Consider the following 57,385-nt stretch of genomic DNA (forward strand, 5'->3'; position numbering starts at 1 on the left):
TGCTCCGGCCACAACTGCGGACGCGCTTCATGATTTTTCACGATGATGCCCGCGGCCAGCAACGCAAGAATGGTCGACAGCTTGAACAGATGCGCGACCGCGATGGCCAGCAGCACCAAGCCGAACAGCGCGACGAACGAGTGCTCGTCCTGCATGTTCAACCGTCGATAAAAGAATGTGCAGGTACGCGCGAGCAGATACGCGAGCACGAGCGAGCCGACCAGCAGATAAAGGGGCTGCAGGATGGTTGCGAATACGTTGCCGTACATCTCCTGATGCAGCCAGCTCGATACGAGCTTCTCGATCACCACGGCATACATGCTGTTCAGCGCGGTCAAGGTCAACAGACGCTGGGTGACCTGGCCTTCCGCGCGCAATTCCGTTTTCAGCTGGATCACCATGGCCGGCGACGTCGCCATGGCGATCGCGGCGAGCACGGTTGCGACCATCAGCGGCACGTTGAGGAACAGCAAAACCGGCAAGACGAGCGCGAAAGTCAGCGTGGCTTCGGCGACGCTCGACAGAATCAGCCACGGATTCCGACGGATCCAGCGCAAATCGAGCCGGCTGCCGAGTTCGAACAGCAACAAACCGAGCGCGACATCGAGCAGCGGCCGCGCGGCGCTCGCGGAATCCGCGTCGATCACGCCCGATCCGGCCGCACCGGCAATCAGACCAATCACCGCATAACCGGAAATGCGCGGTAAACGCCACGCGCGATAGCACAGCTCACCGCACAGGCCGGCGGCGAGCAATGCGAGACCAGCCCAAAAAATGGCGTCGGGTGAAAGCGGCCAGGCTGGAAAAAATGAAAACGCCGAATTCATCGTAATGGGTTCTCCTTAGCAGCAACGGCAGGCGACACGAACCGGCACGAACACCGGCGAGCGGGGTGGGCACATGAAGCGCTCACTGTCGCGATCGCTTCGCGTGGCCAGCGTTGCGAGTTTTTCAACGATCGGATGATCTGAATGCCCGGCAGCAGTAAGGAACCTGGCGCATTCGGGGTGCGGCCGTAGCAACCGGCACGGTGATAGAGCGCCGTCGACTTTGAATCAGATTCTGATTGAGCGGCACCGTTCCGTTTGCTGCGTGTGCCGCTGTAGAGACAGGGCACGACGCGGAAAAGAACGGCGATTGTGCCATAGCTTTTTCAGCCTTGACCGAAAAGGCGCGAACATGCTGGCAAAACGGTAAAAACGTACGTTATCTCGCTGGCGTGAGGAAAAACCGACCGTTTTCAGCGCGAATCCTGCCGGTCAAACGGCTAGTTTGATCGCGGCAAATGTGCTTTTCGGGACATCGCGGCGGAAGTTTTGCACGGTTCAGAAGCGGTCCGAGCTACGCCGATAAGCTCTGCCCCTGCCACGGTCTTTCTGTTTACAGGTTTACCGTATGTATACGTAGTAACAGTTAACAAGGTGCCTCGGTTTCTGTGGATAACTCCTGTTTACCGAAACGAATCATCGCTTTGCGGACGGCATAACCGGATGCACAGCATGTGCGGGAGCGGCGCGTATACAAGGGTAACTTTTGGCGCTTTTCGACGACGGCCAAGTTACCCCGTTTACGTCCACAACGGTTCCACACCTGTTGCGCCGGTAAACCAAGCGGTTATCCACAACTTTCAGTGGATAACCGATCTGGCGAACCGGCTGGGCGGGGCCTGCGGTTAACTCACCGTTCCCTGACGCAATGCGCGCAACAGGAAGCGCGCCGGGTCGATGTCTTCAGCCAGATCCCGTTCAAGCGGCCAAGGTTCGCCTTCGAGTTGCGAAGCGATCAGTTCCGCGCCGAGCGCCGCCCATACGAGGCCGCGTGAACCGTACGCAAAGGCGCCGTAGAGGCCATCCGTCCGCGGCAGATCAAGTGGCCACGCGCCGCGCAGATGCGGGGCGTCAAGCGCAGCCTGCGCTTCGTCGGCGAGCTGGCCGATCATCGGCATGCGATCGCTGGTGACGCAGCGGAACGCGACGCGTCCCGCGAAGTCCACCGATTGAGCCCGTTCGACGACATCCCTGAACGCCGGCAGCATCTGCGCGACGCGTTCAAGGTTTTCCAGCTGGCCGTCCGCGCGCAACGATGTGTCGGGGTCGTCGAGCTCATACGTGGCGCCGGTGAGCGTGACGCCGCCCGCCAGCGGCACCGCATAACCCTCGCCGATCACCGGCATCTGAAGTGTCGGCGACATCGCTCCGGCCGGCAGCAAAGTGAGTTGACCGCGAATGCTGCGAGTCGGCGCATGCTGCAAACCAGCGATGCGCGCTGCATCGTGTGCAGTCGCGACGATGACCACCGGCGCACGCACGATGGCCTCGCCCGATGTATCGAATACGGTCCATTCACCACCGGACCGCTCGATTCGCGCGACGTCCACACCGAAGCGGCGCTCCAGTAGTGAACCCGCCGCGGCACACTGCGCGGCGCATAGCGACGCCGGGTCGATCCAGCCACCGTGTGGAAAGAACCATCCACCGCGCGCGAGCGGCATGCCGGCGAGCCGCTGCGCTTCATATGAAGAGACGGGCGTGACGTAGTCGGACGGATAGCCGAATGCAGCGATCGCTTCTCGGATCGAGCGGGCCTCGTCGTCATCCGCGGCGATCTGCAATAGGCCCTGACCTCCGCGCAACGGCGCGTGACCGAGCCGCTCGAGCGCGGTCCAACGGCTGAGCGCGTACAGAAAGCCGGCACGCGTGACGCGCGAGGCGACGCTGTCGTCGCGCGAAATCATGGGATGGAACACGCCGGCCGGATTACCCGATGCCTCCTGCGCGACCGAAGCGTGCCGCTCCAGCGACGTCATGCGCCAGCCGCGCGCGGCGAGCCGCTCGATCACGGCGCAGCCGGCCAGCCCCGCGCCGATCACCACCGCATGCCTTTCGTCGACTGCGAGCGGCGCCGGTGGCTCGTGACGGCGCACGCGCCAGCGCGGCGCGAAATGGCCGACCAGCATCGCCCGTTTCCAGCCGAAGCCGTCCACCTTGCGGTACTCGAAGCCGCATTGCGTCAACGCGCGCTTGATGTCGCCGGCGCTACTGTAAGTGGCGAACGTGGCGCCCTCGCCTGCCAGCCGCGCGAGCGCCTTGAAGATCATCGGAGTCCAGAGCTCGGGATTCCTTGCGGGCGCGAAGCCGTCGAGATAAAACGCATCGGCGCGCAGCCTCAAGGCCGGCAGGCGCTCCTGCGCGTCGCCGAAAACGAGCGTGAGCACCACGCGCCCTTCATCGAATTCGAGCCGATGCGTGCCGGGAACGAGCATCGGCCAGGCGTTCGCGAGCGCTTGCGCGAGAGCGGCGATCTCCGGGTCGGAAATCGTCGCTGCAATCACCTTGCGCAAATCGCCGACGGTAAAGGGATGCTTTTCGGTCGACACGAAATGCAGCCGCTCGCACCGCGACGGGTCGGTGCGCCACGCGGCCCAGGTCATCAGAAAATTGATGCCCATGCCGAAGCCGGTCTCCAGCACAGTGAAAATGCGACGGCCCTGCCACCGATCGGGCAGCGAATTGCCGTGCAGAAATACGTATCGAGCCTGTTCGAGACCGCCTACGGCGCTGTGATAAATGTCGTCGTATAGCGGCGAAAAAGGTGTGCCGTTGTCGCGAAAAGCGAGGCCGGCAGGGATCAGCGGATCGGTCATGCGCGACGGAAAATGACGCTCGGAAAAATGCCCCCGCACCTGTCGCTTCGCGCCAGGCCCCGCGAGGGAGATGAGAAAACTTGGGGCGAGCCGGCGTCTTCGCACACGCGGTCGAAGCTTGCCTTCCGCGCGCGAAGCTCGCCGGACGGCGAAAAAGACCCGCCGAACGTTGGCAAAAACCAACGCCAAGCCCCGTCCATACTAGGTTTCAGGCCTCGGTTGAAGGTTGCCGAGCGCAAAAATTGCGATTTCCTTGCGATATCGACCCCGGAACCGCGTAAATCTTCGAAACCCTTGTCCTGATTGGGTTTGCGCTGCGCTATCATAGCAAGCGCCGCGACGGGAGCGGCAGCACGGCCGACGGGCAGTCATCTGTCCGGCGCTATTGGTCCGGAGGGGATCCGGAGCCGGCGCTGCTCGACGGCGCGGCCCGCGCACGTATAATCGGCGCGTTCGCGCTGTTCGTGTCAACCTAAACTCAGAAAGGAACCTTAATGAACAAACAGGAACTGATCGACGCTGTCGCAGGACAGACGGGCGCCAGCAAGGCTCAAACCGGTGAAACGCTGGACACGTTGCTTGAAGTGATCAAGAAGTCTGTGTCGAAGGGTGATGCGGTCCAGTTGATCGGCTTCGGCAGCTTCGGTTCGGGCAAGCGCGCAGCGCGTACGGGGCGTAACCCCAAGACCGGCGAAACTATCAAGATCCCGGCCGCCAAGACCGTCAAGTTCACGGCTGGTAAGGCGTTCAAGGATGCAGTCAACAAGCGCTAAGCAGACTACTGCCAGGCAGTTGACACCCGCCAACGGCGGGTTTTTTTTCGCCTGCGCATTGTGGATGGGAAAGCCGCGACGGGCGTCGCGGCGCGATTGCGCCGAGCGGCGAGGACCGTTCAGTTCAGTCGTGACGATGCACGATCTCACCGTGGCCATGACCGTCGTGATCGTGATCGTGACCGTGATCGTGGTCATGATGATCGTGGTCGTCTTCGTCGAAGTCCCAGGCCGGGAACGGATCGGCGAACTGCTCCCACGCTTGCGGTCCCTGCGCGTATTCATCGTCGGTCAGCAGGCACGCGTCGAACTTCGCTTTCCAGACCGCGGCGTCGATGCCGACACCGATCATCACCAGTTCCTGGCGACGGTCGCCGATGCTCAGATCGTCCGGATCGCCGTACCAGTCCGCGGCGATTTCGGCGGCCAACTCGTCGTCGCCATCGGGCCACTCGCTGCGATCCTGAGCGGCCCACCACATGCCCGCCGGACCGTGCCGGCAAGCACCGCCCGCCTGCGAGAGCGAACCGGCGATATCGTTACGCGTGGCGAGCCAGAAGAAGCCCTTGCTGCGCAATACACCTTTCCACTCCTGATGCAGCAACGTCCATAGGCGTTCCGGATGAAACGGTCGGCGCGTCCGGTAAATGAAATTGCCGATGCCGAATTCGTCCGCCTCGCCGTGATGAGCATGGCCGTGCTCATGGTCATGCTCATGATTGAGCGATGTTAGCCAGCCCGGCGCGCTTGCCGCCTCGTCGAAATCGAAGCGGCCGGTGTTTAGCACCTGCTCAAGCGGCACGTCGCCAAAACGTGCGACCACTTGCACTGCGCGCGGGTTGATCCGGCCGAGAATGCGCTGCAGGCGCGTGAGTTCGTCCGCGCTCACCAGATCGGCCTTGTTCACCACCAGCACGTCGCAGAATTCGATCTGCTCGATCAGCAACTCGACCAGCGTGCGGTCGTCTTCCTCGGTCGCGGCGATGCCGCGCTCAGCGAGCGCGTCGGCCGAACCGTAGTCGCGCAGAAAATTGAACGCATCGACCACGGTCACCATTGTGTCGAGCCGCGCGACGTCGGCGAGCGACGCGCCTTCATCGTCGACGTAGGCGAAGGTCTCGGCGATCGGCATCGGCTCGGCCACGCCGGTCGATTCGATCAGGATCGCGTCGAAACGCTGCTCGCCGGCCAGCCGCTTGATCTCGACCCGCAGATCGTCGCGCAGCGTGCAGCAGATGCAGCCATTCGACAGTTCGACGAGTTGCTCCTCGACGTGAGAAAGCGCGGCGGCGTCGCGCACGAGGGTCGCGTCGATATTGACGGCGGCCAGATCGTTGACGATCACGGCCACGCGTAAACCCGCGCGATTCGCGAGGATGTGATTCAGGAGCGTGGTCTTGCCGGCGCCCAGAAAACCGGAGAGCACGGTGACGGGCAGTAGCGGCTGGTTCATCGCAGTACGGAGAAGCTAGGGGATTGGAAGGCACGCCGGGCGCGGCGCCGCATGACTGCGGACCGCAACGAGGTCGAACCTCGGCGGCGGCACGAAGCCGCATTGTGCATCAAAACGGGCGGAGTTCGCGTGATGTGGCCGGATCAGCGTGCAGCCGGCATCAGATTCCACTTGCGCAGGATCGCGGCGATCTGCTGCGCGTACTTGTCGCGCAGCGCGGGCGTTTCGGAGTGGTAGGCGCCGATGGCCTGCCAGGTGTTGCCGTACTTGTTCATCTGACGGCGCAGATGCCACGCCGCTATATAGACGTTCTTGCACGGTTCCATCAGCGTGCCTTGCGAGATGCCATACTGGGCGAGCACGGGCAGATGGATCGAATTGATCTGCATCACGCCGTAGTCGGTCGAGCCGTTTGCATTTTTATGCGTTGCGTCGGGACGATTGTGCGACTCCTGCCACGCAATTGCGCGCAGAATCAAGGGGTTGACCTTCTGATACTTCGCTGCTTCGTCAAAGCAATCGGCGCGTGCGGACCCTGCTGCTATCAGCATGGCAAGTCCCACAGCGACGGTGACGAAGCTTCGTTTCATCAGTCAAGAGCACTAAGCAAAGCGCAAGAGTAAGGTTCGGTAAGGCATCGTATCGGCCATACTTCAGCCGCTGACGGTCGCCGGGCCACAGGCCTGAGGTTTGTCGGACATCGGGAAAACCCGCGTCGGCAACCTGCAACAGGGACTCGAACGGCTCGTATCATACCGGCAGGCGGACCCTCGTCAAGTTGGCTAACCGACATAAGGGAGCAGAAAACGAAGCGTTTTTGCGCCCAATCGTCTGACTTTCCATTGGCTTTCAATTGTTTGACAACAGGCGGCGATTTCTAGAGAAATCGCGCAAGACAGTTCGTTTTGTGACAAATCAGACATGAAAAACTGTTACTGTTCATTTTTTTCGGACATCGCACGGCGGCCGACGAGGGCGAAAATCGTCCGCGAGGCTGGCCGGCAGACCGTCAGAGCGGCGGCCTGCTCGCATGTCCGCACTGCATGACCGTCGACAGCTAGGGCTGTCGGCATCGAAACCTTATTCCATGAGAAGAAATCGTATGGCTTTGCGTCGCGTCGCAACGGCGCTGCTGGTGGCTGGCTTGATCACCGCGCAGACAGCACAGGCACAGGTGACACTGAACTTCGTCAACGCGGACATAGACCAGGTGGCCAAGGCGATTGGCGCGGCAACCGGCAAAACGATCATCGTCGACCCGCGCGTGAAAGGTCAGTTGAATCTCGTGTCGGAGAACGCGGTGCCTGAAGATCAGGCACTGAAAACCTTGCAGTCCGCCTTGCGCATGCAGGGCTTCGCGCTCGTGCAGGACCACGGCGTACTGAAAGTCGTGCCCGAGGCCGACGCAAAGCTGCAAGGCGTGCCGACCTATGTCGGCAATACGCCTACGGCTCGCGGCGACCAGGTTGTCACGCAGGTATTCGTTCTGAAGAACGAATCGGCCAACAATCTGCTGCCGGTGCTGCGTCCGCTCATCTCGCCGAACAATACCGTCGCGGCCTATCCAGCCAACAACACGATTGTAGTCACTGACTACGCCGACAACGTGCGGCGTATTGCCCAGATCATCCAGGGCGTGGATTCCGCGGCGGGCCAGTCGGTATCCGTGGTGCAACTGAAGAACGCGAATGCGATCGACATCGCCACGCAACTCAACAAGATGCTCGACCCGGGTTCGATCGGCAGTACCGACGCGACGCTGAAGGTATCGGTCACCGCCGACCCGCGCACCAACTCGCTGCTGATCCGCGCGTCGAACGGCGCGCGCCTCGCGGCGGCGAGGACTCTGGCGAAAGAACTCGATACGCCGACCACCATGCCCGGCAACATTCACGTCGTGCCGCTGCGCAACGCGGACGCGACGAAGCTCGCGAAGACCTTGCGCGGCATGTTCGGCAAAGGCGGCGAGACCGGCTCGTCGAGCAACTCGAACGACGCGAATTCGTTCAACCAGAACAACACCGGGGGCATAGGCGGCAACAATTCGACGGGCTCGTCGGGTACGCCGCCGCTGCCGTCGGGCGGACTCGGCAGCAGCTCTCTGGCTTCGCCGATGGGCGGCAGCGGCAGCGGCGGCGGATACGGCGCGGGCGGCTCCAATAACGGCGGGTTCGGCAACGAGAAGGACAAGAGCGACGACAACCAGCAAGGCGGCATGATCCAGGCGGATTCCGCGACCAACTCGCTGATCATCACGGCGGCCGAGCCGGTGTACCGCAATTTGCGCGCGGTGATCGACCAGCTCGACGCACGTCGCGCGCAGGTCTATCTCGAGGCGTTGATCGTCGAGTTGAACTCGAACACGAGCGGCAACCTCGGCATTCAGTGGCAGGTAGCGAACAATTCGATCTTCGCCGGCACGAACCTGCAGACCGGATCGAGCAACAGCATCATCAACCTGACGGCGGCCGCCGCAGCGGCCGGCACCACCGGCGGGCTTGCCACCGCGCTCGGCAACGGGGCTTTGCAGCAGGGCCTGAACGTCGGCTGGATTCACAACATCTTCGGTGTGCAAGGACTGGGCGCGCTGCTTCAGGCGCTGTCGCAGACCGCGGACGCGAACGTGCTGTCCACGCCTAATCTCATTACGCTCGACAACGAGGAAGCGAAGATCGTCGTCGGTACGAACGTGCCGATTCAGACGGGTTCGTATTCGAATCTGACGAGCGCGACGGCGACTTCCGCGTTCAATACCTACGACCGCGTCGACGTCGGTCTGACGCTGCACGTGAAGCCGCAAATCACGGACGGCGGCATTCTCAAGCTGCAGCTCTACACAGAAGACTCGGCAATCGTCACCGGCACGAACAACGCGGCGACCAACCCGGCCGGCCCGGAATTCACCAAGCGTTCGATCCAGTCGACGGTGCTTGCCGATAACGGCGAGATCATCGTGCTGGGCGGTTTGATGCAGGACAACTACCAGGTCAGCAACAGCAAGGTGCCGCTGCTCGGCGATATTCCGTGGATCGGCCAGCTGTTCCGCTCGGAACAGAAGACCCGCAACAAGACCAACCTGATGGTGTTCCTGCGCCCTGTGATCATCAGCGATCGCGGTACGGCTCAAGCCGTGACGTCGAATCGCTACGACTACATCCAGGGCGTGCAAGGCGCGTACAAGCAGGACAACAACCTGATGAAGGACAACGACGATCCGGTGGTTCCGCCGATGCCGATCGGTCCGAGCCAGGGTGGTTCGCCCGCGATGAATCTGTTCGATCTCGACAAGATGCGTCGTCAACAGTTGGCGCCGCCGCCGGCCAACGGCGGAGCGCCCACGAATGGCGGCGCCGCTACCAACGGTAACGCCGTGCAGAGCAGTCCGGCCACCGTCGGGCCTGCCATACAGAGCAGCCCCGGGACCGTGACGCCGTCCACCACGTCGCCTGGAGTGCGGCCGTGAGCACGCCGTCCACGCCGCCGTCAGCGTCTGCTACGCCAGCCGCAACGCGAGCCGGTGCCGCAACACTAGCGCCCGCCGGCGCGACGGAGCATGCCGGGCGCGAGGCGCCCTCCGCCATCGCCGCGCGCCTCGTGCCGTACGGCTTTGCCCGTGCCGGCCAGATTCTGGTCGCGCATCAGCATGCGGACAGCCTCGAGGTCTGGATCAGCGAACGCACGAGCGACGCCGCGCTGTCCGAAGTAGCACGTAACTTCGGCGCGGTGTCGATCGTACGGCTGCCTGCCGACGAGCTCACGCAGGCGATCAACCAGGCGTATGCGCGCCAGGACGGCAGCGCTGCGCAGGTGGTCGGCGAAGTGGAGGGCGAAGTCGATCTCTCGCGCCTGATGCAGGACATTCCCGAAGTGGAGGATCTGCTGGAGTCGGAAGACGACGCCCCGATCATCCGCATGATCAATGCGCTGCTCACGCAAGCGGCGCGCGAGCAGGCGTCGGATATTCATATCGAGCCGTTCGAGACTTCTTCCGTCGTGCGCTTTCGCGTCGACGGTACGTTGCGCGACGTCGTGCGGCCGAAGAAAGCGCTGCACGGCGCACTGATCTCGCGGATCAAGATCATGGCGCAGCTCGATATCGCCGAAAAGCGTTTGCCGCAGGACGGCCGTATCACGCTGCGCGTGGGCGGCCGTCCGGTCGACGTGCGCGTCTCCACGCTGCCGACCGGCCACGGCGAACGCGCGGTGCTGCGTCTGCTGGAAAAAGACGCGTCGCGCCTGAACCTCGAAGCGCTCGGCATGGCGTCGGATACGCTCGGCAAGTTCGACAAGCTGATCGGCAGGCCGCACGGCATCGTGCTGGTGACCGGGCCGACCGGTTCCGGTAAAACGACCACGCTGTATGCGGCCATGTCACGGCTCGAAACCGCGACCACGAACATCATGACGGTCGAGGATCCGATCGAATACGACCTGTCGGGCATCGGCCAGACGCAGGTCAACGAACGGATCGGCATGACCTTCGCGCGGGCCTTGCGCTCGATTTTGCGGCAGGACCCGGACGTCATCATGATCGGTGAAATCCGCGACCTCGAAACCGCGCAGATCGCGGTGCAGGCGTCGTTGACGGGCCACCTCGTGCTGGCCACGCTGCACACGAACGACGCGGCATCCGCCGTGACGCGTTTGACCGACATGGGTGTCGAACCGTATCTGCTGGCGTCGTCGCTGCTCGGCGTGCTGGCGCAGCGGCTGGTGCGGCGCCTGTGCCCGATATGCCGCGAAGAGCGTGTCGAGGAAGACGGCAGCGTGCGCTATCACCCGGTCGGTTGCGACCGGTGCGGCCATTCCGGTTACGCGGGACGCCGCGGCGTCTACGAATTGCTGCTGATCGACGACGACATCCGCACGCTGGTTCACCGCAACGCAGCCGACGCGGAGATTCTCGCGGCCGGCCGTGCGCAAGGCATGCGCACGCTGCGCGAAGATGCGGACCGCTGGCTCGCCTCCGGGCTGACATCGCTCGAAGAAGTGATCCGCGTCACGGGCGGAGCATAAGCGCATGCCGGCATTTCGTTTCGAAGCGATCGACGCGGCGGGCAAGGCGCAAAAAGGCGTGCTCGACGCGGACAGCGCGCGCGGCGCGCGGACCAATCTGCGCTCGCAAGGACTGACGCCGCTCGTCGTGGAACCGGCGGCCACACGCACGCGCGGCGAGCGCAACCAGCGGCTGTCGCTGGGGCGGCGTCTGTCGCAACGCGAGCAGGCGATCCTGACGCGCCAGCTCGCCAGCCTGCTGATCGCGGGCCTGCCGCTCGACGAAGCGCTCGCGGTGCTGACCGAGCAATCGGAGCGCGACTACATTCGCGAACTGATGGCGTCGATTCGCGCGGAAGTGCTCGGCGGCCATTCGCTGGCCAATGCATTGACGCAGCATCCTAAAGACTTCCCCGAGATTTATCGCGCGCTGGTCGCGGCGGGCGAACATACCGGCAAGCTCGGGCTCGTGCTGTCGCGGCTCGCCGACTACATCGAGCAACGCAACGCGCTGAAGCAGAAGATCGTGCTCGCGTTCACGTACCCGACCATCGTCACGATCATCGCTTTCGGCATCGTCACGTTTCTGTTGAGCTACGTCGTGCCGCAGGTGGTGAACGTGTTCGCCAGCACCAAGCAGCAACTGCCCTTCCTCACCATCATGATGATGGCGCTCTCCGGATTCGTGCGGAACTGGTGGTGGGCGATGCTGATCGGCGTGGCCGTGCTGGTGTATCTGGTGCGTTCGGTTCTGAGGCAGCCCGGTCCGCGCCTCGCGTTCGACCGTTGGCTGCTCACCGCACCGCTGCTCGGCAAACTCGTACGCGGCTATAACACGGTGCGCTTTGCCAGCACGCTCGGCATTCTCACCGCGGCGGGCGTGCCGATTCTGCGCGCGCTGCAAGCCGCCGCCGAAACGCTCAGCAACAACGCGATGCGCGAGAACATCGACGATGCGATCGTGCGGGTGCGCGAAGGCACGTCGCTGTCGCGCGCGCTCGGCAATACGAAGACTTTTCCGCCCGTGCTCGTTCACCTGATCCGTTCGGGCGAAGCGACCGGCGACGTGACCACGATGCTCGACCGCGCGGCCGACGGTGAAGCGCGCGAACTCGAACGCCGCACGATGTTCCTGACGAGTCTGCTGGAGCCGTTGCTGATTCTGGCGATGGGGGGCGTGGTGCTGGTGATCGTGCTGGCGGTGATGCTGCCGATCATCGAATTGAACAACCTGGTGCAGTAGGAATGGATTGCGCGGTCACTGCTAGAGGTCACCGCGCAATCGATTGAAGCGACGCTGCTGTTCAGCGCCCGGGCTTCAGCGCACGTAGATCGTCGGACCTGCGGGATTGGCTGGCAGGAATACTTCGGAATGCGCGCCATTGCGGTCGATGATGATCGAGCGGGCGCGGACTTCGGAGAGTTTGGTGCCTTTCATCAGCGCGCTGCCGAGCGACACCGCATGCGGCGGTTCGCCGCCCACGCTGACGATGGCCGCGGCGCCTTCCCGCAAAGCGAGGATGCCGAACAGCCGCACGTCCTGGTTGGCGTTGCGCGTGAGCTGGCCGCCGAATAGCGTGGCAGCCTGCTCGGTCGAGATCTGCGCGTGCGCGGCGGCTGCGGGCAAGGGCGCACCGGACAACGTGCTGAGCGTGATGACCCAGTAGGTGAGCGTCGCGCAGAACACGGCGAACAGCGCGAGCGACAGAAGGCGGATTTGGATGGCGTTCATGCGCATCATTGTACGGACTATTGTGAAAATTGCGTTGGGCTGAAAGCGCCTTCTCACGACCCTTCAACTGCATGACATTAAAATGACCGGCCGGGCGTGTTCAATGGCACCCAGATTGCCAAAACGCGAATCCCGCCGAGTCAAAAATTTCACCTGAAAAGAGGTAGCAAGCTATGCAACTGTCGACCACTCGCCGTCATGACATCGCGGGTCCGCGCAGCCGTCGTCAACGCGGGTTCACGCTGATCGAAATCATGGTCGTGATCGCGATTCTGGGCATTCTGGCCGCATTGATCGTGCCGAAGATCATGAGCCGTCCCGACGAAGCGCGCCGTGTCGCCGCCAAGCAGGACATCGGCACGATGATGCAGGCGCTGAAACTCTATCGTCTGGACAACGGCCGTTATCCGACGCAGGAGCAAGGCTTGCGCGCGCTGATCGAAAAACCGGCCACGGACCCGGTGCCGAGCAACTGGAAAGACGGCGGTTACCTGGAGCGTCTGCCGAACGATCCGTGGGGTAACGCTTACCAGTATCTGAATCCGGGCGTGCACGGCGAGATCGACGTGTTCAGCTACGGCGCTGACGGCAAAGCGGGCGGCGAGGGCAACGACGCCGACGTCGGCTCGTGGCAGTAGGCGCTCGAGGAGTTGGTGTTTTCATGCGTGCGGTGGGATTGACCCTCGCACGTTCCCGTCGATGCATCGTCGTTTGATTTTGAGTTGATTGTTCGTGGCCGGCACTATGCGATTGTCCCCTTGCAAGTCCCGTGTGGACACGCCCTGTACGGCTCCGTTGCCGCGCGCGGCGCGGGCCAGCGTGCGCTCGCAAGGCGTGCGTCACCCGCGTGAGGCGGGCCGGCCCGGCGGCGGCAAACGCGCGGCGGGTTTCACACTGCTCGAAATGCTGGTGGTGCTGGTGATTGCGGGCTTGCTGGTGTCTTTGACCGCGTTGACGATGACACGCAATCCGCGCACTGATCTGAACGAGGAAGCACAGCGTCTCGCGCTGCTGTTCGAATCGGCTGGCGACGAAGCGCAGGTGCGCGCGCGGCCGATCGCCTGGCAACCGCTCGATGGCGGCTTTCGCTTCGACTTGCGCACCGAAGACGGCTGGCGTCCGCTACGTGACGATCTGCTGGGGCCGCGTCGCTGGGAAGGTGGCGTGACCGGGGTGAGCATCAGCTATCCGGGTTCGGATTCGCAGCCCAGCCGTATCGTATTCGGCACCGAGGCGATCGACGTGCCTGTGCAGATCACGCTGTTTTCGGCAGCCGGGAGCGCGACGATAGTCAGCACCGGCAATGGCCGCTACGAGGTGCACTGAGATGCGTCGTTGCAGGAGCATGACGGCTCGCGAGAAGGTTCACGGCGCGCAGCGCGGTTTCACAATGATCGAAGTGCTGGTGGCGCTGGCGATCATCGCGGTGGCGTTGGCCGCGTCGTTGCGCGCGGTGGGCAGTCTGGCGAGCGGCGAGGCCGATCTGCACCGCCGTTTGCTGGCGGGCTGGAGCGCGGACAATACCTTGGCGCAACTGCATCTGACGCATGCCTGGCCGAACGTCGGCTCGACGAGTTTCGACTGTTCGCAGGGCAACTTGCAGCTGGTCTGTACGGAGCAGGTGACGGCCACGCCGAACCCGGTGTTTCGTCGGGTGGAAGTGATGGTGACGATGCCGGGCGGTTCCGGCAATCTGGCTCAGATGGTGACGGTGGTCGCGAATGAAAACAACCGTTCGCTCTGAGCGCCGCCGCCCGTTGAGGGCAAGGGGCGCGCGTGGTTTCACGCTGATCGAATTGCTGGTGGCGATTGCGATTCTGGCGGTGATTGCCGTGCTGTCGTGGCGAGGGCTCGACCAGATCATTCGCGGGCGGCAGACCATCACGAGCGCGATGGAGGACGAGCGCGTTTTTGCGCAGCTGTTCGACCAGATGCGGATCGATGCGCGGCAGGCCGCGTCGGATGATGAAGCTGGGCAGGCGGCGGTGTCGGTGTCCGGCAGCGTGTTGCAGATCGTGCGGGAATTTCGGTTGCCGGGCGCGGCGCCGCGGTTGCAGGTGGTGCGGTATCGGGTGTCCGATGGACGCGTGATTCGATATGCGTCGCCGCCGTTGGCGAATATGGGGGAATTGCGGCGGGCTTTGCGCGGCAGTGAAGGTGAAGGGTGGAGTGGTGTGCCGTTGATGGGCGGTGTTGGGTCTATTTCTGCTCAGGTTTATGTGCCTAAGGTGGGGTGGACTACGCAGATGGGTGAGGTGCAGAGTGCTATTACCGAGGCTGACAATAATCTTAAGGTGCCCCAGTTGGGGAGTGCGCCGCTGCCGCGGTCGGTGACGGGGTTGCAGGTGAGTGTCGGGGCTAAGTCGTTGGCGCGGCCTGTTACTCGCGTTTTTCTCGTCGGAGAGTGATATGAGGTTCTCGGTTTTGTCTTTCCGACGGGAGTGTCTGGCGGTTTTTGGTGTTGGCCTTTCCTTGAATTCTTTGTGGTCTATTAGCGTTGCCCCTGTGCGGGGCGGCACTTACTTTCTTTGCCGCCGCAAAGAAAGTAAGCAAAGAAAGCGGCTTCACACCGCTAACGTACAAGCGGGGCCCCCGCACAGTCACTTTTGTGGCGCGATCAACGCACCATCCCTCGCACAGCCAACCGCAGTGACCAAGCAGTCATCCGCTCCGGCGGCGCTTCGCGCGCCGGGCGGCAAGCAATTAAACCAGCAGTCCCTGGCAATGCCGGAGTACGCCTCATGGTATCTCCGGTCTGCTTCGGTGTCTGGGCATGCACCCGCACCTAATTCGGCGCCCCACCGAGGCGAAGCCGACGGCCCCCGCTCCGCCAAAACGCAGGCACCGCGCTCTACCCTTCCGGCGAGCACGGAGTGCGAGGCGGGAGGTATGACGGCCTTGTCACCGGGGTTGAATGTGCGAGGAGACAGATTCCAGATGGTCCACTACCGAGGCTGTGCGGGGGATCCGCTTAGCATTGGCGGTGTGAAGCGGCTTTCTTTGCCTACTTTCTTTGCCGCGGCAAAGAAAGTAGGTGCCGCCCCGCACAGGGGCAACGCTAATAGACCACAAAGAATTCAAGGAAAGGCCAACAAAACCCAAAAAACCAAAAAAACCCAAACCGGCGTAGCCATAATCAGCGCATTACTAGTAGTCGCACTATCAGCGATCCTAGTGTCAGGCATGCTCTGGCGCCAGCAAGTCCAGATCCGAAGGATAGAAAACCAGCGCCTCCTGTCCCAAGCCCAATGGGTAGCCCGCGGCGCGCTAGATTGGACACGCCTGATCCTCCGCTCAGAAGGCGACACATCAGCCGGCATCACATACCTTGGCGGTCTATGGGGCGTCCCAATAGCCAAAACCCGCCTATCCGATTTCCTGGGCCAAATAGGCGAAGTAAGAGCACAACAAGGCGCAGAAACCTACCTATCGGGATCAATCGAAGACGCCCAGGCAAAATTCAACCTGCGAAACCTGGTCGAAAGCCCAGCCCCGGGCGTGATGCAACTGGACATGGACCAGATCGGCGCCTACCAGCGCCTATTGGCATCGCTCGGCGCAAACAGCCAGCTGGCAAAAACCACGGCAATCCAGGTCCGCGCGAGCCTCGCACAATCGGCAACCCGTTTCCAGACCATCACTTCGACGAACGGCACCACCGCGACCCCGCCGCCGATCCAGGGCGGCGCCACCGGCGGCAGCTTCACCAACAAACCGGGTATCGAAGACAGCGACGACAGCTCCGCGAACGCGCCGATCCAGATGACCAGCGTCGACTCGCTGCTCGATATCCCCGGCTATACGCCCGAAATGGTCGCGCGCCTGCGCCCCTTCGTCACCGTGCTGCCGACCGTCTCGGCGGTCAACGTGAACACGGCTTCGGCCGAAGTCATCGCGGCGGTCGTACAAGGAATGAGCCTGTCGACGGCGCAAGCCTTCGTCGCGCGCCGGCAAACGGTGTTTTTCCGCAATGTCGGCGACATTCAGCTCGCGTTGCGCGGCGCCGGCGTGCAATCGGTCTCGATCGACCCGAGCGAACTCGACGTCAACTCGAATTACTTCCTCATTCACGGCCGCGTGCAGCACGAACGCGCCGAAGTGGACCGCACGACCCTCGTCTATCGCGACGCATTGACTCACACTACGCGTATCGTGCGAGTAGAAGACCAACTATGAATAACGCTTTTCCCAGAGAGAGTGGCCTTTGAGCACGCTGATCGTTCTATTGCCGCCGCGTGATCCGGCGGTGCCGTCGCAGGAATGGCAACTGCCGGAGCTGCCGTTCGTGCTGCTCGACAAGTCGGGCCGCGCCCAGCGCGCCGGCCGGTCGGCGCTCGCGCTGCTGCCGCGCGCGTCCACCACGGTGCTGATGGTCGCCGCGCGCGATCTGCTGATGATGCCCGCCACACTGCCGCCGCTGCGTGGCCCGCGGCTGCGCCAAGCGCTGCCCAATATCGTCGAGGATCAACTAATCCAGGACCCGCAGACCTGTCACATCGCCGTCGACCCGAAACCGCTCGCGGGCGGCCGGCAGTTGCTGGCGGTCATCGACCGCGGCTGGTTCCGGTATATCTGCGAATCGTTCGCCAACGCCGGGCATCGCAGTTTGCGCGCAGTGCCGGTCACGCGCTGCCTGCCGCAGGCGGCCGCGCTCGATGCCGATGTGCCCGCCGAAGTCGCCGAAACGGTAAATGCCGGTGAGCCGGCCATGGCGGACGCTGCAGGCGGGGCGTCGTCGTCGCCGGACGTCGCACCGCTGCTGGCGCCCGGCGTCGCGGCTGCGGTGCCGATGGTGGCCGCCGTGCTCGGCGCCGTAGTCCAGACCGCGCCCGCCCTGCTGCTCGAAGGCGTGGCAAACAGCGCAGGCGACCGAGGCGTGCCGCGCGTCGAACTGGCGATTGCGCGCGGTGTGCAGGGCGAAGGGCTGGCAGTGCCCGCCAATGCCGTGAACGCGACGCTTGCCGCGCTCGCCGGGGCGGCGCCGGTCTCGCTGCACATGCTCACCGAAGTGCCCGGCAACGAGCCGAGTCTCGCGCCGAATAGCCCGGCGCGGCTGGCTGCGCACATCCACGGCGCGAGTCCGCTGCCGTTCGAGCAACTGGCGCGGCGCGCGCTGGAGTGCCGCTTCGACCTGTGCCAGTTCGAGTTTGCTTCGCAGCCGTGGCGGCTCGACCGCGCGACGCTGCGGCGTCTGCGGCTGCCCGTGCTGCTCGCGGTCGGCGCGCTGCTGATCGCCATCATCGGTGCAAACGTGCAGTGGCTGATGCTCGCGCGCCAACGCGATGCGATCAACACCCAGATGACCGAATTGCTGCTCAATACCTTCCCCAAAACGACCGTCGTGCTCGACGCGCCCGACCAGATGGCGCGTCAGTTACAGCAGTTGCGCGTGGCGGCGGGCGAGCTGTCGCCGGACGATTTCCTGCCGCTCGCCGACGGCCTCGCGCGTTCGCTGGCGCCGGTGCCGGTCAACGGCATTGCCGCGCTCGACTATCACGACCGCCGGCTCGACGTGAACTTCAAGCCGGAGGTCAAGCTCGATCCCGATTTCGCCAAGCGCCTCGCGCGCAACGGCCTGAGCGGCGCGATCGACAGCAATACCGGCAAGTGGACCATCAGGAACGGACAATGAAAGCTGAACTCGCTCAAACATGGGCCGGATTCTGGGAACAGCGCACCGAGCGCGAAAAAGCCCTCCTGACGTGGGGCGGCGGCGTTCTCGCCGTGGTGATCGCGTGGTCTGTGCTGTGGGCTCCGGCGCAGGAAGGCCGCTCGCATCTGCGTGAATCGCTGCCCGCCATGCAGCGTCAGTTGGCGCAGATGACCGCGCAGGCGAACGAAGCGCGTCAACTGTCGGCGGCGGCTCAAGGCGTCGCGCCGACCGGCGCCGCGCTGAAGGACGCGCTGACCGCTTCGCTCAACGATCACGGCCTCACGGCGACGCAGGTTCAGGTGATTGGCAATGCGGTCCAGATCCAGTTGAAGAACGCATCGTTCCCGGCATGGACCGCCTGGGTCGACGACGTGCGCAAGCAGTTCAAGGTGCAAGTCTCGGAGGCGCACGCCACGGCGCTCAAGGAAGACGGCCAGGTGGACCTGACGGCGTCGTTGCAGCCGTCTACCGCGAAATGACAATAACCGCGACCGCGCCGTCACAGGATCTCGCATGAATTACTGGATGCGGCGCTTGCGCCTCGCGCTGCCTTGGCTGGTGATCGCGGTGCTGTCCGCCGCGGCCGTGATGCTGACGATGCTGCCGGCCGCCTGGATCACCCCGCAGTTCGCCAAGCAGACAGGTGGCCACGTCAATCTCGTCAATCCGGCCGGTTCGCTGTGGCACGGCTCGGCCACGCTGATGCTGGCCGCCGGCTCGGACATGAGCGCGGCGACGCTGCTGCCCGGGCGGATCGAATGGCACACGGCGTTCTGGCCGCTGTTTACCGGCCGTGTGCGTATGATCATGCGGCACAGCGAAGCGATGCCGGAGCCGATCACCGTGGATGCCACGCCGCGCACCGCGACTGTTACGGCCGGCGCGATCGCCGTGCCGGCTTCGCTGCTGAGCGGTCTTGGCGCGCCCTTTAACACGCTCGATCTGCAGGGCAACGTGCAACTGTCCTGGTCGGACTGGCGCAGCTTCAATCGGGAAGCGTTCGGGCAACTCACCGTCACGTTGACCGACGTCAGTTCGCGCGTCTCGCTGGTCAAGCCGCTTGGCTCGTACCGGGTGCTGTTCCAGGCGCAGGGCGAATCATCCACGCTCGACCTGACCACCACCAAGGGGCCGTTGATGCTGACCGGCAATGGCACGGTGTCGGCGGCGTCGACGTCGTTTCATGGCACGGCCAGCGCCGCGCCGGAGGCGCGCGACAATCTCGCGGGACTGTTGAACCTGTTGGGGCGGCCGAGCGGGCCAGACACGGTGGCGTTGACGTTCGTGCACTGACGCGCGCGGTCCGGCATTTCGGCGCACATTGTTGCCTGAGGCGGGGAATCGGCTTCGTTGCGTGCGACGGCCAGCGCTGCGGCGTAGGAGCGCGATCACCTCGTGGGGCTGCTGGATCCGTTGTGGCGCCTGGCGTCGGCGCGATAAAAAAGAGGCATGGCCGTGGAATGCGGCCATGCCTCTTTTGCCTTGCCTCGACGGCCGGCGCTTTTACTCTGTATGCATTCGCGACAGCGGCGTCGCCCCGCTTTGCGCGACAGGCGCGGCCGATGACGCGGGCAGCGGCACCGGCGCCGCCACGTCGCCGGTTTCGCGATTCATCTGCGACACGTCCCAGCCGCCGCCCAGCGCCTTCACCAGACCGACCGACGACACCATCCGTTGCCCGGCGATGTTCTCCAGCTTCTGCTCGGCGGTGAAGGCCGTGGTCTGCGCGGTCAGCACATTGACGTAGCCGACCGTACCGGCCTTGTATTCGTTCGTGACGATGGCGAGCGCCTGGCGCGCCGAATCCACCGCTTGCTGCTGCACGACGATTTCCTGTGCGAGGATGCGCTGCGACGCGAGATTGTCCTCGACGTCCTGGAACGCGGCCAGCACCGTTTGACGGTAGGTCGCCACGTCGCCGTCGTAGGCAGCGCGCGCTGCGTCGGTCTGAGCCTGGCGCAGGCCGGCGTCGAACAGCGTCGCCGCGAGCTGCGGTCCGAGCGTCCAGAAGCGCGACGGCGCGGTCAGCAGCTGCGAGAACACCGAATTTTCGAAGCCGCCGGTCGCCGACAGCGTCAGCGACGGGAAGAATGCGGCGATAGCGACGCCGATCTGTTCATTCGCCGCCGCGGCCTTGCGTTCCGCCGAGGCAATATCCGGACGCCGCTCGAGCAGCGCGGAGGGCATCTGCGCCGGCACGGTGGGCGGCGTGGCGGTGAGCGGCATCGGCGGAATCGAGAAGGTTGAGGCTGGTTCGCCGACCAGGACGGCGATTGCGTGCTCGTCCTGGGCGCGCTGAACGCCGTTGTCGATCGCGGACGCCTGCGCCGATTGCAATTGCGTCTGCGCCTGAATCACGTCGGAGCGCGCGGCAACGCCGGCTGCGTACTGGTTTTGCGTGAGCTGCAGCGAGCGTTGATAGGCCGCGACGGTGTCGTCGAGCAGCTTTTGGGTCGAATCGAGCGCGCGCAGCGAGAAATAGGTCTGGGCGAGCGTGGCCTGGGCCGACAGCCGCGCGTTGGCGAGGTCCGCCGCGGCGCCTTGCTGGCCGGCTTTCTGCGCGTTCACCGAGCGGGTGACCGAACCCCACAGATCCGGCTCCCAGCTTGCGTCGAGTTGCACGTTGAAACTGTTGCCGACGCCGGAGCGGCTCGTCGCGGTGGTCGAGTTGCCGCCGGAGGACCTCCCGTTGCCAGAACGCGTGGCACCCGCCGACGCGCCGATGGTCGGGAAATATGCCGCACGCGCCTCGCCGACCAGCGCGCGCGCCTGACGATAGGCGGCAGCAAACTGAGCGACGGTCTGGTTGGCGGTGTTCAGGCGCTCCTCGAGCGCGTTGAGCTGAGGATCCTCGTAAATGCTCCACCAGTCGCCGCGATCCTGCTGATCGGCCGGTTGCGCGACTTTCCAGCCGGGCGCGGCTTCCTTGTACGACGCCGGGATCTCGGCGGCAGGCCGCTTGTAGTCGGGGCCGACCGCGCAAGACGCCAGCAGGCTGGCGAAGGCCGCGGCCACCGCAATAGTCAGGGCGCGAGGCGCAAGCATCCGCGCGCGCGAGATTCGATCAGACTGCATGCAATGAATTCCTTCTGGACGCCGCGGCGCGGCCAATGGCGACACCGCCGGCCGGGCGAGATCTTGGTCGCCGGAATGTTAGCGTATGAGCCCGCTGGGCGCGGGAAACTGAAAGGGTAATGCGAGGAAGGAGGCAGGTGTGTTACGGAGGACGCCGCGAAGGTTACGCGCTGTTACCGGCGAGGCGTCAAACCCGCGATTCCGTCGACTTGGCCCGGCGGGCCAGCTTACCCGCGGCGGCCCGGCACGGCGCATCGCCGCGCGCCTGGCAGGCGCCCGCGGGACCGACGTGCTTTTCCGCGCTGGCAGGAGCGACAGCGGCGTTCGCCGTAGGTACGGTGGCCGCCACCAACTGGATTTTCCCTGCCTTGGCGCCCTTCTGTCCCCGCCGATGCTCGAACCACGCCAGCACCGCGACGCCGACCGATCCGCCAGGCAAGACGAACAGGACGGCGAACAGCGCGAGTTTCCACCAGCGGTGCGGCCCTTGGAAGGTGTTGAGTGCGGAATCGGTCAGGGAGCGGCTCAGGCCGCCAAGCGTGTTTTTGAGGTACAGCATCGGGGAAATCCTTTTTTGCGCGTCGCGGTCGCGGCGGCAGACAATCGGTCAGAACATGTTTCGGGTGGCGCGGGTCGCGCGTAACTCGTTGCCTATAATACTATTGACTATGCAATTAAATTTCAAGATACTTCCGTCCGCGAACGTCGGCCGTGTTGTTTTCCTGTCGTTCGCGCTACGCGAAATCAAATTTGACTTGTCTGCTTAGGCAGCTAAAATCCGTTCTGCTCGAGACGTTCCCGGATACACGATGACTGATGGCCCCTACAAGGCGGACGAGATTCACCTCGAATCGAGTCTTGGCTACTACCTGACGAAAGCTCGAAACGTGCTGGTCGAGCGGACGGATCGTGCGGTCAAGCCATTGGGACTGACCACGCAGCAGATCGGCGTGATCCTCATGCTGTCGTCGCGGCGCGCGAGCACACCGTTCGAGCTGTCGCGCGCCATGTCCTACGACAGCGGATCGATGACGCGTCTGCTCGATCGCCTTGAAAAGAAAGGCTTTATCGCGCGTTCGCGCAGCGAGACCGATCGGCGCATGGTGAAGCTGGAGTTGACGCCGCAAGGTCACGACGCCGCGCGGCAATTGCCCGCTCTGGGCGCGGCGGTGCTGAACGAGCAATTGCGCGGATTTTCGGCCGCCGACCACGCCACGTTGATCGACCTGCTCGGCCGTTTCATCGCGAACGGCATCGACGCGGGCGCGAGCGCGGGATGTGGATTGGGGGCGCAACAGGAAACGCTGGACGAATCCCCCGAAACGTCGCCGCGGGAACACGGCGAACACTAACCTGAACGTGCTTTTCAAGAGCGTCATCGTCGGAAAATGTCTGTCTGGGCAGAGAGTGATCCGGCATGTAAACACGCTAGCTGGTGTGGTCGATAAAGCTGCCGCGACAAGCTTTCCAGTTAAGGAGAAGAATGATGAATGCCACGGCTTCCGCCGCCGCCCTGCCCGCCGCTGAACCCGCCCCGCTCAAGGGCGGCGCTTTGGCTCTGCTAACGGTCGGGCTCGCACTCGGCACGTTTATGGAAGTGCTCGACACGTCGATTGCGAACGTCGCGGTGCCGACCATTTCCGGCAGCCTCGGCGTAGCAACAAGCCAGGGCACCTGGGTGATCTCGTCGTATTCGGTCGCCTCGGCGATTGCGGTGCCGCTGACAGGCTGGCTCGCCCGGCGCGTCGGCGAAGTGAAGCTGTTTACGCTGTCCGTGTTGCTTTTCACGATTGCTTCAGCGCTGTGCGGTTTCGCGCAGAACTTTGAATCGCTGATCGCGTTCCGGCTGGTGCAGGGGCTCGTTTCCGGGCCGATGGTGCCGCTCTCGCAGACCATTCTGATGCGCTCGTATCCACCGGAAAAGCGCGGACTTGCGCTGGGTCTATGGGCGATGACGGTGATCTGCGCGCCCATCTTCGGGCCCGTGATGGGCGGCTACATTACCGACAACTACACGTGGCCGTGGATCTTCTATATCAACGTGCCGATCGGTCTGTTCTCGGCGGTATGCGCGTTCCTGCTGCTGCGCGGCCGTGAGACGAAGACCACGAAACAGCGCATCGACGCGGTCGGCCTCGCGCTGCTCGTGATCGGGGTGTCGTGCCTGCAGATGGTGCTCGACCTCGGCAAGGATCGCGACTGGTTCAACTCGACGTTTATCGTGACGCTGGCGGTGATCGCGGTGGTGTCGCTCGCCTTCATGCTGGTGTGGGAGATGACCGAGAAAGAGCCGGTGGTCGATCTCTCGCTATTCAAGGATCGCAACTTCGCGCTTGGCGTGATAATCGTGTCGTTCGGCTTTATGGCCTTCTTCGGCTCGGTAGTGATTTTCCCGCTCTGGCTGCAAACGGTGATGGGTTACACCGCCGGCCTGGCCGGTCTGGCGACCGCGCCGGTTGGTTTGCTCGCGCTGTTTTTGTCGCCGATGATCGGCAAGAACATGCACCGTCTGAATCTGCGCGTGGTGGCGAGTTTTGCGTTCATCGTGTTCGCGTTCGTCTCGTTCTGGAACTCCACGTTCACGCTCGACGTGCCCTTCAATCATGTGATCTGGCCACGGCTCGTGCAAGGCATCGGCGTTGCCTGCTTCTTCGTGCCGATGACCACCATCACGCTCTCCAGCGTGCCGGATGAACGCCTGGCGAGTGCTTCCGGGCTGTCCAATTTTTTCCGGACCTTATCGGGTGCGATCGGCACAGCGATTAGCACGACGTACTGGGAGAACGACACGATCCGCCATCATGCGATGCTGACCGACTCGGTCAACGTCTACGCCGCGAACACCAATGCTTATACCAACGCGCTGGCCGGTATCGGGCTCTCCGGCGACGGCATCACCGCGCAGTTGAATCAGGTGGTGACGGCGCAGGCTTATATGATGGCCACTAACGATTTTTTCCGCATTTCCTGCGCGGGGTTTCTCGTGCTCGCCGTGCTGGTGTGGATTACCAAGCCACGCAAGGGCGTAGGCCCGTCGATGGGGCATTGAGGTCTGACGCTGCCTCGAGCGGACGCGCGCCGAGAGAAACGATATTGTTCCGGCAACTTTTCGCGCGCGTCTTCAGCGTTTATTGCGTGACGGCTTCGCCATTCGTCGCCGGGATCGATTGACCCTGCAGGGCATCCGGATGCGGCGCTGTCGGCGCGGCTTGCGGGGGTTTAGCGCCACTCTGCGGCGCGCCGGTCGCGGTGCCTCGCACGAATTGCTTGAAGTCGGCACCGGCTTCCCACGGGTTCGGCTTGCAGCCCATCGAGCCGTCGCAATGCGCGGCGAAGCCGATCGTTGCCGTGCCGTCCGGATTCGCGGCGCGCGTGATCTGATACGCCAACGCGCGCTTGCCGCCATCCGGGCCGGCGGTCTGGATCAACGTGTCGGTCGAGGCATCGATCTTGTACGTCGAATGGCTCGCCACCCACGCTTTCGCGCGTTGCCACCAGGCATCGCATTCCGTTTTGTTCGAACACGTTAGCGGCGTGGTCGCGATCTGCATGACGTCAGGATCGACCTGCCCTTGCGTTGAACATCCCGCTGCCGCTACGCACAGCATGGCCAACAGACTTTTCTTCATCACGTTGAATCCTCCCTCTGTGGTGCGCGTCATGTCAGTTTGGACTACGGCGCGGGGACGGTGTTTCATCTGGATCAGAGAATCGTTAGAACGCGCGGAGTATTTGCCGATGACGTTTGAAACGCACTGCACTTTGCGTAGACGTTACCGGCGCGAAATAAAAAAAGCGGCCGTGTTGGCCGCTCTTTCGTCATGTCGCCTGCAAGCGTGATTCAGACGCTGAACCGGTTCAGCGTATACGCCCGATATGCAGCGACGAACGCGTCGAACGAACCGACTTCTTCCCGTTCGAGTTTGGCTTGCTCGGCAAGCGATTGCGCGGCGAGATCGGCGAAGGCCTGGGTCTGCTCCGCATCCAGCGGACGTGAGCGGAAATACGCGGCGTGCGCTTCGCTTTGTTCGAGACCGAATGCGAGGAAGCTCTGCTGCTTCTCGCGCATGGTCTGCAGCACGCGCGCCGACGGCGTCAGCGATGCATCCGCCAGCTTCGCGCGTTGAACCGCGACGGCGCGAGCATGCGCATCGCCGCCATGCAAAGTGTCGAGCGCGGCAGCGGCCGCGTCGATCTTGATGAGCAGCTCGTTCGCCCAGTCCGTCATCGCAACCGGTTGGCCGTCGCGCGCCAGTTCAAGGCCCGGCTTGCGCCCTTCCATCGTTACGCGGCCGAAATTCTGATTGGCTTCGGCATAAGCATCTGGCGGTAACAGCGCGCTGTCGTCGAGCGCGCACACCAGCAGGTAAGCGTCGAGAAAGCGCGACGTTTCGAGTGAAATGCCGGTGGGCTCGAACGGGTCGATGTCCATGCAACGCACTTCCACGTATTGCACGCCGCGTGCGGCAAGCGCGTGCAGCGGACGCTCGCCCGGATGCGTGATGCGCTTCGGACGGATCGTCGAGTAAAACTCGTTTTCGATCTGCAGCACGTTCGTGTTGATCTGCACCCACTCGCCGTCGCGTTGCGTGCCGATTGCCTCGTACGCGGGGTACGGCTGGCTCACGGCTTTCGCGAGCGCGTCGAGGTAGCCCGGCAGCGTGTCGTAGTCGGCGCGCAATTCGGCTTGCGCCGCGGTGTTCGAATAGCCGAGGTCGCTCATGCGCAAACTGGTTGCGTACGGACGATAGAGCGTGTCGGCGTCGAACGTGTCGAGCGTGTGTTTGCGATCGCGGAGGAAACGCCGATCCAGCGCCGGCGATGCGCCGAACAGATACATCAGCAGCCAGTTGGTGCGGCGGAAATTGCGGATCAGCGCGAGATAGCGATCGGACTGGAAATCGACCGCGCTTGCGGTGGATTGCTGGTCCGCGTGCAGCCGCCGCCACACTTCTTCGTTCAGCGAATAGTTGTAGTGAATGCCCGCAATGCACTGCATCGTGCGGCCGTAGCGGAGCGCGAGGCCGATGCGGTACACGTACTTCAGCTTGCCGATGTTCGAACTGCCATAGTTCGCGATCGGAATGCCGTCGTCGGTGTCGGGCAAGAGGCCCGGCATGGAGTTGTTCCACAGAATCTCGTCGCCGAGTTGCGCGTAGACAAAACGGTGGAGCGTATCGAGCTTTTCGAGCGTGAGCGCGACGTCATGCTCAGCCGGCGTGATCAGTTCGAGCAGCGCTTCGGAATAATCCGTGGTGAGCGACGGATGCGTGAGCGCCGAACCGAGCGCGCGCGGATGCGGCGTCAAGGCGAGCTTGCCCTCGTGCGTCACGCGCAGGCTTTCCTTTTCGATGCCGCGCAGGCCGCGTATCAGCGCGTCGCGCTGTGGGCCTGAGGTCAGCACGGACAGGCGGTGCGAGAGCGCGTCGGTCGTGCGGGAAGGTGTCGTGTTTGGCATTGATGCGAGTCTGGCGTTGTCGGCCGCCATGTGCCGCAGCACTGCGGTTGACAACGTTCGGCGGAATTTTCGGTAGCGGGCACTTTAACATCTCGCCAGAACGGCTGCTTGAGGCCGCTTCGGCGGGTCGCCGGAGCACTTCGGACCGCTTCTTTTTTGGGCCAATTTCACTGCTTTTTGCGCCAGTCCGTTGGCTTTGCCCGACATCACGCTATCCGTCACGCGCCTCCCGCGCGATCCGCATTTCTTCTCCCCAAACCGCGCGACGTGTCGGCCGCCATCGGCGACGCACTACGTCAACGGCTGGGGGCGACGCGCCGTTTCAGCCACCACGCGCGGCGCCCGCGCGGTCCGCTACTTCATTCCACAGATGCATCGCCGCGTACGCACGCCACGGCCGCCATGTGTCGGTGCGGGCGCGCTGCTGCGTGGGCCGCACAAGCGATGGATCGCGCGCGCAGATCGACTGCATCAGCACGAGGTCCCACGCGGGCCACGCATCGGCATCGCGCCATGCGCGCATGGCGACGTACTCGACGGTCCACGGACCGATGCCGGGCAGCGCCAGCAGCGCGGCGCGCAGACTGTCGGAGTCGGCCGTGTTGTTGTCGAGCGGCACGTCGCCGGTGGCGACCGCGTGCGCGAAACCCTGCAATGCCGCTACACGTTTACCCGGCATGCCGATTTGCGCGAGATCCACAGCAGCCAGCGCAGCGGGCGTTGGGAAACGCCAGGCGGTGTCCTCATGCGGATGTCCCTCGATACGCTCGCCGGCGCGCTGCACCAGTCTGCCGATGATGGTGGTCGCCGCCTTCACGCTGACCTGCTGCCCGACGATTGCACGCACCACCAGCTCGAAGCCCGACCACGCGCCCGGCACGCGCAAGCCGGGCACGGCCTCGACTAGCGGCGCGAGCCACGGATCCGCGGCGAGTTCTGCGCCGATCTTTTTCGGATCGGCGTGCAGGTCGAACATCTTCGCAATCGGCGCGGCGAGCGCGTCGGCGTGACGGCTTACCGGCCCTTCCATGCTGGCGACGAGACAACGCTTGCGCGGATGCAGACGCACGCTCAGCGTGCCGCTGTCGCCGGCCCAATCGATCGCGCGGCGGTACGCGCCGTCTTCGACCGCTTCGACGCCGGGCGTCGCGCGTCCGCCGAAGAAACGCAGCAGGCGCGGCCAGTCGAAGGGTGGTTTGAACGGCAACTCAAGGGTAGCGACTTCGTCAAGCGTGCTCACGCGGCGTGGTCCAGTTTGGTGATGGTTTCGGTGTCGATGTCGGCGTCGGCATGGACGCGCTGGTTGCGCTCGATCTGGCCGTACGAGAAGGCGCCGGCATGCTGCGCCTCGTTGTCCAGCAGCGCGGCCTTGCGCGGCAACCCCCAGCGATAGCCCGCCAGCGCCCCGCCCTTGGCCACCACGCGATGACAAGGAATCGCCAGTGCCACCGGGTTCGTCGCGCAGGCGCTTGCTACAGCGCGCACGGCGCGAGGCGCGCCGACCGTTTCGGCAATCTGCGAATAGCTGCGCGTCTCACCGTACGGGATGCGCCGCAACGCGTCCCACACGCGCTGGCGGAATGCCGTCGCGGCGATATCCAGCGGCAGATCGAAGTCCTGACGGGTGCCGCGCAAATAGGCGTCGATCTGCGCGATGAACGGCGCCAGGTGTTCGGTATCTTCCAACACGTCGGCGTTGGCGAATTCGCCGCGCAGATCGCTGGCGAGTGCGGCTTTGTCGTCGCCGAAAGCGATCTTGCAGATGCCCTTCTCCGTCGCCGCGACCAGCACATAACCGAGCGACGTCGGCGCGCTGGCGTAGCGAACGGTCAGTCCGGCACCCTTGCGGCGATACGCGGACGGCGCCATGCCCAGTTCGGCCGACGCGCTGTCGTACATCCGCGACGGCGAGCCGAAGCCCGCGTCGAGCGTGGCGCGAGTGACGTCCGAGCCGCTCTGGAGCGCGTCGCGCAACGCGGCGCCCCGCTGCGCGGCCTGATATTGACGCGGCGACACGCCCACCACCCGCTTGAAAAGACGCTGCAGGTGGAACGGGCTGACGTGCACGGCGTCGCTCAGTTGCGCGAGCGTGAGGCGCTCCTGCGGGTCGGCGTCCAGCGCGGCGCACGCGCGATTCACGATTTCCAGCTCGCGCGGCAGGCCGCCGGGCTGGCAGCGCTTGCAATCGCGAAAGCCCGCGGCGCGCGCGGCGGCGGCATCGGTGAAGAAAGCAACGTTCTCACGGCGCGGCAGGCGCGACGCGCACGACGGACGGCAGAACACGCCGGTCGTTTTGACGGCGTAGAAGAACGCGCCATCGGCTTGCGACTTGCGGTGGGTGACGGCTTGCCAGCGCGCGTCGTCGGAAGTCCAGTGGCTGGCGCCGGAGGCGGTATCGGTAGATTTGCGGTTCATGATGGTCCCGAAGAGACGGTGTCGATGCTCACCAATGTAGGCCGCATGCCGACACACTACGCTCCGGTTCTTGCTCTGTCATTGCGCTTCTTCGTAGACCCAAAGCCCCGCCGGGCGCCCCTTTAACGGAAAACTGCGACAATTTGGCACGATATCGGGTTTTCCCTTAAAAAGTTATTGCGTCGCACCAGGCCGATGTGTATATTAGTACTTGTCTCCTCCATGTCTCCTCCTGATATGGATTCAGCCCGCTCCACATAGAGCGGGCTTTTTTTCGTCCATACGGTCCTGATCCGGCCCTTAAGGCGGCTTTCACGACCTGTGTTCGCAGCGCCGCCCTTTCTTCTACACTGGCAATTCACGCGTTCTGCGAGCCAGCCAAGGGGCGTTCCACATGAAAATCCACATTCGCGAGATCGATCACGTTGTCATTCGGGCGACGAACGTCGAGGCCATGGCGCGCTTCTATTGCGACGTGCTCGGCTGCAGCGTCGAGAAGGAGCAGCGCGATCTAGGCCTGACGCAGTTACGCGCGGGCCGTTCGCTGATCGATCTGTTGCAGGTGGGTGCCAAACTCGACCACGCCGAAAACGGCGCGCCGGGCACCGGGCGGAATATGGATCACGTGTGCTTGCGCATCGATCCGTTCGACGCCGAAGCGCTCAAGGCGCATCTGGTCGAACACGGCGCGCGGCTGGGTGAACTGGGGCAGCGCTACGGCGCGGACGGCTATGGACAGTCGCTGTATCTCTTCGACCCGGAAGGCAACATGGTCGAACTGAAAGGCCCGCCGGAAGCGGCGCATATGACGTCGCTATAAAGCTATCGGCAAGTTTGTAAGGCGTCGACGCGTCAGGCGTTGGCGGGCGCCTTAAGCACCGTCCATTCGATTTTCACCGCATCGGCATCGGCGCTGCCAAGCCATGCTTCGCCGTCCTGCACGGTGCATTGCAGCCGCATGGTCCGTTCGGCCAGCGAGCCGAGGGCAGTGGCGACGTCTTCGCCGAGCGTCCAAACCGTCACGTTGCGCATGCGCTCAACCTTGTTGCGCACGCCCTGCCACCAGATGTCCGACGCACGGCCGCCGTAGGCAATCACGATCACTTTGTTCGAGCGGCCGCTCGCCTTGGCGATGCGCCGTTCGTCCGGCTGGCCGACTTCGATCCAGGTGTCGATCGCGCCGGTCAGATCTTTTTCCCACAGATCCGGCTCGTCCACATCCGACAAACCTTTGCAGAATTCAAGCCGTTCCTGCGCGAACAGCGCGAACGCGGCGACCCGAACCATCATTCGTTCGTCGGTTTCCGAGGGATGGCGGGCGATCGTCAGCGAATGGTCGGCGTAGTAGTGCCGGTCCATGTTGGCGATCTGCAGTTCCGCCTTGTAAATCGTCGATTTGAGAGCCATGCCGTTGCTAAACCAGGCGCTCGCTCCGCCGGAGCGAACTGAAAAAGAATCGTCGACGGCGCGTTGCCGTTTTCCGTGTTTGTTGTACATCTTCTGTCCCTCCCGCGCCGCCAGCCGGCTGTCGTGACCACGGGAGAAGCATTTATCGCGCCACTGTTGGCTCGAAAGCGGTGCCGTACACCTCGCTAGCGGCTTCCCGCAAGGCTTCCAGCACAACCGAGGCCGCCGGTGAAAGCAGGTGCGACTGGCGCGTGATGATACCGAATGTATCCATCCTGCACGGTAAATCGATCGGTATCCGCTTCAGAACGCCATACTGTTGGTACTGACGCGCCACTTCGTCGGGTAAAACCGCCAACATGTCGCTTTGAAGCAGCAGGCTCGAAATCGCCAGAAAATTGTTGGTATTGACCACGTTTTGCGGCGGATTCAGCCCGATCTGCGAAAACATCAGATCGAATCGATGACGCAAAACACTGCCCGGAGGATGTAAAACCCAGCTCGCGTTGACGATTCCACGCAGTGTCAAACCTGTCTCATTTTCGAGATGATGGCCGGGACGCGCCACCACGCAAAGCGGCTCGTCGGCGAGCGGTTCGTAGCGAACTTCAGTCTTGAACTGATTCTGCCGCTCCAGTACGCGGCCGATCATGATGTCCAGTTCGCCTTCTGCCAGTCGCGGCAGCATCACATCCGAAGTTGCGACCTCTGCCCAGATTTGCAGTTGCGGATAGCGTTCCTTCACACTGGCAATCGCGCGCGGCACCATGGTCGCCGCGGCCGCCGCGATCACGCCGATCCGCACTTGCCCCGCCAGCCCCGCGCGCAACGCCGAAATTTCGTCGTGCGCATGACTCAGGTTCGACAGCACCATGCGCGCATGGCGGATCATCACCTCGCCGTATAACGTGGCATGCATGCCGTGCGGCGTGCGGTCGAACAGGCTCACTTCCAGCATGTCCTCGAGCTCTTTGAGCAGTCGCGACGCCGCGGGCTGGGTCATGCCGAGCACGTCGGCGGCGCGCCGAACGTTGCCTTCCTCTTCCATTGCCGCGAGCAATAGCAGTTGCCGCGTTTTGAGCCGCGCCCGCACGAACCAGTTCGAGTAGCTACGCGTCATGGTCTGTCTCCAGCCTGTTTCCGATTAGGCGGCTCAAACCACGAACCGCGAGCTCTGCCGAGGCAAGGCTCCATCATGCCATACCGGAATTGATATCGGGATAGCCTAAAAAGGGATTGGAAAGTTATTGGGACGGCTCATACCATTCGTGGACTTTCTGAGCTTCCTATCTGGCGCCTTCCCCGTCGATGAACCGCGATCCGCTCGTCCCACTCGTTGCAAGCCCGTTTCGCCACTACATCAATGGCGGATGGGAGACGGGCGCGACCACGGGCGTCTCGCTCAATCCGTCGGACCTGGACGATCCTGTCGGCGAATATGTGCGAGCCGACGTGCGACAAACCGATATGGCCATCGAGGCCGCGCACGCAGCCTTCGGCGAGTGGTCGCTTGGTTCGGCACAGCGTCGCGCGGATGCGCTCGACGCCATCGGCAGCGAGATGCTCGCGCGCCGCGACGAACTGGGCCGGCTGCTGGCGCGTGAAGTCGGCAAGACGCTGCCCGACGCTTTGGTCGAGGCGACGCGTGCTGGGCAGACCTTCAAACTGTGCGCGGCGGAAGCCTTGCGTGTCTTCGCCGAACCCGTCGCGTCGACGCGTGCCGGCGTCGAGATCGACGTAACGCGCGAACCGCTCGGCGTGGTCGGCATCATCGCTCCATGGAGCGCGCCGCTGGCGATTGCCGCGGCGAAGATCGGCGCTGCGCTCGCTCATGGCAATTGCGTCGTCTTCAAACCGGCCGAATCGACACCGGCTTGCGCGGCGGCGCTGGCCTCGATCATCAGCCGCGCCGGTTTGCCCGCGGGCGTGTTCAACCTCGTGATGGGCAGCGGCCGTCAGGTCGGCGCACGGATTGCCGCGCATCCGCTGACGGCGGCCGTTAGCTTCACCGGTTCGGCGGAAACCGGCACGCGCGTGCTGCAAGCCGCCGTCGCTCGGCAGGCGCGCGTGCAACTTGAGATGGGCGGCAAGAATCCCTTCGTCGTATTGGCCGACGCCGATCTGGAAGGCGCCGTCGAAGCCGCCTTGAGCGGCGCCTATGGCTCGACGGGTCAGCGCAGCACGGCGGCGGCGCGGCTGATTGTCGAAGGTGCGGTGTTTGAGCCGTTCGTGGACGCATTGCAGGCGAAGCTCGCGAGACTCTCGATCGATCATGCCCTGAAGCACGGCACCGACATGGGTCCCGTGGCCAACGCCGCGCAGTTGGAACGCAATCTCGACTATGTGCGCATCGGCCAACAGGAAGGCGCGCAATTGCTGCATGGTGGCCGCCAACTGGAGCGCGCGACACGCGGCTATTTTTTCGAGCCGGCGCTCTTCATCGGCGAACCGGAACATCGTGTCGCGCGGGAGGAAATCTTCGGCCCCGTTGCCGTCGCGCTGCGCGCGGACGACTACGATCACGCGCTGCATCTCGCGAACGACACCGCTTACGGTCTGTGCGCCGGCATTTGCACGCGCTCGCTCAATCGCGCGCGGCATTTCCGCCGTCATGTGCATAGCGGCCTTGTCACGATCAATCTGCCGACCACGGCCGTCGAGCGTCACGCGCCCGGCGGCGGCCGCAAAGCGTCCGCTTATGGCGCAACGGACGCGGCCTTCTGGAGCGCCGTGAAAACGGCGTACGTGGCGGGCTGATGGTCATGCGATCGCTTCACGTCACCATGCATTCCAACGTCCATCCGCGTCCCCGCTGACGTCGCCGTGCATCAACCGCTGCAATCAAATAAATCAACGCAGCTTTTTCAACTTCAGGAGACAGGTATGACCAGCAAGCTTCGCCGTTTGACGCTAACCGCAATGGCTGCCGCCGCCCTCGCCGCGCCTTTTGCCATGCAACTTTCCGCGCACGCGGACGCGCCGCTCAAAGTCGGCTTCCTCGTCAAGATGCCGGAACAGGCCTGGTTCATCAACGAACAGAAAGCCGCTAGCGCGCTCGGCCAGAAGGACGGCTTCTCGGTGGTGAACATCGGCACGCCGGACGGTGAAAAAGTGCTGGCCGCGATCGACAACCTCGGCGCGCAAGGCGCCAAAGGCTTCGTGATCTGCGCGCCGGACGTGCGTCTCGGACCGGCGATCCAGGCGCGCGCCAAGCGCTACAACATGAAGTTCGTCACCGTCGACGATCAACTGGTCGACTCGACCGGCAAGCCGCTGGCGAACGTGCCGCATCTGGGCATGTCCGCGTTCAAGATCGGCAATCAGGTCGGCACGGCCATTGCCGAAGAGATGAAACGCCGCGGCTGGAAGCCGGAAGAAGTCGGCGCGCTGCGCATCACGAACTACGAATTGCCGACCGCGAAACTGCGCACCGACGGCGCGACACAATCGCTCATTGCCGGCGGCTTCAAGAAGGAAAACATCTTCGACGCCCCGCAAAAGACGACCGATGACGAAGGCGGCTTCAACGCGTCGTCGCCGGTGCTCGCGCAGCATCCGAACATCAAGAAGTGGGTGATCTTCGCGCTCAACGAGGAAAGCGTGCTGGGCGGCGTACGCGCGACCGAGCAGTTGCATATTCCGGCTGCGGACGTGATCGGCGTCGGCATCAACGGCGCGGGCGAAGCGTTCGCCGAATTCCAGAAGAAGGAACCGACGGGCTTCTACGGCACGATCGCCGTGAGCTCGACGATGCACGGCAAGGAAAGCACGGAGAACCTCGTCGAGTGGATCAAGGACGGTAAGCAGCCGGCCGCCGATACGCAGACCACCGGCAAGCTGATGGTGCGCAGCAACTGGCAGGACGTGCGCAAAGAACTCGGTATTTAAGCGGGATTCGAGTTTGCACGCTGCGGGCCATCTCGCTCACGCGAGAGCGGCCCGCATAGGTTGTTCACCAGCTTGAGGTTTTTTGATGATGTTCCCACACATTGATCCCCACACCGCCGAAGCGGCACCCTCGCCCGCGCTCGCGTCCACCGAGCCGTATCTGCGGCTCGACAGGATCACCGTGCGCTTTCCCGGCGTGCTCGCGCTCGACCAGGTGTCGCTCGACGTGCGGCGCGGCGAAGTGCACGGCTTGATGGGCGAGAACGGCGCCGGCAAATCGACGCTGCTCAAGGTGTTGTCCGGCGTGAATCAGCCGGCGGCGGGCACCTTGTCGCTCGATGGCGTCGAACAGCAATTCATCACGACCAAGGCCGCGATTGCCGCGGGCGTGGCAATCATCTATCAGGAACTGCATCTCGTGCCGGAACTGACGGTTGCGGAAAACCTGATGCTCGGCGCCCTGCCCAATCGTTTCGGGGTACTGGACGAAAAAGCGCTGGTAGCGCGCGCGGTGCGCGAGCTGGAACGGCTCGGCGAAAAGATCGATCCGTCGCAGCAAGTAAAGAATCTCTCGATCGGCCAGCGGCAAATGATCGAAATCGGCAAGGCGCTGATGCGCGACGCGCGCGTGATCGCGTTCGACGAACCGACCAGTTCGCTGTCCTCGCGTGAGACGACGCAACTGTTCCGGATCATTCGTGCGTTGAAGGCCGAAGGCCGCGCGATCATCTACGTCACGCATCGAATGGATGAAGTCTACGAGTTGTGCGATCGCGTGACGGTGTTTCGCGATGGCCGCCGCATCGATACGTTCGAAGCGGGCGAAGGACTCGACCGTGATCGCCTGATCAGCTGCATGGTGGGCCGTTCGATCGCCGACGTGTACGGCTATCGCTCGCGCGACCTTGGCGACGTGCAACTCGACGTCAAGGAATTGATGGGACGCGGCCTGCGTGAACCGGCTTCTTTCACCGCACGCAAAGGCGAAATCGTCGGCTTTTTCGGACTCGTAGGCGCGGGGCGGTCAGAGTTGATGAAGCTCATCTACGGCGCGGTCAAACCCGCAGCCGGCGAGATCACGCTCAAAGGCAAGCGCGTGCGTTTTGCCACGCCGCGCGACGCCGTGCGCGCGGGCGTCGCGCTCTGTCCGGAAGATCGCAAGCAGGAAGGCATCGTTTCGATCGCGTCGGTATCGGACAACCTCAACATCAGCTGCCGACGCCATTTCAGCCGCTTCAACGTGCTCAACGGGCGCAAGGAAGCGCAGACCGCCAAAGAGTTCATCGGCAAGCTTGCGATCAAAACGCGTAATGGCGACACGCCGATCGGCACGCTCTCCGGCGGCAATCAGCAGAAGGTGATTCTGTCGCGCTGGCTCGCCGAAGACATCGACGTGTTCCTGATGGACGAACCCACGCGCGGCATCGACGTCGGCGCGCGCAGCGAGATTTATGGGCTGCTGTATGGGCTCGCCGAAGCGGGCCGCACGGTGATCGTCGTGTCGAGCGATCTCGCCGAAGTGATCGGCGTGGCGGACCGCGTGATCGTGATGAAGGAAGGCCGCATTGTCGGCGATCTGCCCAAGGCGCAGGCCACGCCGGATGCGCTCATCAAGCTCGCCCTGCCCCGCTGAGCTCAGCCGCATACGCACGAGAACACGAAGCCAACTGAATCGAATCGCGTCATAGAAACGGAATAAACACCATGCAGACACCCTCAACCGATTCCTCGACCCCAGCCGTCGCCTCAGCGGGCCTGAGCGCGCGCGCCGCGCGCACCTGGGACCTGATCAACAAGTCCGGCATCGTGATGGTGTTTGTGATTCTGTTCGCGGCTTTGTCGTTCACCGTGCCGGATTTTCTAAGCTCGCGAAACATCCAGGGCTTGCTGCTCTCCGTCACGCTGATCGGCTCGATCTCCGTGACGATGATGTTCGTGCTTGCGCTCGGCGAAGTCGATTTGTCGGTGGCGTCGATCGTCGCGTTCGCGGGCGTGGTGGCGTCCACCTTGATCACCGCGACGCATAGCGTGATGCTCGGCGTCGCGGCCGGCGTGCTCGCGGGCGGCGCGGTCGGGCTCGTCAACGGCGTGCTGGTTGCGCGCTACAAGATCAACTCGCTGATCGTCACGCTGGCCATGATGGAGGTCGTGCGCGGCCTTGCCTACATCACCTCGAATGGCGACGCCGTGATGATCTCCGAAGAGCGTTTCTTCGACCTCGGCGGCGGCGCGTTCCTCGGCATTTCGTATCCGATCTGGAGCAACATCGTCGGCTTCGTGCTGTTCGGCTTTTTGCTGAAGAAAACCGTGTTCGGCAAGAACGTGCTGGCCGTCGGCGGCAATAGCGAGGCAGCGTTGCTGGCGGGCTTGCCGGTGACGCGGATCAAGATCACAGTGTTCGTATTGCAGGGCCTCGTCACCGGGTTTGCAGGCGTGATGCTTGCGTCGCGTATGAGTCTGGGAGATCCGAAGACCTCGGTCGGCCTCGAACTCGGCGTGATTTCCGCGTGCGTGCTCGGCGGCGTGTCGCTCACGGGCGGCGTCGCGACGATTTCCGGTGTGCTGGTCGGCGTGCTGATCATGGGCTCGGTGCAGGACGCCATGAGCCTGCTCAACGTGCCGACCTTTTACCAATACCTGATTCGCGGCGGGATCCTGCTGCTCGCGGTGCTGTTCGATCAGTTCCGCCGCAGCAAGCGCGTGCACTGACGCACGCCCCGCCCCCACGTTTGCCAACAGGAGATTTCATGGCTGATTCGAACCAGACTAAAAAGCCGCTACGCAGCCAGGCGTGGTTCGGCCTCAAGGACCGCGACGGTTTTCTACATCGCTCGTGGATGAAAAACCAGGGCATCCCGCACGACGAATTCGACGGGCGCCCCGTGATCGGCATTTGCAATACGTGGTCGGAGCTGACGCCGTGCAACGCGCATTTTCGCGAACTTGCGGAGTACGTGAAGAAAGGCGTGCACGAAGCGGGCGGCTTGCCGCTCGAGTTTCCGGTGATGTCGCTTGGCGAGACCAATTTGCGGCCTACCGCGATGCTGTTTCGCAACCTCGCCTCCATGGACGTCGAGGAGTCGATTCGCGGCAATCCCATGGACGGCGTGATTCTGCTGGTCGGCTGCGACAAGACCACGCCCGCGTTGCTGATGGGCGCGGCGTCGTGCAATCTGCCCGCGCTGGCCGTTTCCGGCGGCCCGATGCTCAATGGCCGGTTTCGCGGCAAGAACATCGGCTCCGGCACGGGCGTCTGGCAGATGTCCGAGGAAGTGCGCGCCGGCACGATGACGCAGGAAGAATTCACCGAAGCCGAGTCGTGCATGAACCGCTCGCGCGGCCACTGCATGACCATGGGCACGGCCTCGACCATGGCCTCGATGGTCGAATCGCTCGGCATGGGCTTGCCGCACAACGCGGCGATTCCCGCGGTCGATGCGCGCCGCCAGGTGCTCGCACATCTCGCCGGCCGGCGCATCGTCGACATGGTTCGCGAGGATCTGACCATGGACAAGATCCTCACGCGCCAGGCCTTTGAAAACGCGATCCGCACAAATGCGGCGATCGGCGGCTCGACCAATGCGGTCGTCCATCTGATCGCGCTGGCCAAGCGCATTGGCGTGGAGTTATCGCTTGAAGACTGGGAGCTGGGTTCGAATGTGCCGTGTCTCGTGAACCTGCAACCGTCCGGCGAATATCTGATGGAGGACTTTTACTACGCGGGCGGTTTGCCGGCGGTGTTGAAGCAACTCGGCGAACAAGGCCTGCTGCATCGCGATGCGCTGACCGTGAACGGCAAGACCATCTGGGACAACGTGCGCAACGCGCCGAATCACGACGAGAAAGTCATCACGATGTTCGCCGAACCGTTCAAGCCGAAGGCCGGCATCGCGGTGCTCAAGGGCAACCTTGCGCCGAATGGCGCTGTGATCAAGCCGTCGGCGGCGACTGCGGCGTTGCTCAAGCATCGCGGGCGCGCAGTGGTGTTCGAGAACATCGAGGAATTGCACGCGAAGATCGATGACGAGTCACTCGACATCGACGAGCATTGCATCATGGTTCTAAAAGGCGCGGGCCCGAAGGGATACCCGGGCTTTGCGGAAGTCGGCAATATGCCGCTGCCGAAAAAGGTGCTGCAAAAGGGCATCACCGACATGGTCCGCATCTCGGACGGCCGCATGAGCGGTACGGCATACGGCTCGGTGGTGCTGCATGTGTCGCCGGAAGCGGCGGCGGGCGGCCCGCTCGCGTTCGTGCAGACCGGCGACATGATCGAACTGGACGTCGAAGCACGCCGCTTGCATCTCGACGTCACCGACGAAGAGCTCGCGCGCCGCCGCGCCGCATGGAAGGCGCCCGTGGCGCCCAAACGCGGCTACTACAAGCTCTACGTCGAACACGTGCTGCAAGCCGATCAGGGCGCGGATCTCGACTTCCTGGTCGGATCGAGCGGCGCGCCGGTGCCACGCGACTCACATTGACCGGCGCATCATGAACTGACGGTTGTTCCCTGCGCTTTGCGAGAAGGCGTACTGCCGATGCGGATTCAGACGATCCGCATCGGCTTTTTTCTGTCCATCCGAAAGTAGGGTTAAAGCGTGCAAATAAAATCGGCCGGGCATTAATGCCCAGCCGATTTTTAACTCACAGGTTCACCACCTCCGGCTTATCGAGTCAGAGGACGGAGGCGCGCGTGCAAAATCACATTCCGGCATATCGCCGGAATGTACGCGTTCAGCCTATTGCTTGATGAATCGATCGTTTGCCCACAGGCCTTGCGTATCGCTATTACCCGAATTCACGAATTCGATGTCGTGGCCAACTACGCGGACGACGCGGAAACTTGAGTTTTCCGGTGTCGAAACACACTGGTATCCGGAGAAAAATTCCTGCATCTTTTGCTGTTCACCAGCTTGCGCATGCTGGTCGGCGGCGTCGAGTTTATCCTTCGACAGGCAGCCATATGCGTTGGCCTTGAACTGGATAGTCTGCTGCGGCTTGATCATGACGTCTTGCGCCTGAACAGTAGCGGCGGCCAATCCCGCAATGGCGAAAACAACGGCGATTCGCATTTTCATATTTTCCTCCGGTGCGGGTGGATACTCAGGTTAGCTATGTATTTAACTTTAACTTTGAACCCGCATCTTGCACTTTAGGAGAACGTGAGAGAACGACAAGCACATCTTGTGTGCGGTCGCAACAGCGGCGAATTGTCGCACCTCCTCTTGTGCCTGCCTGATCGTTACGCATCGGCCTAAACAGCGTTGATTACGATGGATAACTAAACGCCTAACAGGCCACGCCGCTTTCACCAGTAACGCTTTGCGGCACGTATTCGCGTAAACGAGCAGCCGCATTTAAATGTTTTGCGAAAGTTAGTTAGAAGACTTGGTGCATTGCACACAAAGTCATTCAACCGACTAAACGGAAATTACAAAATAACGGTGTATTTGCAGAAGATAAACGGTGCCAGGCGAGAAAGCAGGGTGCGCGGCGCCTTGTCATCCGGCAGCGTTGCGCGCGATCGCAACGTCAATCGATGCGCCGATTGGCCTCAAAAAACTCAGACTGGAACATGCACATACGCAAAGCGTTGTGATAGCTGCCATTGCCGAAAAATTCCTCGATCAGTTCGGCCTCGTGCCTGAAGCCGCACTTTTCGTAGACGTGAATCGCCGCGGTATTCGACTTGTCGACGATTAAGTAGACCTTGCGCAGATTCAGCACGGAAAACGCATAGTCCGTGGCGAGCCGAGTGGCAAGCGTGGCGTAGCCGCGGCCCTGTCATGCGGCGCGATGATGATCTGAAACTCGCCGCGTCGATGAATGTAGTCCAGTTCGATCAACTCGACCACGCCGACGGTCTGCCCCTCGTTGTCGATCGCCACAAAGCGCCGTTCGCGCAAGTCGTGCACGTGCTGGTCGTAAAGCTGGGTCAGTTCGGAGAAGGTTTCGTACGGCTCCTCGAACCAGTAACGCATGATTTTCGCGTTGTTGTTCACTTCGTGGACGAAGCGCAGATCGGTGCGCTCGAGCGGGCGCAAGGTGAGTTCGCTGCTGCGTTCAGTCGTCATTGGATTCCCCTTGAGAATTGCTGGTTTGAATGCGCGCGGTTCGTGCACGCAAACACGCTTCCGGTTAGTCAGGACGAGGGGGCAGGGAGTTCTTGCACGCGCTCGCACGCCATCAGCACTTTTTCGGTAAGTCAGGCGTCAAGTGAGTCCGGCGAGACCACGGCGTCGCGGTGACGCTGGTCCGGTGTCCGGTTTGATCGCCACGATAATGAGGCGCGGGACGGTGCAGGTACGCGCGGTGCTCTACAATGAAATCATGCTCCTGCGATCGGAGGCCACCGTGATCGAGCACTTGATATTGGGCGTTTTTCTGGTCATTCCGCTACTCATCGTCGCTTTTCTTTTCTCCGACGAGCTGTGGCAAGAACACCGCCATCTGCACGAGATGCGGCCCATGCATGTGAGGCCGCGCCGCATCGACTGGCGGCATCCGCTGCGCCGCTCGCGGGATCGTCTGTAACGGCGGTTTCAGCCGCTTTGACCCCTGTTACGGTGCATAAGCTCACCGTGCGGACGACGAGGCGAGTCGCCCTCAGTCCGCACGCCAATGCGAGCGGATGCGTTTGGCCAGCGCTTCGAGCGTGTCCGCGTCGGCGACATCGCGCGCATGCATTCGCAGCGGCTGACCTTCCCAGCGCGGGATCACGTGAAAGTGGACATGCGGCACCGTTTGTCCCGCAGCGGCGCCATTGAATTGTCCGATGAACACGCCGTCCGGCCGCAACGCCGCCCGCACCGCAATTGCGAGCTTCTGCGTCATGCGCATGCACGCCACCGTCGAGGCATCCGACAACTCGAAAATCTCCGCGGCGGCTTCCTTCGGCACCACCAGCAGATGGCCGTCGGCTTGCGGCATCAAGTCCATGAAGGCGAGGGCGGCATCGGTTTCGGCCACCTTGATGCAGGGTAGTTCGCCGCGCAGAATCCTTGCGAAGGGATTGCTGTCGTCGTAGTTCATCGCGTTCCTCTCATCGTGGAAGGTCATATCGGTTAAAGCGCCATTGCCGGTATTGTCCCTCGCCTGTGTTACAGCACGCCCACACGCGCTGCGCGTTTGATCGCCTGCGGCGGTTGGCCAAAGGCGCGCAGAAAGGCGCGCCGCATCCGTTCGGTATCGACGAAGCCCGTTTCCGCCGCTACCGCCTCCATGGAATGGCGGCCCGCTTCCAGCATGGCGCGCGCGGCCTCGACGCGCAATGCCTCGATGGCTTTGGCCGGCGATTGACGGGTTTCGTCGCGAAACGCGCGGCTGAACTGGCGTGGGCTGAGATGCGCGACGTCGGCGAGTTGCTCGACCGTCAATGGTTCGGTCAGATGGCTTTTGGCGTACGAGAGCGCGTTCTGAATGCGGTCGGATTTCGGCTCCAGGTCCAGCATGGCCGAAAACTGCGATTGGCCGCCGGTACGGCGATGGTACACAACGAGCTTTTTGGCGATCGCGCGCGACACTTCCGCGCCGAGATCGTTTTCAACGAGCGCCAGACACAGATCAATGCACGCGGTCATGCCGGCTGACGTCCATACCGAACCGTCGACGATAAAGATGCGGTCTTCATCCACGCGCGTCTGCGGAAAGCGCTGTTGCAGATCGCGGGCGTGAAACCAGTGGGTGGTCGCGTGGCGGCCGTCGAGAATCCCGGCCTCGGCCAGCACGAACGCGCCCGTGCAAATGCTCGTGGTGCGCCGTGCCGCGCCGAGCACCTCGTGCAGAAACGCCAGCAATCCCGGCGACGACGGCGCGATCTGCATCGCGCCGGTAACCACTACGGTGTCATATGCCGGGTCGCCGAACGGCCGGGTGGCGATCTCGACGCCCGCCGAGCTGCGCACCATGCCGCCATGCTCGGAAATGATCTCTACCTCGTATTCAGGCTGACCGGCCTCCAGGTTGGCTAGTTCGAAGATCGACACCGCCACCATATCGAGGATCTGGAAGCCGGGAAAAACCACCACGCCGACATGTCTCATCGCAATGTCCTAAAACGAGGTAAATACGACATTTGAGACACAAGGCTACGCGCCTAAACTTGCCTCGTCAACACCGCAATGCCGCACAACAACGGCGCGGCGGCGGAGTTTCCCAGGTTTCCCCATTCATTTATCGGACAGGGCAGAGGCGCGACGCGCCACGCCCGCAAGGAGAGATTCAAATGGCAACGCAAACGGCAACGCAATCAGGCAAAGGAACGGCATTGGTGACGGGCGCATCGTCGGGTATCGGCGCTGTGTATGCGGATCGCCTCGCGCGGCGCGGCTACGACCTGATTCTGGTGGCGCGCGACGTGCAGCGGCTGAACGGTCTGGCCGAACGTCTGACATCGCAAACCGGCCGCCACGTCGAGACGATCGGCGCGGACTTGACCGTTAAAGCCGACGTGCGTCGCATCGAAGAACGGCTGCGCACGGACCGTGGCATCACGATGCTGGTCAACAACGCGGGCGTCGGCGCGACCGCCCCGCTGATCGATTCCGACGTGGACGAGCTCGAAAAAATGATCGACCTGAACGTGACCGCGCTCACGCGCCTGACGGCGGCGGTCGTGCCAGGCCTGGTGGAGCGGGGCAACGGCATCGTGATCAATATTGCGTCGATCGTCGCGCTATCGCCGGAACTGTTGAACGGCACGTACAGCGGCACCAAGGCCTACGTGCTCAACCTGACGCAGTCGCTGCATCACGAAGTGGGCGGCAAGGGCGTCCAATTGCAGGCGGTATTGCCGGGCGCCACCAGCACGGCGTTCTGGGACCGTGCGGGCCTCGCGGTCGAACATCTGCCGCAGCAGATCGTAATGACCGCCGAAGACATGGTGGACGCCGCGCTGGCCGGCCTCGACCAGGGCGAACTGGTGACGATTCCGTCGTTGCCGGACGTGGCGGATTGGGAGCGCTTCAACAGCGCGCGCCAGCACCTGCAGCCGAATCTGTCGCATAAGGTGCCGGCCGCACGCTACACGCGCGGCGCTGCTTCCGCGTAAAGCCAGGCGCACTGTAAGCGCCTTCAGCGCCAGTCAGTCGACACGTCGTCGGGATCGATCAACGTCAATCCTGACGACGGCAAGGGCAGCGCCGTCTTGTAACGCACCTGTTTGAGCGCAAAGCTGGAGCGGATATTGGAAATGCCCGGAATCTTCGTCAGATGATCGACGATGAAGCGCTCTAGCGTTTGCATATCCGGCATGACCACGCGCAGCAGATAGTCGGCGTCGCCCGTCATCAGATAGCACTCCATCACCTCGGGGCGCTCCGAAATCGCCTGCTCGAAACGCTGCAGCGCGTCTTCCACCTGTTTTTCCAGACTCACCTGAATGAACACGTTGATGCGCAGCCCGAGCGGCTCCGGGTTCAGCAACGTGACCTGCTGCTTGAACAGACCGAGCTTTTCGAGCGCCCGCACGCGGTTGAAGCACGGCGTGGGCGACAGGTTCACCGAGCGCGCCAGATCTGCATTGGTGATGCGCGCGTTCTGCTGCAACTGGCTCAGGATGCCGATGTCGATGCGGTCCAGCCGTCTGGGTGGCGTGGTCATAGATGAAATATTCTGTCGTGGTGAGGAAATTCGGAATAAATAGCCTATCGCAGCACGGGATCACAAGCAAATGAGACGCTCATTTTGTGAGCACATGGCTACCATTGACTCACTCGATCTTGAGCCGAACGCGTCAATGCGGGAGTGGTGCCATGACGGATTTGTCCAGCGGTAGCGAGCAGTTGCGGTTATCCAATTCACCACGCGTTGAAAGCGCGGAGCAGGCGGATGCGGATCCGCAAGAAACCGCCGAATGGCTGGAAGCGCTCGATGCGGTCGTCGCGCATGTCGGTCGCGACCGCGCGCAGTTCCTGTTCGACAAGCTTGCGAGCCATGCGCTGTCGCTGGGTGTCGAATCGGCGCGCACCAACGTCACGCCGTACCAGAACACGATCCCGTTCGACCAGCAGCCGCGCTATCCGGGCAATCTCGAACTCGAAGAACGGCTTGCCGCCGCGCTGCGCTGGAATGCTTTGGCGATGGTGGTGCGCGCGAACCAGGCTTATGGCGAACTCGGCGGTCATATCGCGAGTTATGCATCGGCGGCGGATCTGTTCGAGGTCGGCTTCAACCATTTCTTCCGGGCAGCGGCGCCGAGTGGCGAGGAGGGCACGGGCGACCTCGTGTACTTCCAGCCGCATTCGTCGCCGGGTGTGTATGCGCGGGCTTACCTCGAAGGGTTTTTAAACGAGCAGCATTTGCAGCACTATCGCCGCGAGATCGGCGGGCCGGGCTTGTGCTCGTATCCGCATCCGTGGCTGATGCCGGACTTCTGGCAGTTCCCGACCGGCTCGATGGGCATCGGCCCGATCAATGCGATCTATCAAGCGCGTTTCATGCGCTACCTGGCCAATCGCGGCCTCGTGCAAACGGAAGGCCGCAAGGTGTGGGGCTTTTTCGGCGACGGCGAAATGGACGAGCCGGAATCGACCGGCGCGCTGTCGCTCGCCGCGCGCGAGGGGCTCGACAACCTCGTCTTCGTGATCAACTGCAATCTGCAGCGGCTCGACGGGCCGGTGCGCAGCAACGGCCGCATCATCGATGAACTGGAAGCGCACTTCATCGGCGCCGGCTGGAACGTGATCAAGGTGATCTGGGGCTCGGACTGGGACGCGCTGTTCTCGCGCGACCGCACTGGCGCCTTGCTGCGCGCGTTCGCGCATACCGTCGACGGCCAGTTCCAGACCTTCTCCGCCAACGACGGCGCGTACAACCGCGAACGCTTCTTCGGGCAGAATCCGGAGCTTGCCGCGCTCGCCGCGCAATTGAGCGATGACGACATCGACCGCCTGCGCCGCGGTGGCCACGACGTGCGCAAACTGCACGCGGCCTACGCGAAGGCACTCGATCACCGCGGCCAGCCGACGGTGATTCTCGCGAAGACGATGAAGGGCTTCGGCATGGGCACTTCGGGCCAAGGCCGCATGACCACGCATCAGCAAAAGAAGCTCGGCTTCGACGACCTCAAGGCGTTTCGCGATCGCTTCCGCCTGCCGCTCACCGATGAGGACGTCGAACAGGTGAAGTTTTACAAACCCGCGGAAGACAGCCCGGAAATGCAATACCTGCATGCACGCCGGGCGGCTCTCGGAGGCTATCTGCCCAGAAGGCGGAGAGTTGCATCGAAGGGGCTGACCGTCCCGTCGGTGTCCTCCTGGGGGCAATTTGCGCTGGACTCGAACGGCCGCGAGATGTCCACGACCATGGCGCTGGTCCGCATGCTGACCGCGCTGCTCAAGGACCGGGATGTCGGTCCGCGCGTGGTGCCGATCGTCGCTGACGAAGCGCGCACTTTCGGCATGGCGAACATGTTCCGCCAGGTCGGCATTTATTCGCCGCTGGGGCAGTTGTACGAGCCGGAAGATCTCGGCTCAATGCTTTACTACCGCGAGGACACCAAAGGCCAGATACTGGAAGAAGGCATTTCGGAAGCGGGCGCGGTGTCGTCATGGATCGCGGCGGCGACGTCGTATAGCGTCCACGATCTGCCGATGCTGCCGTTCTACATCTACTACTCGATGTTCGGCTTCCAGCGCATCGGCGACCTGATCTGGGCCGCGGCGGATCAGCGGGCGCGCGGCTTCCTGATTGGGGCGACCTCGGGCAAGACGACGCTCGGCGGCGAGGGCTTGCAGCATCAGGACGGCACGAGCCATCTGGCGGCGTCGACGATTCCGAATTGCCGCGCTTACGATCCTGCGTTCGCGTACGAGGTTGCCGAGATCGTCGACGAGGGCATGCGCGAGATGGTCGAGCAGCAGCGCGACGTGTTCTATTACGTCACGGTGATGAACGAAAACTACGCGCAGCCTGCGGTGCCTGGCGGCGACTTGCAGGCGCTGCGTGAAGGAATTCTCAAAGGCATCTATCCGCTGGTGAAGCATACTGAGGAGCAGGAGAGCAAGCAGGCTCAGGTGCAATTGCTCGGCGCGGGCGCGATTCTCGGCGAAGTGATCGCGGCGCAGCAGATGTTGAAAGACGACTGGCAGATCGACGCCGCCGTGTGGAGCGTAACGAGCTTCACCGAATTGCAACGCGACGGCATGGCGGCGGAACGGCTCATGCGTCTCGGCGAAGCGAGCGCGGCGCCGTATGTCACGCAAGCGCTCAATGCATCGCAAGGTCCGATCATCGCCGCGACCGACTATGTACGCGCCGTGCCGGAACTGATTCGCGCGTACGTGCCGCGTCGCTATGTGACGCTCGGCACGGATGGTTTCGGCCGCAGCGATACACGTCAGGCGTTGCGTGAGTTTTTCGAAGTGGACCGCAAGTCGATTGTGATCGCCGCGTTGAAGGCGCTGGTGGACGAGGGCGCAATCGATACAAGCGTGCTTGTCGAAGCACGCGGCAAGTACCTCGGCGATGCGCGGGTCGGCGCCGGGTCGTGGCAATGCTAAAGAAGCACACGCGTTAGAAACCGCCGAACGCACCGCCGGTGCTAATGCTACTGCTACTGCCGCAAATGAAAGCGCGCCCTGCAAACGGGCGCGTTTTCATTGCACGCTGGTAAAACCGCATGCAAACAATCAATCACTCACCGCAACCTGATTCTTCCCATCCCGCTTCGCACGATACAGACCGACGTCCGCGGCTTCGATCAGCTTCGTTACCGGCTCGGTGACCGTCGGCACCAGCGTCGCCGCGCCGATGCTGATCGTCACGACACCGGTCGCGGAGCCCGAATGCGGGATCGCCAGCCCTTCGATTGCAATGCGGATCTTCTCCGCGAGCAGACGCAAGCCGCCCGACGACGTGCCCGGCACCACCACCGCGAACTCTTCGCCACCGAAGCGCGCCGCGAGATCCGCCGAGCGTCCGAGACACGATTCGAGGGTATGCGCGACCGTCTTGAGCACTTCGTCGCCGGCAACGTGCCCGTAGGTATCGTTGTAAGCCTTGAAGTTGTCCACATCGATCATCAGAAAACCGAGGCCGGTTTTGTCGCGTGTACTGCGACGCCATTCGGCGGCCAGATATTGATCGAGGTAACGGCGATTCGACAGGCCCGTCAGGCCGTCCGAATGCGTGAGCCGCTGCAATTCCAGATTCGTCGCGAGCAATTGCTGTTGCGATTGACGCAACGCCTGGTAGGCCTCGTCGCGTTGAATCAGGTTCAGATACGAGCGCGAGTGATAGCGGATACGCGCGATCAGCTCGATGCGGTCCGGCAACTTCACCAGATAATCGTTGGCGCCGGCGGCGAAGGCCGCGCTTTTCACGAGCGGCTCTTCCTTGGTCGACAACACGATGATCGGAATATCGCGCGTGGCCGGATTCTGCCGATATTGGCGCACGAGGGTGAGGCCGTCGGTGCCAGGCATCACGAGGTCCTGAAGAATCACCGTCGCGCGCGTTTCCGCGGCGCTGCGCAGTGCTTCTTCGGGCGATGCACAGTAGTGAAAATCGACGCTCGGTTCGTCGGCCAGCGCCTGGCGGATCGCTTCGGCGATGATCGCCTGATCGTCGACCAGCAACACCATGATCGGGCACTCGGCTGCGGGCGGATTACCGAGAATGCGCGCGAGAGCGTCGTCGATCGCGAGATTGGGGGCGTCCACCGCGTCCGACGCGAAATCCTGCGCGGCGGCGTTCTGATGCGGTTTAGGAGTGTCCATGTTGTTCGGCCAGAATGAATGTGAGTGAATCGAAACGGCTCATGAATGGCGAGTGCGTGGTCAGCGCGCGTTGACGGCCGTCGCGAGCGCGCCAGCGATGCGCGGCAACGGCAGGATCGCGGCGGCGGCGTCGAGCGCCGCGGCCGCTTTCGGCATGCCGTAAACGGCGCTGGTCGCTTCGTCCTGCGCGATCGTGTGATAGCCCTTGGTGCGCATCGCCTTGAGTCCGATCGCGCCGTCGCGGCCCATGCCAGTCAGCAGCACGCCGACGGCGCGCGTCGGCCAGCGCGCCACCACGCTATGAAAGAACACGTCGACGGAAGGCCGGTAAGGCGTCTCTTCCGGTATCCGCGTGTAGCCGAGTATGTCGGGCAGTTTGAGATGAAGATGGTCGTCGGTGGCGGCGAGCAGCGCGACGCCCGCTTGCGGGCGGTCGCCTTCGCGCGCGATCCGCACCGGCAGCGCCGATTGCTGGTTCAGCCAGTCCGCCATGCCGGCGGCAAACGCCGCATCGACGTGCTGCACGATGACGATCGCCGCCGCAAAATCCTTCGGCAGGCCGGCGAGCAGCGTGGCAAGCGCCGCCGGTCCGCCCGCCGATGCGCCGATCGCCACCAGCGGCGTGTCGCGATTCGTCGCGCAGGCGGGCGTTGCCGCGGCCGCCGCGCCGGGCGCATTGCGTTCCTTGACGAGCGCCGCGATGCGATCGATCTTCGCGATCAGTGTGGCAATACTCTTGTGCGCGTCGGGACCGCTCAGCGACGGCGTATCGACGGCGTCGAGCGCGCCCGCGCCCATCGCTTCATAGACGCGCCACGCGTTCGCGCCGACGTCGACGGTGACGATCAGGATCGCGCACGGCGCGCGCGCCATGATGCGCCGCGTCGCCTCGATGCCGTCGACGTTCGGCATCACCAGATCCATCAGCACGATGTCGGGCCGCTGCGCGGTGCAGAAATCGACCGCCTGCTGGCCGTCCTGCGCGATCCACAGCACTTCATAGTCATGGCGCGCCGCGAGTGCGCGACGCAGCGCCTCGACGGCGAGCGGCATGTCGTTGACGATTCCGATTTTCATCCGTTTCTCCCCGGGACTAACCGTATGCTTCGCCGATCAGATCGCGCACCGCATCGAGCAGTGCTTCGTCATGAAAACTGCCTTTCGCCAGATAGTAGTCCGCGCCCGCGTTCAGTCCGGCGCGGCGGTCCTCCTCACGATCCTTGTACGAGACGATCATCACCGGCAGCGACTGCAACTGCGGATCGCGCTTGATGAGCGTGACGAGTTCGATGCCGTCCATGCGCGGCATATCGATGTCGGTAATGACGAGGTCGAAGTGCTCGCCGCGCACGGCGTTCCAGCCGTCCATGCCGTCGACGGCGATCGTCACGTCGTAACCGCGCGTAGCCAGCAGCTTGCGTTCGAGTTCGCGCACGGTGAGCGAATCGTCGACCACGAGTACGCGGCGTGTGGCACGCTGAGCCGCGCGCGCGACGCCGTGTTGCGTGTGCTTCAGATCGCCACCCGTCACGAGCCGTTCGACGGAGCGCAGCCAGTCGTCCACGTCGGCGATCAGCACGGGATCGCCGTTCTCCATCAACGCGCCGGCGGTGATGTTGCGGATCTTGCCGAGGCGCGGATCGAGCGGCTGCACCACAAGCATCCGCTCGCCGAGAAAGCGGTCGACCACCACGCCGTAGGTTTGCGAGCCGTCGCCGATGACGATCATGCTGACGGTGCGGCTTTCGTCCGCGGGCGGCGCGGCATCGAGAATCTGATGCGCGGTGACGACGCCGATACGCCGGCCGGAAAAGGCGATGTGCTGATGCCCTTCGAGCCATTCGATCTGCGTACGATCCACGTGCAGCGTACGGTTGACATGCGCCAGTGGCACCGCGTACGGCTCGCCGGCGACTTCGATCAGCAGGCTGCGGATCACCGAAAGCGTCAATGGCAACTGCAGTTGCACACGCGTGCCGAGGCCGGGTTCATGCGTGATTCGCACCGAGCCGCGCACGCGTTTGACGATATCGTGCACGGCGTCGAGTCCGACCCCGCGGCCCGAGACTTCGGTTACCTGGTCGCGCAGCGAGAAGCCGGGCAGAAGCAGGAATTCGAGCAGCTCGGCTTCGGTTAGCCGTGCTACCGTTTCCTCGCTCGCGAGCTTCTTGCGCACGATCGACGCGCGCAAGGCGTCGAGATCGATGCCCGCGCCATCGTCGGAAACGGTGATGAGCAGTGCGCCGGCGGTGTGACGCGCGTCGAGCGTGAGCGTGCCTTCCTCCGGCTTGCCGCGCGCGAGGCGCACGGCGGGCGCTTCGATGCCGTGGTCGAGCGCGTTGCGCAGCATGTGGCCGAGCGGCGCTTCGAGCAGATCGAGTATGTCGCGATCCACTTGAGTCGATTCGCCGACCAGTTGCCAGCGGACTTTCTTGCCGAGCGAACGTGCGACGTCGCGCACCATTCGTGCGAGGCCGCTAGTGCCGTCACCGAACGGGCGCATGCGGCATTGCAGGGCGGCGTCGTAGAGTTGTTGCGACAGATGCGTCGAGCGGCGGTCGAAGCTCTCCAGATCGGCGAGACGCTCGGCCAGCAAATGCTGCGATTCGGCGGTGAGGCGGCGCACTTCTTCGAGCGCGGCCTGCGCGCGCGGATCGAGCTTGAGGTCGGCGAGCGTTTCGTGCAGTTGATCCAGCGCGCGAGTGCCGTCGCGTTGGACGCGTTTGACACGCAGCATCGATTGCGCGAAGGGTTTCAGCCAGCGCGATTCGACCAGCGATTCGCCGGATAGCGAGAGCAGACGGTCGAGGTTGTCGGCGCGCACGCGCAACATGCGGCCGGGTTCGGTGGTCGGTGGGATGGCCGTGCTGTTCGACGCGGACGGGGCAGCGAGCGGGTCGTGCTGCTTCTGCGCGGGTGCGATGGCAGCGTGGTTGTCTTGTGTGGGCGCGGACGCAGCGTTGGACGGTGCCGCTTCAGCGCGCAGTGCATTGGCTAGCGCGTCGAATACGGCGTCGGGTTCGGGCTCCGCGGTCGGGATGGCTGGCGTGCCTTCGGCGCGCAGTGCGCGGGCTAAATCGTTGAACGCGGCATCAGGGTCCGGGACCGCATTTGCACCGGGAGCGATGGCAGACGGCTTGGCGACCGCAGCGATCGCCGGCGGCGTAGAGTCCCGCAGCATCGCCGCGCCATGCGGCGGCACACTCGCCATACGTGCCTGCAATGCCGCCACACACGCGCCGACCGCGTCGCGAGCCGACTCGTCTTCATCGTTGCCGATGCGCGCGACGATATCCACCCCGCGCAGCAACTCGTCGATCCAGGCCGCGTCGAGCAACGCACGCCCTTCCTGCGCGGCGACGAAGCAATCCTCCATCGCATGCGCAAGTTCGACACCAACCTGCACGCCGACAATGCGCGCGGCGCCCTTCAACGAATGCGCGGCCCGCATGCAGGCCTCGAGCGCGGCGGCATCGCGCGGCGCGCGGTCGAGGGCGAGCAGGCCGTCGTTGAGCACGCGCGCCTGGGTCCGCGCTTCTTCGCGGAACAGATCGATCAGCGACGGGCGGCGCGGGTCGTCCGTCATCCGAGACTCCGGTTCAAGGTGTCGAAGAGCGCGTCGGCGTCGAGCAGGCCGACGCTCATGCCACGCCACGGCGCGACTGCGCGCGTATGCGCAGCGGCGGCATGCGAGAGCGTGGCGGGCGGCGCGCAAAAGCTGGCCGTCGCGATCCGGTGCACGCCGTCGACCTGATCCACCGGGAACACGGCGTGTTTCTCAGCGCGCGAGACAACGAGGAAACGCGGCAGATCGTGACGCGCTCGATCGTCGCGTGCGGCGGCGCCGGTTTCGAAGCCGAGCAGGTGCGCGAGCGACAGGCACACGAGCAACTCGCCCTGCACGTTCACTACGCCCAACACCGCGCGATGCTGCCGATGCGGCAACGTATGAATCGGCCGCGTCTGCACGATGCGTTTGAAGATCGGCGTGGGCAGCGCGAGCCATTCGTCACCGATGCGAAAGACGAGGAACGATTCGCTCGCGCTTTGCGCATCCTGCTGCGGTCGTGCCCGCGCGCGCATGTCATGCTGCGAGAGATCCACCAGGGGAATCGGCCGTTCCAGCAGTTTGGCCGCGGCCGTTTCGAACACCGGGCAATTGAGGCAGCGCACGTACTCGACAAGACGCTCGCACGACGAGTCGCCGCGCACGCCGATGCGATTCCAGCAATCGTCGAAGCTCGCCGTCTGCGCATCAGCCACGTTGCGCTCCCTGCGCGCGCGTCGCGCGTTGCATCAACAGGCGCGCACCGTTGCGGTCGCCCTCGAGTTCGAGCAAAGTCGCGAGATGCGCGAGCGCTTCCGCGTGCTGAGGATCGAGATACAGCGCCTTGCGATACTGGCTGCGCGCGAGGTTCGCGTCGCCGTTGGCATCCGCCAGAACGCCGAGCAGGTAAAACGCGTCGGCGTGCGGGGCGTGGTGTTCCAGATAGGCGTTGATCGCCGTGGCCGCTTCCGCGAGGCGGCCGGCGTCGGCCAGCGCGTGCGCGGCTCGCAATGTGTCGCGTGCCGCGTTGATTGGCGCGGTGATTGGCGGCAACGGCGAGTTGTGTGCCGACGACGTGGCGGCGGGCATCGGCGTCTTGCGCGCGTGTGTCGCGCCGTTGTCACGCGGTGTGAACTGCGTTGCACCGCTGAACGGCGTACGCGCAACCGGATCGGGCCACGCGAAAGGCTCCGCGGAAAACACTGGCGGCGGCGAGAGCGCGGGAACGTGCGAATGCGTCATCGCGAGTGCGGCGGCCGTGGCGAGTGGTGCGGTGTGCCAGCTATTCCACTGCGTTTCCTCGGGCACGCTGTGATGAAACGCGAAGGCTAGCGGGATCTTCGCGGACTGCATCCCGTAGCGCATCAGCAGCCCGGTTTCCGCAGGGCCGACGAACAGCGTGCCGTTTTCGGCCAGCACGCTGGCGAGCGCCTGCAAGGCTTTTTGTTGCGCGTCGCGGTCGAAGTAAATCAGCACGTTCCGGCAGAACACGAAGTCGTAGACACCGAGCGACGATGCGTCAAGCTGCATCAGATTGGCGCGCGAGAAACGCACCGTTTCGACGATGCGCGGAGCGAGACGCCAGCCGTCTTCAGTGCGCGTGAAGTGCGCATCGCGAAACGGAAACGCATTGCCGCGAAACGAGTTGCGTCCATAGACAGCGCGTTGTGCGACGGCGAGCGAGCGGTCGCTGATATCCATTGCGTCGATGCGCAACTGGGCGGCATTAATGCCTGCGTCGAGCAGCGTCATCGCGATCGTGTACGGTTCTTCTCCGGTCGAGCAAGGCAGGCTCAGAACGCGCAGCGGCAATGCATCGCCGCGCTCGGCGAGACGTTCATGCGCGAGTCGCGCGAGTGCCTTGAACGCTTCGGCGTCGCGATAGAACCATGTCTCCGGCACGACGACGGTTTCGATCAACGCCTGCACCATCGAAGGTGAACCTTGCGCGGCTTCCCAATAGTCGTTGAGCGTGGCCTTGGCGTGGCCATCCGCACACCACGCCGCCGCGCGCTGATCGACCGCGCGCTCGATCGCGCTATGGCCGAGCGATGCCGCATCGAGCCCGATCGTCCTATGCAACAGTTCGGCGAAGCGTCGATAGAGCGGTGCGTTGTCGTGATGCGCGTTCATGCGTGCGCCTCGGGAAAGAGCAGCGCTTTGACGTCGTCCGGCAGCAGATGCTCAACGCGAATCCACTGCACGAGACCGCCCGCTTCGCTCGCGACCGGGCCGAGATAACGCGCGTGCGGCATGTCGAGTCCGGCATCGTGAAACGCCGTCACGTCCAGTCGAATCGTGCGCGTCGCGCCTTCGAGCAGCAGCGCGAGCAGACGCGTCGTGCCCGCATGCGGATAGCGCACCAGCACGATGCGCGTCGACATCAGTTGCGCGGCGGAACGGCCGAGCGCAAGCGCCGGCAGATCGATCAGCGGCAACGGCGCGCCTTCGTGATCGAGCACGCCCGCGACCCACGACGGCGCGCCGGGGATCGTCTTCGGCGGCGACTGTGGCGTGAGCGGCATCAGACGCTCCACCTGCGTCGCGTCGATCACGTACCGTTCGCTATCGAGCGTGAAGAGGATGAAGAGCATCGGCGTGTGCGAGAGCGATGGATGGGCGTACGGGTATCGGTGTCCGGCGGCGCCGCGTGGCGCGTCAGGCCGTCACCTTGAAGCGCGACACGCCGGTGCGCAGACTGTTGGCGACGTGCGTCAGATCGTCGATCGCCTGGGTCGACTGGCGCAGCGACTCCGCCGTCTGCTGCGCGGCCTCCGAGAGTTGCGTCAGCGCCTGGGTGATCTGCTCGGCGCCGGTGGCCTGCGTCTGCATGCCCTCGTTGACCATCGAGAAACGAGGCGCCAGTTGCTGCACCTGCTGGATGATCTGCGTGAGATGGCCGCCGACGTTCTGCACGTCGAGCATGCCGCGCCGCACTTCTTCGGAGAACTTGTCCATGCCCATCACGCCGGCGGCCACCGCGGACTGGATTTCCTTGACCATCTGTTCGATGTCGTAGGTCGCCACGGCGGTCTGATCGGCGAGGCGGCGAATTTCGGTTGCCACAACCGCGAAGCCGCGGCCGTATTCGCCGGCTTTTTCCGCTTCGATCGCCGCGTTCAGCGAGAGCAGGTTAGTCTGGTCCGCAACCTTGGTGATGGTGGCGACGACCTGATTGATGTTGCTGGCCTTCTCGTTGAGGATCGCGAGCTTCGCGTTGACCGAGCCGGCCGCTTCCATCACGAGGCGCATGGTTTCTTCCATGCGCGCGAGACCGGCGTGACCGGTGCCCGCGAGCGCCGCCGACTGGCCGGCCACTTCGGACACTTCGTTCATGGTGCGCAGCAGATCGCGCGAGGTCGCGAAGATTTCACGCGACGTGGCGCCGATCTCCGTGGTGGTAGCAGCAGTCTCGTTCGCCGTGGCTTGCTGTTCGCGCGAGGTCGCGGCGATTTCCGTCACAGACGTGGTCACCTGCACCGCCGATTTCTGCGCCTGGCCGACCAGCGCGGTGAGTTCGTCGGTCATGCGGTTGAAGCCCGCTTCGAGCGCGCCGATTTCGTCCGCGCGATTCAGTTGCAGACGCTGGGTCAGGTCGCCCGTGCGCATCACGTCGACGACGCGGAGCACTTTGGCCATTGGCGTAGTGACCGCGCGCAGCAGCCAGTATCCGGCCAGCACGGCCGCGATAGCGGCGAGCAACAGCATGACGAGCAACACTACGCGGGTTGCCTCGACCGAATTGCGGATGCTTTCGGCGGCTTTGTCGGCTGAGGCTTTGTTGATTTCGACCAGTTTGCGCACCGAGAGGCGGCCCGCTTCCCAGATCGGCGTCAGTTGTGTGTTGAAGACGCGCACGGCGTTCTCTTTCGAGCTCGGCAGAGCATTCAGCAGCGCCGCCTGGATCGGCAGGTACTGCGTGTGTTGCTGGCGGAAGTCGTTGAAGAACTCACGATCGGTGTCGCGGAAGATGGTCGCGCCGTAGTCGCCGAACAGCTTCTGCAGCGTTTGCTCGGTCTCCTGCAAACGATCGGTGTCGCGCTTGATGGACTCGGGGTCCGCGTCCACGTAAATGAGGCGCTGTGTGACGGTGTAGTTCTCGAACCAGGCCGCGCGCATCGCAGTCGCGTAGTAGAGGCCGGGCATCGAATCTTCCTGCTGGCTCTTCGCGTCGCGGTCGATGCCGCCGAGCTGCTCGAAAGTGACGATCGCCATTGCCAGCATCACGATCAGCACGATCCCAAAGCTGCACAGAATTCGTTGCCGGATGGTCCATTGTTTCACGCGCACGCCCCTTACTTTTTCGCTTGTCTCGACCCGTGCTGTCGATGTGGTCCGACCTGCTATCGACGGGCTGGAAAAGCTTTGCGGGTTGTCAGAACTATCCGACAGGTTATGCGGCGAATTTTACATTGATCGGTGGAATGGGGTAGCGGGGTATCGCCCTGGCGCGCACGGGGCGCGCATGCAGCGTACGCTGAATCAGCTTTGGGACTTCTTGGTATCGCGCGTGATCTGCCGGATGCTTGTCTCCGGTGTCGGCAACGCTTCTGGCATGGTTCCACCAAGTTCACGGATGGTGTCGCGGACTTTGCCGCCCACCTCAAAATGCGTCTGATTGGCTTGCCGCTTGCCTTGCACACCGTCGCGGCGCAATTTCTCCTCCGTTTGCGTCGCGCGGAAAAGATTGGCGGCTAGCTCGGTGCTGCCCATATGGTCGAGAATCTTCTGACTCTTTTTCAAACTCTTGCGCGCGTGGATGTCTTTCGCGCCCAAGCCACCATAGAGGCCGCGATAGCCGTGATCCTGGAAGACTGCATAATCGAGTGTGGTTTGGACGCCGGCACTGCGGGCGGTTGCGCTTAGTTTCTTGTTGTGAAGAGTGAGTTCACCGCGCAGCATCAGGCGACGCTGATCCTCCACCATACTGGCAAAAGCCTTGCCGTCACCGATTTCCTGACGTCTGGTCTGAATCGCAAAGTATGTTTGGCCGTTTGCGATGACGGGCTTCGACGGATCACCATTCTGTACGACGAGATAGCACGCATATCGCGAGAGGCGGAAGTCTTCGACCGTGCGTTGCGCGCCGGAGCCGAGGCCGACCATTTTTCCCACTTGGGAAAAATGGTCGGAAACGCTGTGGCCCGAGCGCTTGCACGCCTCGCTTGCCTTCCCGATGACGCGCCTGAACTTGTCCCACGTTGCATATTCGAGAAGCGGCTGAAGCTCTCGCGCTGACCAGAACTCGACATTGTGTTCGCTGAATTGCTTGATGCCGTCGAAAGTGTGATTCGTCATAGTGGCCCCCTTGGTTCGTTACGTGGACAGCCGTGCCGATGCGTGACATCCGGCAACCTCACATCGATTTTATGAACGGGGCTTCGACTAGGCCATCAGACACCGGAGATCAACGCGTCAGGATTATCGTCGGCTGAAGCAGTGCTTTCCTACGCCGGCAGGCAACGTGGGCCGCCGTGCACCGATGTACCGCGTTACACGGGTAATGTCCCGTTACCACTTGCAGCATCTATTTCTGCGCGCGCCCGCCACAATCCGTTCCATGCCTGAACGGCGAGGAGTCAAACATGAAAAAGATCGCAGTGGCGTTGGTGATGGTGGGAAGTCTGA

General features: G+C 63.4%; 49 protein-coding genes and 1 pseudogene (2 of these 50 only partly in view). 24 read left to right on the top strand and 26 right to left on the bottom strand.

Translation table 11 applies throughout. The annotated features are described in order from the left end of the window. Positions 1 to 827: the 5' portion of a cation:proton antiporter gene (locus tag B0G73_RS30605; RefSeq protein WP_106284898.1), read on the bottom strand. The gene continues 376 nt to the left of window position 1, outside the view; only the first 827 of its 1,203 coding nucleotides appear in the window; the start codon lies at positions 825 to 827; its stop codon lies beyond the left edge, outside the window. Between the two features lie 845 nt (positions 828 to 1,672). Then, entirely contained in the window at positions 1,673 to 3,643 is a 1,971-nt protein-coding gene (gene mnmC, locus B0G73_RS30610) for a bifunctional tRNA (5-methylaminomethyl-2-thiouridine)(34)-methyltransferase MnmD/FAD-dependent 5-carboxymethylaminomethyl-2-thiouridine(34) oxidoreductase MnmC (RefSeq protein ID WP_106284899.1), read from the bottom strand. Positions 3,644 to 4,137: 494 nt separating this feature from the next. Between mnmC and B0G73_RS30615 the strand changes: the two genes are divergently transcribed. Next, the gene (locus B0G73_RS30615) at positions 4,138 to 4,416 is read left to right on the top strand and encodes an HU family DNA-binding protein (protein WP_006050811.1); all 279 of its coding nucleotides are present in this window, start codon (positions 4,138 to 4,140) and stop codon (positions 4,414 to 4,416) included. 124 nt (positions 4,417 to 4,540) lie between these two features. Here the strand turns inward: B0G73_RS30615 and B0G73_RS30620 are convergent, their stop codons facing one another. Both B0G73_RS30620 and B0G73_RS30625 read right to left on the bottom strand, forming a co-directional pair. Further along, positions 4,541 to 5,869, bottom strand: coding sequence for a GTP-binding protein (locus B0G73_RS30620; RefSeq protein ID WP_106284900.1), 1,329 nt, complete (start codon positions 5,867 to 5,869; stop codon positions 4,541 to 4,543). Between the two features lie 143 nt (positions 5,870 to 6,012). Beyond that, positions 6,013 to 6,459: a lytic transglycosylase domain-containing protein gene (locus B0G73_RS30625; RefSeq protein WP_106284901.1), complete on the bottom strand. Its 447-nt coding sequence runs from the start codon at positions 6,457 to 6,459 to the stop codon at positions 6,013 to 6,015. 512 nt (positions 6,460 to 6,971) lie between these two features. Between B0G73_RS30625 and gspD the strand changes: the two genes are divergently transcribed. The 3 genes from gspD to gspF are packed head-to-tail and all read left to right on the top strand — an operon-like array spanning position 6,972 to position 12,107. Then, positions 6,972 to 9,332 carry a type II secretion system secretin GspD gene (gene gspD, locus B0G73_RS30630; RefSeq protein WP_106284902.1) on the top strand — a complete coding sequence of 787 codons (2,361 nt, stop codon included), beginning with the start codon at positions 6,972 to 6,974 and terminating at the stop codon, positions 9,330 to 9,332. Next, entirely contained in the window at positions 9,329 to 10,885 is a 1,557-nt protein-coding gene (gspE, locus tag B0G73_RS30635; protein WP_106284903.1) for a type II secretion system ATPase GspE, read from the top strand. The genes gspD and gspE overlap by 4 nt, the downstream gene beginning before the upstream one ends. Before the next feature lie 4 nt (positions 10,886 to 10,889). Next, positions 10,890 to 12,107 (top strand): type II secretion system inner membrane protein GspF, encoded by a 1,218-nt coding sequence (gene gspF, locus B0G73_RS30640; protein WP_106284904.1) that lies wholly within the window; start codon positions 10,890 to 10,892, stop codon positions 12,105 to 12,107. 75 nt (positions 12,108 to 12,182) lie between these two features. On the opposite strand, the gene B0G73_RS30645 is transcribed toward gspF, so the two are convergent. Continuing rightward, positions 12,183 to 12,596, bottom strand: coding sequence for a general secretion pathway protein GspC (locus tag B0G73_RS30645; RefSeq protein WP_106284950.1), 414 nt, complete (start codon positions 12,594 to 12,596; stop codon positions 12,183 to 12,185). A gap of 173 nt (positions 12,597 to 12,769) precedes the next feature. On the opposite strand from B0G73_RS30645, the gene gspG reads away from it, so the two are divergent. The 8 genes from gspG to B0G73_RS30685 all read left to right on the top strand — a co-directional run bounded on the left by gspG (position 12,770) and on the right by B0G73_RS30685 (position 19,542). Further along, entirely contained in the window at positions 12,770 to 13,234 is a 465-nt protein-coding gene (gspG, locus tag B0G73_RS30650; RefSeq protein ID WP_106284905.1) for a type II secretion system major pseudopilin GspG, read from the top strand. Positions 13,235 to 13,340: 106 nt separating this feature from the next. Next, positions 13,341 to 13,922: a GspH/FimT family pseudopilin gene (locus tag B0G73_RS30655; protein ID WP_106284951.1), complete on the top strand. Its 582-nt coding sequence runs from the start codon at positions 13,341 to 13,343 to the stop codon at positions 13,920 to 13,922. A 1-nt stretch (position 13,923) separates the two neighbouring features. Next, entirely contained in the window at positions 13,924 to 14,340 is a 417-nt protein-coding gene (gspI, locus tag B0G73_RS30660) for a type II secretion system minor pseudopilin GspI (RefSeq protein ID WP_106284906.1), read from the top strand. Next, positions 14,318 to 15,004: a type II secretion system protein J gene (locus tag B0G73_RS30665; RefSeq protein ID WP_106284907.1), complete on the top strand. Its 687-nt coding sequence runs from the start codon at positions 14,318 to 14,320 to the stop codon at positions 15,002 to 15,004. The genes gspI and B0G73_RS30665 overlap by 23 nt, the downstream gene beginning before the upstream one ends. A 481-nt stretch (positions 15,005 to 15,485) precedes the next feature. After that, positions 15,486 to 16,772: a type II secretion system minor pseudopilin GspK gene (gene gspK, locus B0G73_RS30670; RefSeq protein ID WP_181196676.1), complete on the top strand. Its 1,287-nt coding sequence runs from the start codon at positions 15,486 to 15,488 to the stop codon at positions 16,770 to 16,772. A gap of 28 nt (positions 16,773 to 16,800) precedes the next feature. Next, positions 16,801 to 18,228: a type II secretion system protein GspL gene (gene gspL, locus B0G73_RS30675; RefSeq protein ID WP_106284908.1), complete on the top strand. Its 1,428-nt coding sequence runs from the start codon at positions 16,801 to 16,803 to the stop codon at positions 18,226 to 18,228. Further along, the gene (locus tag B0G73_RS30680) at positions 18,225 to 18,728 is read left to right on the top strand and encodes a type II secretion system protein M (RefSeq protein WP_106284909.1); all 504 of its coding nucleotides are present in this window, start codon (positions 18,225 to 18,227) and stop codon (positions 18,726 to 18,728) included. Before gspL ends, B0G73_RS30680 begins: the two co-directional genes overlap by 4 nt. A 34-nt stretch (positions 18,729 to 18,762) precedes the next feature. Then, positions 18,763 to 19,542 (top strand): type II secretion system protein N, encoded by a 780-nt coding sequence (locus B0G73_RS30685; RefSeq protein WP_106284910.1) that lies wholly within the window; start codon positions 18,763 to 18,765, stop codon positions 19,540 to 19,542. Between the two features lie 210 nt (positions 19,543 to 19,752). On the opposite strand, the gene B0G73_RS30690 is transcribed toward B0G73_RS30685, so the two are convergent. After that, the gene (locus tag B0G73_RS30690) at positions 19,753 to 21,324 is read right to left on the bottom strand and encodes an efflux transporter outer membrane subunit (RefSeq protein ID WP_106284911.1); all 1,572 of its coding nucleotides are present in this window, start codon (positions 21,322 to 21,324) and stop codon (positions 19,753 to 19,755) included. A 187-nt stretch (positions 21,325 to 21,511) separates the two neighbouring features. Beyond that, positions 21,512 to 21,883 carry a hypothetical protein gene (locus B0G73_RS30695; protein ID WP_106284912.1) on the bottom strand — a complete coding sequence of 124 codons (372 nt, stop codon included), beginning with the start codon at positions 21,881 to 21,883 and terminating at the stop codon, positions 21,512 to 21,514. Positions 21,884 to 22,133: 250 nt separating this feature from the next. Between B0G73_RS30695 and B0G73_RS30700 the strand changes: the two genes are divergently transcribed. Together B0G73_RS30700 and B0G73_RS30705 are read left to right on the top strand one after the other, a co-directional pair. Beyond that, positions 22,134 to 22,676, top strand: coding sequence for a MarR family winged helix-turn-helix transcriptional regulator (locus B0G73_RS30700; RefSeq protein ID WP_106284913.1), 543 nt, complete (start codon positions 22,134 to 22,136; stop codon positions 22,674 to 22,676). 134 nt (positions 22,677 to 22,810) lie between these two features. Then, entirely contained in the window at positions 22,811 to 24,373 is a 1,563-nt protein-coding gene (locus B0G73_RS30705; RefSeq protein ID WP_106284914.1) for a DHA2 family efflux MFS transporter permease subunit, read from the top strand. Positions 24,374 to 24,452: 79 nt separating this feature from the next. Here B0G73_RS30705 and B0G73_RS30710 read toward each other — a convergent pair whose 3' ends face one another. The 4 genes from B0G73_RS30710 to ada all read right to left on the bottom strand — a co-directional run bounded on the left by B0G73_RS30710 (position 24,453) and on the right by ada (position 29,197). Further along, positions 24,453 to 24,953, bottom strand: coding sequence for a hypothetical protein (locus B0G73_RS30710; RefSeq protein WP_181196677.1), 501 nt, complete (start codon positions 24,951 to 24,953; stop codon positions 24,453 to 24,455). Positions 24,954 to 25,165: 212 nt separating this feature from the next. Continuing rightward, positions 25,166 to 26,782, bottom strand: a complete 1,617-nt coding sequence (gshA, locus tag B0G73_RS30715; RefSeq protein WP_106284954.1) for a glutamate--cysteine ligase — start codon at positions 26,780 to 26,782, stop codon at positions 25,166 to 25,168. Positions 26,783 to 27,104: 322 nt separating this feature from the next. After that, positions 27,105 to 28,022 (bottom strand): DNA-3-methyladenine glycosylase, encoded by a 918-nt coding sequence (locus B0G73_RS30720; protein WP_106284915.1) that lies wholly within the window; start codon positions 28,020 to 28,022, stop codon positions 27,105 to 27,107. Then, the gene (gene ada / locus B0G73_RS30725; protein WP_106284916.1) at positions 28,019 to 29,197 is read right to left on the bottom strand and encodes a bifunctional DNA-binding transcriptional regulator/O6-methylguanine-DNA methyltransferase Ada; all 1,179 of its coding nucleotides are present in this window, start codon (positions 29,195 to 29,197) and stop codon (positions 28,019 to 28,021) included. Before ada ends, B0G73_RS30720 begins: the two co-directional genes overlap by 4 nt. Positions 29,198 to 29,591: 394 nt before the next feature. Between ada and B0G73_RS30730 the strand changes: the two genes are divergently transcribed. Beyond that, positions 29,592 to 30,017 (top strand): VOC family protein, encoded by a 426-nt coding sequence (locus tag B0G73_RS30730; RefSeq protein ID WP_106284917.1) that lies wholly within the window; start codon positions 29,592 to 29,594, stop codon positions 30,015 to 30,017. Between the two features lie 32 nt (positions 30,018 to 30,049). On the opposite strand, the gene B0G73_RS30735 is transcribed toward B0G73_RS30730, so the two are convergent. Both B0G73_RS30735 and B0G73_RS30740 read right to left on the bottom strand, forming a co-directional pair. After that, positions 30,050 to 30,604: a YaeQ family protein gene (locus B0G73_RS30735; RefSeq protein ID WP_106284955.1), complete on the bottom strand. Its 555-nt coding sequence runs from the start codon at positions 30,602 to 30,604 to the stop codon at positions 30,050 to 30,052. A gap of 142 nt (positions 30,605 to 30,746) precedes the next feature. After that, positions 30,747 to 31,724, bottom strand: a complete 978-nt coding sequence (locus B0G73_RS30740; protein ID WP_106284918.1) for a LysR family transcriptional regulator — start codon at positions 31,722 to 31,724, stop codon at positions 30,747 to 30,749. Between the two features lie 188 nt (positions 31,725 to 31,912). Here B0G73_RS30740 and B0G73_RS30745 point away from each other — a divergent pair, with 188 nt between their 5' ends. The 5 genes from B0G73_RS30745 to B0G73_RS30765 all read left to right on the top strand — a co-directional run bounded on the left by B0G73_RS30745 (position 31,913) and on the right by B0G73_RS30765 (position 38,973). Continuing rightward, positions 31,913 to 33,361 (top strand): aldehyde dehydrogenase family protein, encoded by a 1,449-nt coding sequence (locus B0G73_RS30745; protein WP_106284919.1) that lies wholly within the window; start codon positions 31,913 to 31,915, stop codon positions 33,359 to 33,361. Between the two features lie 126 nt (positions 33,362 to 33,487). Then, positions 33,488 to 34,492 (top strand): arabinose ABC transporter substrate-binding protein, encoded by a 1,005-nt coding sequence (locus B0G73_RS30750; RefSeq protein WP_106284920.1) that lies wholly within the window; start codon positions 33,488 to 33,490, stop codon positions 34,490 to 34,492. A gap of 85 nt (positions 34,493 to 34,577) precedes the next feature. Beyond that, positions 34,578 to 36,125, top strand: a complete 1,548-nt coding sequence (araG, locus tag B0G73_RS30755) for an L-arabinose ABC transporter ATP-binding protein AraG (protein WP_106284921.1) — start codon at positions 34,578 to 34,580, stop codon at positions 36,123 to 36,125. A gap of 71 nt (positions 36,126 to 36,196) precedes the next feature. Then, a complete protein-coding gene (gene araH, locus B0G73_RS30760) occupies positions 36,197 to 37,201 on the top strand; it encodes an L-arabinose ABC transporter permease AraH (RefSeq protein WP_106284922.1) in 1,005 nt (334 codons plus the stop codon). A gap of 38 nt (positions 37,202 to 37,239) precedes the next feature. Next, positions 37,240 to 38,973, top strand: coding sequence for an IlvD/Edd family dehydratase (locus tag B0G73_RS30765; RefSeq protein WP_106284923.1), 1,734 nt, complete (start codon positions 37,240 to 37,242; stop codon positions 38,971 to 38,973). Between the two features lie 258 nt (positions 38,974 to 39,231). Here B0G73_RS30765 and sap1 read toward each other — a convergent pair whose 3' ends face one another. Then, the gene (sap1, locus tag B0G73_RS30770; protein WP_012434866.1) at positions 39,232 to 39,570 is read right to left on the bottom strand and encodes a surface attachment protein Sap1; all 339 of its coding nucleotides are present in this window, start codon (positions 39,568 to 39,570) and stop codon (positions 39,232 to 39,234) included. Between the two features lie 454 nt (positions 39,571 to 40,024). Next, positions 40,025 to 40,566 (bottom strand): annotated as a pseudogene (speG, locus tag B0G73_RS30775) (spermidine N1-acetyltransferase). A gap of 184 nt (positions 40,567 to 40,750) precedes the next feature. Between speG and B0G73_RS30780 the strand changes: the two are divergent. Then, the gene (locus tag B0G73_RS30780) at positions 40,751 to 41,026 is read left to right on the top strand and encodes a hypothetical protein (protein WP_258193993.1); all 276 of its coding nucleotides are present in this window, start codon (positions 40,751 to 40,753) and stop codon (positions 41,024 to 41,026) included. Positions 41,027 to 41,098: 72 nt separating this feature from the next. On the opposite strand, the gene B0G73_RS30785 is transcribed toward B0G73_RS30780, so the two are convergent. After that, complete coding sequence (locus tag B0G73_RS30785) at positions 41,099 to 41,524, bottom strand: HIT family protein (RefSeq protein ID WP_106284957.1); 426 nt, start codon at positions 41,522 to 41,524, stop codon at positions 41,099 to 41,101. A gap of 68 nt (positions 41,525 to 41,592) precedes the next feature. Next, positions 41,593 to 42,534, bottom strand: coding sequence for a GlxA family transcriptional regulator (locus B0G73_RS30790; protein ID WP_106284924.1), 942 nt, complete (start codon positions 42,532 to 42,534; stop codon positions 41,593 to 41,595). 182 nt (positions 42,535 to 42,716) lie between these two features. Between B0G73_RS30790 and B0G73_RS30795 the strand changes: the two genes are divergently transcribed. After that, positions 42,717 to 43,541 (top strand): SDR family oxidoreductase, encoded by an 825-nt coding sequence (locus B0G73_RS30795; RefSeq protein WP_106284925.1) that lies wholly within the window; start codon positions 42,717 to 42,719, stop codon positions 43,539 to 43,541. Between the two features lie 23 nt (positions 43,542 to 43,564). Here B0G73_RS30795 and B0G73_RS30800 read toward each other — a convergent pair whose 3' ends face one another. Beyond that, positions 43,565 to 44,092, bottom strand: coding sequence for an Lrp/AsnC family transcriptional regulator (locus tag B0G73_RS30800; RefSeq protein ID WP_012434873.1), 528 nt, complete (start codon positions 44,090 to 44,092; stop codon positions 43,565 to 43,567). 152 nt (positions 44,093 to 44,244) lie between these two features. Here B0G73_RS30800 and mdeB point away from each other — a divergent pair, with 152 nt between their 5' ends. After that, a complete protein-coding gene (mdeB, locus tag B0G73_RS30805; RefSeq protein WP_106284926.1) occupies positions 44,245 to 46,992 on the top strand; it encodes an alpha-ketoglutarate dehydrogenase in 2,748 nt (915 codons plus the stop codon). A gap of 129 nt (positions 46,993 to 47,121) precedes the next feature. On the opposite strand, the gene B0G73_RS30810 is transcribed toward mdeB, so the two are convergent. From B0G73_RS30810 to dinD, 8 genes are all read right to left on the bottom strand, one after another. Further along, positions 47,122 to 48,210, bottom strand: a complete 1,089-nt coding sequence (locus B0G73_RS30810; protein ID WP_106284927.1) for a PleD family two-component system response regulator — start codon at positions 48,208 to 48,210, stop codon at positions 47,122 to 47,124. A gap of 60 nt (positions 48,211 to 48,270) precedes the next feature. Continuing rightward, positions 48,271 to 49,287: a chemotaxis response regulator protein-glutamate methylesterase gene (locus B0G73_RS30815; protein ID WP_106284928.1), complete on the bottom strand. Its 1,017-nt coding sequence runs from the start codon at positions 49,285 to 49,287 to the stop codon at positions 48,271 to 48,273. A gap of 16 nt (positions 49,288 to 49,303) precedes the next feature. Next, positions 49,304 to 51,796 (bottom strand): hybrid sensor histidine kinase/response regulator, encoded by a 2,493-nt coding sequence (locus B0G73_RS30820; protein WP_106284929.1) that lies wholly within the window; start codon positions 51,794 to 51,796, stop codon positions 49,304 to 49,306. Then, on the bottom strand, positions 51,793 to 52,473 hold the full coding sequence (locus tag B0G73_RS30825; RefSeq protein ID WP_106284930.1) for a chemotaxis protein CheW: 681 nt from the start codon (positions 52,471 to 52,473) through the stop codon (positions 51,793 to 51,795). Before B0G73_RS30825 ends, B0G73_RS30820 begins: the two co-directional genes overlap by 4 nt. Then, on the bottom strand, positions 52,466 to 53,890 hold the full coding sequence (locus tag B0G73_RS30830) for a protein-glutamate O-methyltransferase CheR (protein WP_106284931.1): 1,425 nt from the start codon (positions 53,888 to 53,890) through the stop codon (positions 52,466 to 52,468). Before B0G73_RS30830 ends, B0G73_RS30825 begins: the two co-directional genes overlap by 8 nt. Next, positions 53,887 to 54,351 carry a chemotaxis protein CheW gene (locus B0G73_RS30835; protein ID WP_106284932.1) on the bottom strand — a complete coding sequence of 155 codons (465 nt, stop codon included), beginning with the start codon at positions 54,349 to 54,351 and terminating at the stop codon, positions 53,887 to 53,889. The genes B0G73_RS30830 and B0G73_RS30835 overlap by 4 nt, the downstream gene beginning before the upstream one ends. A gap of 64 nt (positions 54,352 to 54,415) precedes the next feature. Beyond that, complete coding sequence (locus B0G73_RS30840; RefSeq protein WP_106284958.1) at positions 54,416 to 56,041, bottom strand: methyl-accepting chemotaxis protein; 1,626 nt, start codon at positions 56,039 to 56,041, stop codon at positions 54,416 to 54,418. A 198-nt stretch (positions 56,042 to 56,239) separates the two neighbouring features. Next, a complete protein-coding gene (dinD, locus tag B0G73_RS30845) occupies positions 56,240 to 57,055 on the bottom strand; it encodes a DNA damage-inducible protein D (protein ID WP_106284933.1) in 816 nt (271 codons plus the stop codon). A gap of 287 nt (positions 57,056 to 57,342) precedes the next feature. Here dinD and B0G73_RS30850 point away from each other — a divergent pair, with 287 nt between their 5' ends. Further along, positions 57,343 to 57,385: the 5' portion of an ecotin precursor gene (locus tag B0G73_RS30850; protein WP_106284934.1), read on the top strand. Its footprint extends 284 nt past the window's final position; 43 of the gene's 327 nt are visible here — the first part of the coding sequence; it begins with the start codon at positions 57,343 to 57,345; its stop codon lies beyond the right edge, outside the window.

Origin of the sequence: Paraburkholderia sp. BL25I1N1 (genome assembly GCF_003002025.1) — a bacterium.
GTDB lineage: Bacteria > Pseudomonadota > Gammaproteobacteria > Burkholderiales > Burkholderiaceae > Paraburkholderia.

What these genes read in the sequence shown, in the direction of transcription:
- mnmC (WP_106284899.1), bottom strand. Translation starts at nt 3,643, where the DNA reads ATGACCGATCCGCTGATCCCTGCCGGCCTCGCTTTTCGCGACAACGGC.
- B0G73_RS30615 (WP_006050811.1), top strand. Translation starts at nt 4,138, where the DNA reads ATGAACAAACAGGAACTGATCGACGCTGTCGCAGGACAGACGGGCGCC.
- B0G73_RS30620 (WP_106284900.1), bottom strand. Translation starts at nt 5,869, where the DNA reads ATGAACCAGCCGCTACTGCCCGTCACCGTGCTCTCCGGTTTTCTGGGC.
- B0G73_RS30625 (WP_106284901.1), bottom strand. Translation starts at nt 6,459, where the DNA reads ATGAAACGAAGCTTCGTCACCGTCGCTGTGGGACTTGCCATGCTGATA.
- gspD (WP_106284902.1), top strand. Translation starts at nt 6,972, where the DNA reads ATGGCTTTGCGTCGCGTCGCAACGGCGCTGCTGGTGGCTGGCTTGATC.
- gspF (WP_106284904.1), top strand. Translation starts at nt 10,890, where the DNA reads ATGCCGGCATTTCGTTTCGAAGCGATCGACGCGGCGGGCAAGGCGCAA.
- B0G73_RS30645 (WP_106284950.1), bottom strand. Translation starts at nt 12,596, where the DNA reads ATGAACGCCATCCAAATCCGCCTTCTGTCGCTCGCGCTGTTCGCCGTG.
- gspG (WP_106284905.1), top strand. Translation starts at nt 12,770, where the DNA reads ATGCAACTGTCGACCACTCGCCGTCATGACATCGCGGGTCCGCGCAGC.
- B0G73_RS30655 (WP_106284951.1), top strand. Translation starts at nt 13,341, where the DNA reads ATGCGATTGTCCCCTTGCAAGTCCCGTGTGGACACGCCCTGTACGGCT.
- gspI (WP_106284906.1), top strand. Translation starts at nt 13,924, where the DNA reads ATGCGTCGTTGCAGGAGCATGACGGCTCGCGAGAAGGTTCACGGCGCG.
- B0G73_RS30665 (WP_106284907.1), top strand. Translation starts at nt 14,318, where the DNA reads ATGAAAACAACCGTTCGCTCTGAGCGCCGCCGCCCGTTGAGGGCAAGG.
- gspK (WP_181196676.1), top strand. Translation starts at nt 15,486, where the DNA reads ATGACGGCCTTGTCACCGGGGTTGAATGTGCGAGGAGACAGATTCCAG.
- B0G73_RS30680 (WP_106284909.1), top strand. Translation starts at nt 18,225, where the DNA reads ATGAAAGCTGAACTCGCTCAAACATGGGCCGGATTCTGGGAACAGCGC.
- B0G73_RS30685 (WP_106284910.1), top strand. Translation starts at nt 18,763, where the DNA reads ATGAATTACTGGATGCGGCGCTTGCGCCTCGCGCTGCCTTGGCTGGTG.
- B0G73_RS30690 (WP_106284911.1), bottom strand. Translation starts at nt 21,324, where the DNA reads ATGCAGTCTGATCGAATCTCGCGCGCGCGGATGCTTGCGCCTCGCGCC.
- B0G73_RS30695 (WP_106284912.1), bottom strand. Translation starts at nt 21,883, where the DNA reads ATGCTGTACCTCAAAAACACGCTTGGCGGCCTGAGCCGCTCCCTGACC.
- B0G73_RS30700 (WP_106284913.1), top strand. Translation starts at nt 22,134, where the DNA reads ATGACTGATGGCCCCTACAAGGCGGACGAGATTCACCTCGAATCGAGT.
- B0G73_RS30705 (WP_106284914.1), top strand. Translation starts at nt 22,811, where the DNA reads ATGAATGCCACGGCTTCCGCCGCCGCCCTGCCCGCCGCTGAACCCGCC.
- B0G73_RS30710 (WP_181196677.1), bottom strand. Translation starts at nt 24,953, where the DNA reads ATGAAGAAAAGTCTGTTGGCCATGCTGTGCGTAGCGGCAGCGGGATGT.
- gshA (WP_106284954.1), bottom strand. Translation starts at nt 26,782, where the DNA reads ATGCCAAACACGACACCTTCCCGCACGACCGACGCGCTCTCGCACCGC.
- ada (WP_106284916.1), bottom strand. Translation starts at nt 29,197, where the DNA reads ATGAACCGCAAATCTACCGATACCGCCTCCGGCGCCAGCCACTGGACT.
- B0G73_RS30730 (WP_106284917.1), top strand. Translation starts at nt 29,592, where the DNA reads ATGAAAATCCACATTCGCGAGATCGATCACGTTGTCATTCGGGCGACG.
- B0G73_RS30735 (WP_106284955.1), bottom strand. Translation starts at nt 30,604, where the DNA reads ATGGCTCTCAAATCGACGATTTACAAGGCGGAACTGCAGATCGCCAAC.
- B0G73_RS30740 (WP_106284918.1), bottom strand. Translation starts at nt 31,724, where the DNA reads ATGACGCGTAGCTACTCGAACTGGTTCGTGCGGGCGCGGCTCAAAACG.
- B0G73_RS30745 (WP_106284919.1), top strand. Translation starts at nt 31,913, where the DNA reads ATGAACCGCGATCCGCTCGTCCCACTCGTTGCAAGCCCGTTTCGCCAC.
- B0G73_RS30750 (WP_106284920.1), top strand. Translation starts at nt 33,488, where the DNA reads ATGACCAGCAAGCTTCGCCGTTTGACGCTAACCGCAATGGCTGCCGCC.
- araG (WP_106284921.1), top strand. Translation starts at nt 34,578, where the DNA reads ATGATGTTCCCACACATTGATCCCCACACCGCCGAAGCGGCACCCTCG.
- araH (WP_106284922.1), top strand. Translation starts at nt 36,197, where the DNA reads ATGCAGACACCCTCAACCGATTCCTCGACCCCAGCCGTCGCCTCAGCG.
- B0G73_RS30765 (WP_106284923.1), top strand. Translation starts at nt 37,240, where the DNA reads ATGGCTGATTCGAACCAGACTAAAAAGCCGCTACGCAGCCAGGCGTGG.
- sap1 (WP_012434866.1), bottom strand. Translation starts at nt 39,570, where the DNA reads ATGAAAATGCGAATCGCCGTTGTTTTCGCCATTGCGGGATTGGCCGCC.
- B0G73_RS30785 (WP_106284957.1), bottom strand. Translation starts at nt 41,524, where the DNA reads ATGAACTACGACGACAGCAATCCCTTCGCAAGGATTCTGCGCGGCGAA.
- B0G73_RS30790 (WP_106284924.1), bottom strand. Translation starts at nt 42,534, where the DNA reads ATGAGACATGTCGGCGTGGTGGTTTTTCCCGGCTTCCAGATCCTCGAT.
- B0G73_RS30795 (WP_106284925.1), top strand. Translation starts at nt 42,717, where the DNA reads ATGGCAACGCAAACGGCAACGCAATCAGGCAAAGGAACGGCATTGGTG.
- B0G73_RS30800 (WP_012434873.1), bottom strand. Translation starts at nt 44,092, where the DNA reads ATGACCACGCCACCCAGACGGCTGGACCGCATCGACATCGGCATCCTG.
- mdeB (WP_106284926.1), top strand. Translation starts at nt 44,245, where the DNA reads ATGACGGATTTGTCCAGCGGTAGCGAGCAGTTGCGGTTATCCAATTCA.
- B0G73_RS30810 (WP_106284927.1), bottom strand. Translation starts at nt 48,210, where the DNA reads ATGGACACTCCTAAACCGCATCAGAACGCCGCCGCGCAGGATTTCGCG.
- B0G73_RS30815 (WP_106284928.1), bottom strand. Translation starts at nt 49,287, where the DNA reads ATGAAAATCGGAATCGTCAACGACATGCCGCTCGCCGTCGAGGCGCTG.
- B0G73_RS30820 (WP_106284929.1), bottom strand. Translation starts at nt 51,796, where the DNA reads ATGACGGACGACCCGCGCCGCCCGTCGCTGATCGATCTGTTCCGCGAA.
- B0G73_RS30830 (WP_106284931.1), bottom strand. Translation starts at nt 53,890, where the DNA reads ATGAACGCGCATCACGACAACGCACCGCTCTATCGACGCTTCGCCGAA.
- B0G73_RS30835 (WP_106284932.1), bottom strand. Translation starts at nt 54,351, where the DNA reads ATGCTCTTCATCCTCTTCACGCTCGATAGCGAACGGTACGTGATCGAC.
- dinD (WP_106284933.1), bottom strand. Translation starts at nt 57,055, where the DNA reads ATGACGAATCACACTTTCGACGGCATCAAGCAATTCAGCGAACACAAT.